The sequence below is a fragment of the Arthrobacter sp. H35-D1 genome, from assembly GCF_030063185.1.
GTDB lineage: Bacteria > Actinomycetota > Actinomycetes > Actinomycetales > Micrococcaceae > Specibacter.
The window spans coordinates 1-55,407 of sequence record NZ_JASISP010000008.1; the positions used below are offsets into that span (position 1 = coordinate 1).

The 55,407-nt window shown below is 63.2% G+C and carries 56 protein-coding genes (1 of these 56 only partly in view); 39 read left to right on the forward strand and 17 right to left on the reverse strand.

The genetic code is table 11. The features are described 5' to 3' along the window. Positions 1 to 480: 480 nt before the first annotated feature. The 6 genes from QMG25_RS10300 to QMG25_RS10325 all read right to left on the reverse strand — a co-directional run bounded on the left by QMG25_RS10300 (position 481) and on the right by QMG25_RS10325 (position 5,225). Positions 481 to 1,686, reverse strand: coding sequence for a CynX/NimT family MFS transporter (locus tag QMG25_RS10300; protein WP_283459933.1), 1,206 nt, complete (start codon positions 1,684 to 1,686; stop codon positions 481 to 483). Positions 1,687 to 1,846: 160 nt separating this feature from the next. After that, on the reverse strand, positions 1,847 to 2,473 hold the full coding sequence (locus tag QMG25_RS10305) for a hypothetical protein (RefSeq protein WP_283459934.1): 627 nt from the start codon (positions 2,471 to 2,473) through the stop codon (positions 1,847 to 1,849). 107 nt (positions 2,474 to 2,580) lie between these two features. Continuing rightward, a complete protein-coding gene (locus QMG25_RS10310; RefSeq protein ID WP_283459935.1) occupies positions 2,581 to 2,985 on the reverse strand; it encodes a DUF4383 domain-containing protein in 405 nt (134 codons plus the stop codon). A 251-nt stretch (positions 2,986 to 3,236) separates the two neighbouring features. Continuing rightward, positions 3,237 to 3,548, reverse strand: a complete 312-nt coding sequence (locus tag QMG25_RS10315; RefSeq protein ID WP_283459936.1) for a protealysin inhibitor emfourin — start codon at positions 3,546 to 3,548, stop codon at positions 3,237 to 3,239. Further along, positions 3,545 to 4,624, reverse strand: coding sequence for a M4 family metallopeptidase (locus QMG25_RS10320; protein WP_283459937.1), 1,080 nt, complete (start codon positions 4,622 to 4,624; stop codon positions 3,545 to 3,547). The genes QMG25_RS10315 and QMG25_RS10320 overlap by 4 nt, the downstream gene beginning before the upstream one ends. 121 nt (positions 4,625 to 4,745) lie before the next feature. Further along, the gene (locus tag QMG25_RS10325; protein WP_283459939.1) at positions 4,746 to 5,225 is read right to left on the reverse strand and encodes an Lrp/AsnC family transcriptional regulator; all 480 of its coding nucleotides are present in this window, start codon (positions 5,223 to 5,225) and stop codon (positions 4,746 to 4,748) included. A 143-nt stretch (positions 5,226 to 5,368) separates the two neighbouring features. Between QMG25_RS10325 and pdhA the strand changes: the two genes are divergently transcribed. The 4 genes from pdhA (at position 5,369) to QMG25_RS10345 (ending at position 9,531) form a co-directional block, all read left to right on the forward strand. Beyond that, positions 5,369 to 6,553 (forward strand): pyruvate dehydrogenase (acetyl-transferring) E1 component subunit alpha, encoded by a 1,185-nt coding sequence (gene pdhA, locus QMG25_RS10330; protein ID WP_283459940.1) that lies wholly within the window; start codon positions 5,369 to 5,371, stop codon positions 6,551 to 6,553. Beyond that, complete coding sequence (locus QMG25_RS10335) at positions 6,550 to 7,560, forward strand: alpha-ketoacid dehydrogenase subunit beta (protein WP_283459941.1); 1,011 nt, start codon at positions 6,550 to 6,552, stop codon at positions 7,558 to 7,560. Before pdhA ends, QMG25_RS10335 begins: the two co-directional genes overlap by 4 nt. A 2-nt stretch (positions 7,561 to 7,562) precedes the next feature. Beyond that, a complete protein-coding gene (locus QMG25_RS10340) occupies positions 7,563 to 9,056 on the forward strand; it encodes a dihydrolipoamide acetyltransferase family protein (RefSeq protein WP_283459942.1) in 1,494 nt (497 codons plus the stop codon). Between the two features lie 106 nt (positions 9,057 to 9,162). Beyond that, positions 9,163 to 9,531: an SPW repeat protein gene (locus tag QMG25_RS10345; RefSeq protein ID WP_283459943.1), complete on the forward strand. Its 369-nt coding sequence runs from the start codon at positions 9,163 to 9,165 to the stop codon at positions 9,529 to 9,531. Positions 9,532 to 9,663: 132 nt separating this feature from the next. Here the strand turns inward: QMG25_RS10345 and QMG25_RS10350 are convergent, their stop codons facing one another. Continuing rightward, positions 9,664 to 10,266, reverse strand: a complete 603-nt coding sequence (locus tag QMG25_RS10350; RefSeq protein WP_283459944.1) for an SACE_7040 family transcriptional regulator — start codon at positions 10,264 to 10,266, stop codon at positions 9,664 to 9,666. A gap of 134 nt (positions 10,267 to 10,400) precedes the next feature. Here QMG25_RS10350 and QMG25_RS10355 point away from each other — a divergent pair, with 134 nt between their 5' ends. The 12 genes from QMG25_RS10355 (at position 10,401) to QMG25_RS10410 (ending at position 21,070) form a co-directional block, all read left to right on the forward strand. Further along, on the forward strand, positions 10,401 to 12,008 hold the full coding sequence (locus QMG25_RS10355; protein WP_283459945.1) for a carboxyl transferase domain-containing protein: 1,608 nt from the start codon (positions 10,401 to 10,403) through the stop codon (positions 12,006 to 12,008). A gap of 5 nt (positions 12,009 to 12,013) precedes the next feature. Next, complete coding sequence (locus QMG25_RS10360; RefSeq protein ID WP_502866381.1) at positions 12,014 to 14,368, forward strand: acetyl/propionyl/methylcrotonyl-CoA carboxylase subunit alpha; 2,355 nt, start codon at positions 12,014 to 12,016, stop codon at positions 14,366 to 14,368. Between the two features lie 11 nt (positions 14,369 to 14,379). Further along, positions 14,380 to 15,543, forward strand: coding sequence for an acyl-CoA dehydrogenase family protein (locus QMG25_RS10365; RefSeq protein ID WP_283460159.1), 1,164 nt, complete (start codon positions 14,380 to 14,382; stop codon positions 15,541 to 15,543). Positions 15,544 to 15,567: 24 nt separating this feature from the next. Continuing rightward, positions 15,568 to 16,482: a CoA transferase subunit A gene (locus QMG25_RS10370; protein ID WP_283459946.1), complete on the forward strand. Its 915-nt coding sequence runs from the start codon at positions 15,568 to 15,570 to the stop codon at positions 16,480 to 16,482. 2 nt (positions 16,483 to 16,484) lie between these two features. Continuing rightward, positions 16,485 to 17,138, forward strand: coding sequence for a CoA transferase subunit B (locus QMG25_RS10375; RefSeq protein WP_283459947.1), 654 nt, complete (start codon positions 16,485 to 16,487; stop codon positions 17,136 to 17,138). Beyond that, entirely contained in the window at positions 17,135 to 17,638 is a 504-nt protein-coding gene (locus QMG25_RS10380; RefSeq protein ID WP_283459948.1) for a MaoC family dehydratase, read from the forward strand. The genes QMG25_RS10375 and QMG25_RS10380 overlap by 4 nt, the downstream gene beginning before the upstream one ends. A gap of 48 nt (positions 17,639 to 17,686) precedes the next feature. After that, the gene (locus QMG25_RS10385; protein WP_283459949.1) at positions 17,687 to 18,511 is read left to right on the forward strand and encodes an HpcH/HpaI aldolase/citrate lyase family protein; all 825 of its coding nucleotides are present in this window, start codon (positions 17,687 to 17,689) and stop codon (positions 18,509 to 18,511) included. Between the two features lie 33 nt (positions 18,512 to 18,544). Next, entirely contained in the window at positions 18,545 to 19,099 is a 555-nt protein-coding gene (locus tag QMG25_RS10390; protein ID WP_283459950.1) for a DUF421 domain-containing protein, read from the forward strand. A 219-nt stretch (positions 19,100 to 19,318) separates the two neighbouring features. Further along, positions 19,319 to 19,609: an antibiotic biosynthesis monooxygenase family protein gene (locus QMG25_RS10395; RefSeq protein ID WP_283459951.1), complete on the forward strand. Its 291-nt coding sequence runs from the start codon at positions 19,319 to 19,321 to the stop codon at positions 19,607 to 19,609. 217 nt (positions 19,610 to 19,826) lie between these two features. After that, entirely contained in the window at positions 19,827 to 20,213 is a 387-nt protein-coding gene (locus tag QMG25_RS10400; RefSeq protein ID WP_283459952.1) for a hypothetical protein, read from the forward strand. Positions 20,214 to 20,217: 4 nt separating this feature from the next. After that, a complete protein-coding gene (locus QMG25_RS10405; RefSeq protein WP_283459953.1) occupies positions 20,218 to 20,493 on the forward strand; it encodes a hypothetical protein in 276 nt (91 codons plus the stop codon). Positions 20,494 to 20,614: 121 nt separating this feature from the next. Further along, positions 20,615 to 21,070: a hypothetical protein gene (locus QMG25_RS10410; RefSeq protein ID WP_283459954.1), complete on the forward strand. Its 456-nt coding sequence runs from the start codon at positions 20,615 to 20,617 to the stop codon at positions 21,068 to 21,070. Between the two features lie 10 nt (positions 21,071 to 21,080). On the opposite strand, the gene QMG25_RS10415 is transcribed toward QMG25_RS10410, so the two are convergent. Next, positions 21,081 to 21,737 (reverse strand): pyridoxine/pyridoxamine 5'-phosphate oxidase, encoded by a 657-nt coding sequence (locus QMG25_RS10415; RefSeq protein ID WP_283459955.1) that lies wholly within the window; start codon positions 21,735 to 21,737, stop codon positions 21,081 to 21,083. Between the two features lie 100 nt (positions 21,738 to 21,837). Here QMG25_RS10415 and QMG25_RS10420 point away from each other — a divergent pair, with 100 nt between their 5' ends. Both QMG25_RS10420 and QMG25_RS10425 read left to right on the forward strand, forming a co-directional pair. Continuing rightward, a complete protein-coding gene (locus tag QMG25_RS10420; RefSeq protein ID WP_283459956.1) occupies positions 21,838 to 22,290 on the forward strand; it encodes an SRPBCC family protein in 453 nt (150 codons plus the stop codon). Positions 22,291 to 22,381: 91 nt separating this feature from the next. Further along, positions 22,382 to 22,564, forward strand: a complete 183-nt coding sequence (locus tag QMG25_RS10425) for a hypothetical protein (RefSeq protein WP_283459957.1) — start codon at positions 22,382 to 22,384, stop codon at positions 22,562 to 22,564. Positions 22,565 to 22,707: 143 nt separating this feature from the next. Here the strand turns inward: QMG25_RS10425 and QMG25_RS10430 are convergent, their stop codons facing one another. Beyond that, a complete protein-coding gene (locus QMG25_RS10430; protein WP_283459958.1) occupies positions 22,708 to 23,001 on the reverse strand; it encodes a methyltransferase domain-containing protein in 294 nt (97 codons plus the stop codon). 267 nt (positions 23,002 to 23,268) lie between these two features. Here QMG25_RS10430 and QMG25_RS10435 point away from each other — a divergent pair, with 267 nt between their 5' ends. The 14 genes from QMG25_RS10435 (at position 23,269) to QMG25_RS10500 (ending at position 38,785) form a co-directional block, all read left to right on the forward strand. Beyond that, positions 23,269 to 24,717: a dihydrolipoyl dehydrogenase family protein gene (locus tag QMG25_RS10435; RefSeq protein WP_283459959.1), complete on the forward strand. Its 1,449-nt coding sequence runs from the start codon at positions 23,269 to 23,271 to the stop codon at positions 24,715 to 24,717. An 82-nt stretch (positions 24,718 to 24,799) separates the two neighbouring features. Beyond that, the gene (dxr, locus tag QMG25_RS10440) at positions 24,800 to 26,035 is read left to right on the forward strand and encodes a 1-deoxy-D-xylulose-5-phosphate reductoisomerase (RefSeq protein ID WP_283459961.1); all 1,236 of its coding nucleotides are present in this window, start codon (positions 24,800 to 24,802) and stop codon (positions 26,033 to 26,035) included. Then, positions 26,036 to 27,367, forward strand: coding sequence for a M50 family metallopeptidase (locus QMG25_RS10445; RefSeq protein ID WP_283460161.1), 1,332 nt, complete (start codon positions 26,036 to 26,038; stop codon positions 27,365 to 27,367). 362 nt (positions 27,368 to 27,729) lie between these two features. Beyond that, positions 27,730 to 28,695 carry a type IV toxin-antitoxin system AbiEi family antitoxin domain-containing protein gene (locus QMG25_RS10450; protein ID WP_283459962.1) on the forward strand — a complete coding sequence of 322 codons (966 nt, stop codon included), beginning with the start codon at positions 27,730 to 27,732 and terminating at the stop codon, positions 28,693 to 28,695. A 347-nt stretch (positions 28,696 to 29,042) separates the two neighbouring features. Further along, positions 29,043 to 29,669 (forward strand): MarR family transcriptional regulator, encoded by a 627-nt coding sequence (locus QMG25_RS10455; protein WP_283459963.1) that lies wholly within the window; start codon positions 29,043 to 29,045, stop codon positions 29,667 to 29,669. A 57-nt stretch (positions 29,670 to 29,726) separates the two neighbouring features. After that, the gene (locus QMG25_RS10460) at positions 29,727 to 30,206 is read left to right on the forward strand and encodes a hypothetical protein (protein ID WP_283459964.1); all 480 of its coding nucleotides are present in this window, start codon (positions 29,727 to 29,729) and stop codon (positions 30,204 to 30,206) included. A 9-nt stretch (positions 30,207 to 30,215) separates the two neighbouring features. Further along, entirely contained in the window at positions 30,216 to 30,509 is a 294-nt protein-coding gene (locus QMG25_RS10465; RefSeq protein WP_283459965.1) for a YciI family protein, read from the forward strand. A gap of 129 nt (positions 30,510 to 30,638) precedes the next feature. Beyond that, the gene (ispG, locus tag QMG25_RS10470; protein WP_283459966.1) at positions 30,639 to 31,805 is read left to right on the forward strand and encodes a flavodoxin-dependent (E)-4-hydroxy-3-methylbut-2-enyl-diphosphate synthase; all 1,167 of its coding nucleotides are present in this window, start codon (positions 30,639 to 30,641) and stop codon (positions 31,803 to 31,805) included. A gap of 127 nt (positions 31,806 to 31,932) precedes the next feature. Beyond that, positions 31,933 to 32,655: a GNAT family N-acetyltransferase gene (locus QMG25_RS10475; protein WP_283459968.1), complete on the forward strand. Its 723-nt coding sequence runs from the start codon at positions 31,933 to 31,935 to the stop codon at positions 32,653 to 32,655. A 111-nt stretch (positions 32,656 to 32,766) separates the two neighbouring features. Further along, on the forward strand, positions 32,767 to 33,273 hold the full coding sequence (locus QMG25_RS10480; RefSeq protein WP_283459969.1) for a MarR family winged helix-turn-helix transcriptional regulator: 507 nt from the start codon (positions 32,767 to 32,769) through the stop codon (positions 33,271 to 33,273). Next, positions 33,270 to 34,940 (forward strand): MDR family MFS transporter, encoded by a 1,671-nt coding sequence (locus QMG25_RS10485; RefSeq protein ID WP_283459970.1) that lies wholly within the window; start codon positions 33,270 to 33,272, stop codon positions 34,938 to 34,940. The genes QMG25_RS10480 and QMG25_RS10485 overlap by 4 nt, the downstream gene beginning before the upstream one ends. A 436-nt stretch (positions 34,941 to 35,376) precedes the next feature. After that, the gene (locus QMG25_RS10490) at positions 35,377 to 36,156 is read left to right on the forward strand and encodes an endo alpha-1,4 polygalactosaminidase (RefSeq protein WP_283459971.1); all 780 of its coding nucleotides are present in this window, start codon (positions 35,377 to 35,379) and stop codon (positions 36,154 to 36,156) included. 67 nt (positions 36,157 to 36,223) lie between these two features. Next, complete coding sequence (locus tag QMG25_RS10495) at positions 36,224 to 38,251, forward strand: NADPH-dependent 2,4-dienoyl-CoA reductase (RefSeq protein ID WP_283459972.1); 2,028 nt, start codon at positions 36,224 to 36,226, stop codon at positions 38,249 to 38,251. Beyond that, positions 38,252 to 38,785 carry a PadR family transcriptional regulator gene (locus QMG25_RS10500; RefSeq protein WP_283459973.1) on the forward strand — a complete coding sequence of 178 codons (534 nt, stop codon included), beginning with the start codon at positions 38,252 to 38,254 and terminating at the stop codon, positions 38,783 to 38,785. Positions 38,786 to 38,809: 24 nt separating this feature from the next. On the opposite strand, the gene QMG25_RS10505 is transcribed toward QMG25_RS10500, so the two are convergent. The 3 genes from QMG25_RS10505 to QMG25_RS10515 all read right to left on the reverse strand — a co-directional run bounded on the left by QMG25_RS10505 (position 38,810) and on the right by QMG25_RS10515 (position 40,873). Then, complete coding sequence (locus tag QMG25_RS10505) at positions 38,810 to 39,082, reverse strand: hypothetical protein (protein ID WP_283459974.1); 273 nt, start codon at positions 39,080 to 39,082, stop codon at positions 38,810 to 38,812. Between the two features lie 211 nt (positions 39,083 to 39,293). Then, positions 39,294 to 40,037, reverse strand: a complete 744-nt coding sequence (locus QMG25_RS10510; RefSeq protein ID WP_283460163.1) for an ABC transporter permease — start codon at positions 40,035 to 40,037, stop codon at positions 39,294 to 39,296. 8 nt (positions 40,038 to 40,045) lie between these two features. Then, on the reverse strand, positions 40,046 to 40,873 hold the full coding sequence (locus QMG25_RS10515) for an ABC transporter ATP-binding protein (RefSeq protein ID WP_283459976.1): 828 nt from the start codon (positions 40,871 to 40,873) through the stop codon (positions 40,046 to 40,048). Between the two features lie 215 nt (positions 40,874 to 41,088). On the opposite strand from QMG25_RS10515, the gene QMG25_RS10520 reads away from it, so the two are divergent. Both QMG25_RS10520 and QMG25_RS10525 read left to right on the forward strand, forming a co-directional pair. Next, a complete protein-coding gene (locus tag QMG25_RS10520) occupies positions 41,089 to 42,882 on the forward strand; it encodes a proline--tRNA ligase (protein WP_283459977.1) in 1,794 nt (597 codons plus the stop codon). A gap of 58 nt (positions 42,883 to 42,940) precedes the next feature. Further along, a complete protein-coding gene (locus tag QMG25_RS10525) occupies positions 42,941 to 43,744 on the forward strand; it encodes a sulfite exporter TauE/SafE family protein (protein WP_283459978.1) in 804 nt (267 codons plus the stop codon). Positions 43,745 to 43,772: 28 nt separating this feature from the next. Here QMG25_RS10525 and QMG25_RS10530 read toward each other — a convergent pair whose 3' ends face one another. The 3 genes from QMG25_RS10530 to QMG25_RS10540 form a co-directional block, all read right to left on the reverse strand. Continuing rightward, on the reverse strand, positions 43,773 to 44,765 hold the full coding sequence (locus QMG25_RS10530) for an aminoglycoside phosphotransferase family protein (RefSeq protein WP_283459979.1): 993 nt from the start codon (positions 44,763 to 44,765) through the stop codon (positions 43,773 to 43,775). Between the two features lie 96 nt (positions 44,766 to 44,861). Next, positions 44,862 to 45,593, reverse strand: coding sequence for a VIT1/CCC1 transporter family protein (locus QMG25_RS10535; RefSeq protein ID WP_283459980.1), 732 nt, complete (start codon positions 45,591 to 45,593; stop codon positions 44,862 to 44,864). A 133-nt stretch (positions 45,594 to 45,726) separates the two neighbouring features. After that, complete coding sequence (locus QMG25_RS10540; RefSeq protein WP_283459981.1) at positions 45,727 to 47,604, reverse strand: DUF4439 domain-containing protein; 1,878 nt, start codon at positions 47,602 to 47,604, stop codon at positions 45,727 to 45,729. Between the two features lie 160 nt (positions 47,605 to 47,764). Between QMG25_RS10540 and rimP the strand changes: the two genes are divergently transcribed. From rimP to rbfA, 5 genes are all read left to right on the forward strand, one after another. Then, positions 47,765 to 48,394 carry a ribosome maturation factor RimP gene (gene rimP, locus QMG25_RS10545; protein ID WP_283459983.1) on the forward strand — a complete coding sequence of 210 codons (630 nt, stop codon included), beginning with the start codon at positions 47,765 to 47,767 and terminating at the stop codon, positions 48,392 to 48,394. 2 nt (positions 48,395 to 48,396) lie between these two features. Further along, positions 48,397 to 49,368, forward strand: a complete 972-nt coding sequence (nusA, locus tag QMG25_RS10550) for a transcription termination factor NusA (protein ID WP_283459984.1) — start codon at positions 48,397 to 48,399, stop codon at positions 49,366 to 49,368. 24 nt (positions 49,369 to 49,392) lie between these two features. Then, positions 49,393 to 49,803 (forward strand): YlxR family protein, encoded by a 411-nt coding sequence (locus tag QMG25_RS10555; protein ID WP_283459985.1) that lies wholly within the window; start codon positions 49,393 to 49,395, stop codon positions 49,801 to 49,803. A gap of 161 nt (positions 49,804 to 49,964) precedes the next feature. Continuing rightward, positions 49,965 to 52,850 (forward strand): translation initiation factor IF-2, encoded by a 2,886-nt coding sequence (gene infB, locus QMG25_RS10560; protein WP_283459986.1) that lies wholly within the window; start codon positions 49,965 to 49,967, stop codon positions 52,848 to 52,850. 232 nt (positions 52,851 to 53,082) lie between these two features. Beyond that, positions 53,083 to 53,520 (forward strand): 30S ribosome-binding factor RbfA, encoded by a 438-nt coding sequence (rbfA, locus tag QMG25_RS10565; protein WP_283459987.1) that lies wholly within the window; start codon positions 53,083 to 53,085, stop codon positions 53,518 to 53,520. A gap of 87 nt (positions 53,521 to 53,607) precedes the next feature. Here the strand turns inward: rbfA and QMG25_RS10570 are convergent, their stop codons facing one another. Continuing rightward, positions 53,608 to 54,720 (reverse strand): ScyD/ScyE family protein, encoded by a 1,113-nt coding sequence (locus QMG25_RS10570; RefSeq protein WP_283459989.1) that lies wholly within the window; start codon positions 54,718 to 54,720, stop codon positions 53,608 to 53,610. Positions 54,721 to 55,069: 349 nt separating this feature from the next. Next, positions 55,070 to 55,407: the 3' portion of a hypothetical protein gene (locus QMG25_RS10575; RefSeq protein WP_283459991.1), read on the reverse strand. Its footprint extends 61 nt past the window's final position; the window shows 338 of its 399 coding nt (coding positions 62-399); its start codon lies off the right edge, out of view; its stop codon occupies positions 55,070 to 55,072.

Sequence of the window (55,407 nt, forward strand, 5' to 3'; positions counted from 1 at the left end):
TGGGATGACACGGGTCAACTCACCCAAATGGCCAGGGGCAAATACCCCCGAGGCATGATTGATGGCAGAATCGGACATAGTGGCTCCCGTTGGAGTAGATCAGTCTTGGTGGACCGAACTACTCAAACAGGAGCCACACCTCATTCCGCACTAGACACGCCGACTTGACATCAAACACCACGGCCTAACCGAACGGCATTGCCACTAATCCCCACTTGCCGGCCGGATAAATCGCTGAGGCGATTTATCCGGAACCTGGCAAGCGTGGGCCCATCCAGGCCCTCCCAACGCTAGCAAGCTCGCGGCGGGGCCCTCGGGCGCGTGGGCCCAACCATCCGCTCCTCCCCAGTATGGTTCGTTGAGCGTGCCATACTGGGGCCCTCGGAGCTGTGGGCCCATCCACGTATTAAGGAAGGCTTCGTACGGCGTCGGATTACGACGTCGGACGGGGCCTTTCGCGTGCCAGGCGGCGGTATGCCGCTAAGCGGGGGTGGTGGCCGGATGCGGCTTTCGTGCCCGGCCGGCAGCGAGTGCCGAAGCCCCCTGCAAGACGGCGAGGGCCGCGACCAGGAGCAGCGAAGCCTGCCACCCTCCGGTCACTCGTGCGAAGTAACCTGCCGCTACGGGGCCCATGGCGGCAAAAAGGTAACCCACGGACTGTGCCATTCCAGAGAGCTGTGTGGTCTCTGCATGAGTGCGCCCACGCAGGCTGATCAGGGTCAGCGCCACCACCAGTGAAGCCCCCGAACCGAGGCCGGCAACAACCGCCCATGCGATGCCCCACCCCGGATACAGCAGCAACCCGAGCGCGCCGACCAGCATGGGCACGCTGGCGGTGACGGCCGCCGCCACTTGGTTGTGCGGCCGGCGCATCATCCGCGGGATCGACAACCCGGAGACGATGCCCACTATCTGATACATGAAAAGGTGCAGCCCGGCTTGTTGGGCCGAGTTCCCGTTGGCGGTTTCGATAGTGGGCAGCCAGGTGACCATGATGTAAAACGTGGTGGACTGCAGGCCCATGAACGCGGTGACGAACCAGGCCGTGGACTGCCTCCACACGGTACCGACCGGGACCGTAGTCGGTAAAACGGAATCGCTGTCCGGGGACGCGGCGCGTGCGCGGGGCAACCATATGACGGCGGTCACCACTGCAGGTATGGCCCAAAACGCGAGCGAGCCCCGCCATCCCGTGCTTGTTGCCAGCGGGACGGCGACGGCGGATGCGATCGATGCGGAAATGGTGATGCACGCTGAATAGATGCTTGTGGCTCGGGAGATGCGGGTGACGTAGTCGCGCTTGACGAGGGTTGGCACCAGAACGTTGCCGATGGCGATCGCGCTGCCCACCACTATTGTTCCCAACCACAGACCAGGCGCCCCCGTGTAGGAACGGACCACCGTGCCAACGGCCAGAAGTCCGAGTGCTATGAGGATGGTTCGTTCCATCCCAAGACGCCGCGAGACCAAGTGGACCAGCGGGGACACTGCGGCAAATGCCAGCAGCGGCAGTGCGCCCAACAAACCCTGGAGCCCCTCGTCCAGGTTCTCCTCCGCTCCAATGCTGGGCAGCAAAGGGCCCACTGCGGTCAAGGCCGGACGGAGGTTCAACGCCACCAGGAAGACCAGCGAAACCATCACCGGCGTCATGGAAGCGGTCTTGGACATCCTGGGACCCGTGCTCATTGCTTCTTCATTTCGCAGCGGCTGTACATTAGCATGGCCTTTAGATTACCAACCTGGCACCCGGCCACGGCGCGCGGCACGGGGGAAGTCCGATGCCCCTGGCCGCACGAAAGACCCCTCCCTGTGCCGGGAAGGGCCTTTGCTGCGGAGCATGACGGCCTTAGTGCTGATGGCCCTGGTTCTTGAGGTTTTGGATGTTGGCCGGTACTTGGTCGGTGTCTGTGACGCTGCTTTCATGGGCGCCGTGCTCGGAATGCGGCACGGCCAAGCCGCCCGCCGTGGAGGCGGCCATGCCGGCGCTCGCCACAGCCGCGACAAGTACGGAAGCTGCGAACATGGTGCCAACCACTGTCATGGCCGAGTGTTGCTTGGCCCTCTTTCGATCAGTGGAACACCGCAAAGCCGTGTTGCGTTGCCATCCTATGATGGCGACGATGGAGAGCTCGAGCACCACGAGCGAAGCCAACGTGAGGTCAAACGTTCTCCCGGCCTCCGGCAATCGCCATAATCCCACCAGCAACGCGACCAGATGGACGGCAGCGGCGACTGAGACCGTGAGCTGCAGGGTCTTGGCCGCCGGCAGTCGTCCTTGGCGAAACGATGCGAAACCATATCCGAGAGCTGCGAGACCGTAGGCCGCCGAAGCCATTCCGGCTGCACCATTGCCCAAGAGGATCCACGACGGCGTGTCCAGGCCGGTAGCCTTCCCGCCGAGTCCCGGAATGAGACTGGATGCTGCGGCACTTGCCAAGGCTGCGACGCCCACCATGGCTATGCTGACGCACATCGAGCCGAGTTCGCTGCTGGGTTGGCCGAATACTGTGGCTTTCTGTAGCCGTGCAGTTCGCCTTCCACTCGCGGAGGGGACTGCCGGATGCTGGACGATCGCCATGGCTAGGCGGACTGGAGTGTGCGTGCGCGGTCCTGGGAGAGACCGATCGCCAGCAGCACCAAGGCGCTGCCCAGGTGGAGGACGTTGTCGGCCCCGTTGAGGGCGATGATGTTCAATGCGGTTCCTGGCAGGAACAAGCCAACAATCCCCACCAGCAGGTAGACCAATCCGACCGTGGAGTTAACTGTCTTGGAGGCCTTGACCGAAGACAACCCGGCGATCAACAACGCAGCTCCAATGGCGAGGTGGATGACGTTGTGCAATGGGTTGACTTCAAAAATGATCAGATTTCGGCCTTCGGTGGCGAAGAACCCAATTCCGCTGGTGACAAAGAACCCCAAAACCCCTACCAGGAGGTAAACGGCGCCAAAGACGGTGGCAAGCAATCTGTTCGGTGAAGTGCGCATGATGATAATCCTTTTCCCGGTGGCGGGAGAGACTTCCCGCCTTGTCCTGTGAGGGTCCAGGATGAACCCCTGTAGGTTCTTCGGAGCCGGCACAGGAATGGTTTGGATTGGCTGGGCACTTTTATTTTTTCGAGTTTGGGCAGCAACAACTGCGCGAGCCGGAACGGTGCCTTCTCGCTCAGTTTTTGCTTAGTTTCGCGTTGTTTCCCCGTTCTGCCGCGTCGTCGGGGAAGGGTTCCGTGCCGCCGGGCCTACTGTTCCAGCGATTCGGTCCGACCGGGGCACTGGCGCATCCAATGCACCAGCTTTTCGACATCCGCCGGCATGGATTCGTCGGTGAAATGCAGGTCGCGCTGCTGCTCGCCCTCGTGCAGGGACACCTCGTACAGCTGCGCATCGGCTCGCTGCCCGGCAGGAACCGGGGGCTCCATGGTCCGCAACCCTGCACGATCCACCTCCGCTGCAAAGTCTTGTGCCTGGTCCGGCGGGAGGACGCTGGAGTCCACTGCCACGACGGCCACCATGCCGGCAAATCCTCCGCCAATCCGCACTGTCAGTTTCATGGCAGCACGCCCACTTCCCGCCAAGCACCCTCCACTGCCTGTGCTTCCGCGGTGCCATAGAGCGTCCCGGCAACTTCGACGGTGGACCGTGCCGCTTCGTCAAACTGGGTGTTGGCATGAAGTTTGGTGGTGAGCGTGCGGTACCAAATCTTTCCGGCCTGTTCCCATGCGTTCCCACCCATCTCCATCGCCGCGAGGTAGAAGGCGTGGTTGGGGATCCCGGAATTGATGTGTACCCCGCCGTTGTCGTTGCGGGGGTCATTGTCATCGGGAAGTTCCACGTAGTGATCCATGGTGGCTGGCTGGCGGTCCCCGGAATATGCAGTTCCCGGCGCTTTCATGGAGCGCAGCGCCTTCCCCAGCGACGGCACCAGCGCACCTTCCCCAATCAACCAGTCAGCTTCCAAGGCGGTCTGCTTGAGCGTGTACTGCTTCACGAGCGAGCCGAAAACATCCGAGAACGACTCGTTGAGGGCACCCGATTGCTTGCTGTAGGCGAGCCCGGCCGTGAACTCGGTGACCCCGTGGGTGAGTTCATGGCCAATCACGTCCAGCGCCCGGGTCAGGCCGCCGACCTGAAAGATCTGCCCGCTGCCGTCGCCGTAGACCATTTGCGTCCCGTCCCAGAACGCGTTGTCGTAGGCAACGCCGTAGTGGACGCTGGAGACCAACTCCATGCCGGCGTCGTCCAGGGAATTGCGGCCCATGACCCGTTGGTAAAAGTCGTAGGTCTCGGAGCTGCCGTCATAGGCCTCGTTGACGGACGTGTCCTTGCTGGCCGGCTCGCCCCAACCGCGTATCCGCACTCCGGGCAGGAACGTGCGTCCCTTCGTTTGGTTGTCATAGACGGTCAGGCGGCGGGTCGCTGAAATATTGAAGCCCACCAGTTGTCCCATGGGCAATCCGAACTGGCGGGTCAGCCGGCCCATGACGGCTCGTTGCTGGCGGAACGCGGCGGAGGTTGCGAGCGCCCGCACTGCGGCTTCCTTTTGGCCCGAGGTGCCGTCGATGGCGAGCTGCGCCAGCAAATCCGGAGGCGCAATGCTGCAGTGTGTGTGTTGGCGTCTGGAAAACATGGTCTTCCCCCTAGTGTGCGGTGACAGGCAGGTGCCTCAACGCTACGCCGCCGCTGCGAGAGTTGAAAGGGGCAGGCACGGGAAAAGGCTCCGCGAAGGGCACCCCACGAGACGTGCAGTCCTATTTGCCTTCAGTGCCCATGACGCGCCGGAGCAGCGGGTCAAGCCGAAACGGCACGATTTCGTTCATGGCCAGCGAGGTTTCCGTCCGTTCGACCCCGTCGCATGCCAGAATCTTGCCATTGATCCGAAACAGGTCCTCGGCGCCCGTGGACGCAACACGCACCAGCAGGTCGGCCCGGCCGCTGAGCCCGTGAGCCTCCACCACCTCGGGGATGGCGGCCAGGGATGCGGTCAGCTCGCCGAGCTTTTGCTGCTGGACGTGGATGGAGATGAACGCGGTCAGGGGGTATCCGAGAGCTGCAGTGCTGATGCGGTGGTCAAAGTTCAAGAAGGCGCCGCGTTTCTCCAGCGATGCCAGCCTGGCCTGGACCGTGTTGCGCGAAAGGCCAAGGTGCGCGGCCATGGCCACCACCGTCTGGCGGGAGTCCTCGCAGATGGCAAGCAGGATGCGTGCGTCGGTCCCGTCAAAAGTAGACATACTGCGCAGAATAGCACGGTCGCCAGGCTGGAGACAGGGCAGAATGCTCAATTTTCGTGCCGGTTATTGCACCGCATGCGTGACGTGAGTATCGTCACCATTATCGACAAAGAAGTCGCGCCACTGACAAGGAGGCGAGCCAAATGAGTGATCCACGCCAAGAGCCGGAGGACCAGGGGCCCATGCACATGCACCAACTCATTACCGCGGACGGGCAGCGTGTCGAAGACGAATTGCTCGAGGAATTCATTGCCGACGTTGACGATGAAACACTGCTGGGACTGTACCGGGACATGGTGGCGGTACGCCGCATCGACCGTGAAGCCACGGCCCTCCAACGTCAGGGGCAGCTGGCACTGTGGCCACCCATGCTCGGCCAGGAAGCGTCTCAAGTCGGGTCGGCCAGGGCCCTTGAAGCGGACGACTTCATCTTTCCCACCTACCGCGAAAACGGGGTGGCGTATTGCCGCGGGGCGCTTTTTTCGCAGATGATGGGCGTTTGGCGCGGCAATACCAACACTGGCTGGGATCCCTACGAGATCAACATGGCCACACCGCAAATTATCATCGGCGCGCAAACCCTCCACGCCGCCGGATACGCCATGGGCCTGGGTTTGGAGGGCAAGGAATCGCTTGCCATCGGCTATCTGGGCGACGGCGCAACAAGCCAGGGTGATGTCCACGAGGCCATGGTCTTCGCCGCCAGTTTCCAGGCACCTGTCATTTTCTTTTGCCAAAACAACCACTGGGCCATCTCGGAACCCGTGGGCCTGCAATCGTCCGTGCCCTTGGCCGGCCGCGCGCCCGGCTACGGCATCCCCAGTCTGCAAGTGGACGGAAACGACGTCCTGGCAGTTCTCGCCGCCACCCGTTGGGCCGCGGCCCGTGCCCGCTCCGGCGGCGGCCCCAGCTTCATCGAAGCAGTCACCTACCGCATGGGAGCCCACACCACCGCCGACGACCCCACCCGCTACCGTGGCGTCACCGAGTTGGAGGAATGGGGTGCCAAAGATCCCATCGCCCGGCTCAGGACCCTGTTGCAGGGCCGTGGGAAGCTCGACGCCGGAGCTGAAGCCGAGATTGCAACGACGGCCGACACCGTGGGGGCCGAGCTGCGGCAAGCCTGCATCAGCCTTCCGGATCCGGAGCCAATGAGCATTTTTGACAATGTTTATGCCGACAGTCACGCCATCCTCGAACGCCAGCGCGACCACTACGAGAGGTACCTGGCAGGCTTTTTCGCCGCGGAACAGGGCCTTGGCACAAGCTCAAGCTCGGGTGCGGCAGGCACCAAGGGTGCAAGCACCATGGAAGGGAGCCGGCCATGAGCCAGCTGACACTGACACAGTCCATCAACGCCGGACTGCGGCGAGCCATGGAGGACGATCCCAAGGTTGTTTTGCTGGGTGAGGACATTGGCACCCTCGGAGGGGTGTTCCGCGTGACGGACGGGCTCATGAAGGATTTCGGCTCGCACCGTGTCATCGACACGCCGCTGGCCGAATCAGCCATCATCGGCACCGCCGTGGGCTTGGCCTACCGAGGCTTCAGGCCCGTGTGCGAGATCCAGTTCGACGGATTTATCTACCCGGGTTTTGACCAGATCGTGTCCCAAGTGGCCAAACTCCACGTCCGCACCCAGGGGAAGGTACGCATGCCGCTGACCATCCGCGTGCCCTTTGGTGGCGGGATCGGTTCGCCGGAGCACCACTCTGAATCTCCGGAAGCGTATTTTGTGCACACGGCAGGGCTGCGCGTGGTCAGTCCCTCCAACCCGCAGGATGCGTACACCATGGTGCGCCAAGCCATCGCCAGCGACGATCCCGTCCTCTACTTTGAACCCAAGCGCCGCTACCACGCCAAGGGCGACGTGGACTTGGAAGCGGACTTGGGTGCTGCCCCGGCACTGGGCTCGGCACGCGTGGCGGCCGCCGGCACCGATGTCACCTTGGTGGCCTACGGGGCCATGCTGAAAACAGCGCTCGACGCCGCCAGTGCCGCAGCCGAGGAAGGCATCTCGATCGACGTCGTGGACCTGCGCTCGCTCTCGCCGGTGGACTATGTCCCGCTGATGGAGTCGGTGCGGCGCACCGGAAGGCTTGTCATCGCCCACGAAGCCTCCCAGACGCTGGGACTCGGCGCGGAGATCGCCGCCACCATCACTGAACGCTGCTTCAACTACCTTGAGACGGCCCCCGTGCGGGTCACCGGCTTTGACGTGCCCTACCCGCCCTCCAAGCTGGAAAAGCACCACCTTCCGGACCTTGACAGGATTCTTGACGGCGTTGACTGCGCCTTGGGCCGGACCAACTCACGCACAGGCATGGAGGACTGACAATGCAGGTTCAATTCCGGCTCCCGGATCTTGGCGAAGGCCTCACCGAATCAGAAATCGTCAGTTGGCACGTTTCCGTGGGCGACGCCGTGGAACTCAACCAAGTTATTGCCGAGGTGGAAACCGCAAAAGCGGTGGTGGAACTACCCTCGCCCTACACCGGCACCGTCAGCGCCATTGCGCACGAACCGGGCACTGTGGTTGAAGTGGGTGAAGTCATCATCGAGTTTGACGTCGCAGGCGATTCCGGTTCCGCGGAGGATGCCGGCGCCGGCTCCGTCCGAGATGGGGACCCCGCCCGTCCCCAGCCCCGCCCCAACCTCGCAAGCTCGGCGGGGGGCCCCGGGGACCGTGGCCCCATCGCGGACGCCCGAAGCCGCTCCCGGGTTCCCATCTCGGACTCCGTCGGCGCGGAGCCCGAGACCGACGACGAGCCGAAGCGGGTGCCCACGCTTGTGGGCTACGGCGCCGATCCGGAATCGTCCGCCAAGCCCGTGCGCAGGGCACGGACAGTGACCGCCGCTGCGCCGGAGCGAAAGGCGGATGAGGCTCCGGTACAAGCGGACCGGCCTCGGTCCACGCCGCCGGTGCGCAAGCTGGCCCGCGACCTGGGTGTTGGTCTGGAACAGATGACCGGCACAGGGGAACGGGGACTGATCACGCGCGACGACGTACTCACTTTTGTCGGCGACCACAACGAAAATGCCGCCGACAACACAGCCGGCGGTTCGGGCGTGGACGCGGTGGCGGCTCCGGCGTCGGACGTGAAAGCCCGGGACAACGACGGGGACCTGGCGCGGGAAGTGCGCACCCCCGTCAAGGGCGTGCGCAAGTTCATGGCGCAGGCAATGGTGGAAAGTGCTTTTACCGCCCCGCATGTCAGCGAATTCCTGACCGTGGACGTCACGGCAGGCATGGACTTTCTAGCGAAGTTGCGCTCGCAGCCGGAGTTTTCCGCTCTCAAGGTGACCCCGTTGACGCTGGCTGCCAAGGCCGTCACGCTGGCGATTGCCCGGCACCCGGCGCTGAACTCGCACTGGGACGAGGAAGCCCAAGAGGTGGTGTCGTTCAACTACCTGAACCTCGGCATTGCCGCCGCGACGCCACGGGGACTTGTGGTGCCGAACATCAAGGACACCCAGGCGTTGGGGCTGCGCGGATTGGCCGTCGCGCTGGGGGAGTTGGCGGAAACGGCAAGGGCAGGGAAAACGGCCCCTGCGGATTTGGCCGGAGGCACGTTCTCCATCACCAATATCGGGGTGTTCGGCATCGACGCCGGCACGCCCCTGCTGAATCCGGGCGAGGCCGGCATCCTGGCACTGGGAGCCGTGCGCCGCATGCCGTGGGAACACGAGGGCACCGTGGCGCTGCGACAGGTGATGACGCTGAGTTTGTCCTTTGATCACAGGCTTGTGGACGGCGCCCAAGGCTCCCGTTTCCTGGCAGATGTGGGAGCGGTCATGGCAGACCCTGCCATGGCACTGGTGCTCGGCTGAAACGCGGCCCCAATGCAACACAAAGACTCTTCAAAAGCTGTCCATTCGGACGTATATTTTAAGTGACCCCCACTGTGGGAGCCAACTCATGAGGAGGTTGGTAACAATGAAGAGGTGGAATCGCTGGCAGGACTATGTGGCCGTGATTGCAGGCCTGTACGCCGCCCTGGCAACACTCTGGACAACACAGCAGGCAAGCTCCATGGTGATGATGATTGGAGTTGGCGTACTGCTGATCATCGCCGGTGTTTGGAACCTGATGGGCACCGTGCAACCGGTGGCCGAATGGATTCTATTGCTGCTTGGCGCGCTCTTGTTCATCTCGCCGTGGATTGCAGGCTACACCGTGCACACCGGAGCAACCTGGACGTCATGGATTGCCGGTGCCATTGCGTTGATTGTTGGGGTTCTTGCCCTGCAGCCAAGCATGCACAAGGGCACGTCACATCATCACGGAGGTGCAACGGCCCACTGATGACCCTGCATGAAATTCATTGAAACTGTTCAAGGAGTGGTCGTTCCAGACACAGCCCAAGGGCAGTGCATGTGGCTGGGAAGCGCCGGAGACCGGCGCTTCCCTTTCGCTTTCAATCGCCTTTTCCGATTTTCAATCCGGCGGCACGGCCCCAGTCAGCGCCGCCCACGCCATCGCTTCGAGCATGGAGGTGGCTGCTGCAGCCGTGCGGCCGTGGATGCGCACGCTGTGCGGGGTCGAGTTGATCAGCCCAAAGACGGCGTGGGCCTGCAGCCGGCGCAGCGCGGCTTCGCGTTCGGGAAACAACTGCCCGAGCACGTCCACCCAGAGCTCCACATAAGCGCGCTGCAGTGAGCGCACTGCCGTGCTGTCCTGCTCGCCCAGACTGTCAAAATCCCTGTCCTGCACACGGATGACATCGGGCTGTGCCACGGCGAAATCAACGTGGAAGGCGACCAGCGCGTGCAAGCAGGCATCGGCGTCGGAAGCGGTTTGGACAACGGCGCGCCCGCCGTCCAGCAGGTCCTCGCTGACCCCCACCAGCAGGGCTCCTAGCAGTGCCTGTTTGCCATTGAAGTGCCTGTACACGGCCGGACCGCTGACCCCGGCCGCAGCTCCGAGGTCTTCGATGGAGACACCGTTGAAGCCGCGGCGGGCAAAGAGGGACGCGGCGGAAGCGAGCAGCACCGAGCGGCGCATGGCCTTGGCCTGGGTGCGGGTGGTTGTCGGCTGCATGGGACCCTTGCTCCTATTTCCCGTTCGTGTGCTGGACATCACCGGGAGGACGGACTAACCTGAAATTCAGTTAGTAACTATTAACTTAGTTAGTATTAACTCAGTGTAGCGGCGATGACGTCAATGAGGGGTCAATGGAGACTTTGCAGAGCCAAGTGGAACCGACCGGAGCGGTCTTTGTCCGCAATGCCGCCCAGCAGCGCGCCTTGGCCGCACAATTGCGTGAAACGTTGCGCACCACGGCGCTGGGCGGGCCGGAAAAATCCCGTGAACGCCATGTGGCACGCGGCAAGGTGCTCCCGCGGGAACGCGTGGACCGCCTGCTCGATCCGGGCAGCCCATTCCTTGAAGTCGCACCGTTGGCGGCCCACAAAATGTACGACGGCGCGTCCCCCGGCGCCGGGGTCATCGCCGGCATCGGGCTGGTCCACGGCCGCCACGTGATGGTGCTGTGCAACGACGCCACCGTCAAGGGCGGAACGTACTACCCGATGACGGTGAAAAAGCACTTGCGCGCGCAGGAAATCGCGTTGGAAAGCCGTTTGCCCTGCATCTACCTGGTGGACTCCGGCGGCGCGTTCCTGCCCATGCAAGATGAAGTGTTTCCGGACAAGGAGCACTTTGGCCGGATCTTCTTCAACCAGGCCAAGATGTCCGCGGCCAAGATTCCGCAGATCGCCGCCGTCATGGGCTCCTGCACGGCCGGGGGAGCCTACGTGCCGGCCATGAGCGATGAAACGGTCATTGTGCGCAACCAGGGCACTATCTTTCTCGGCGGACCACCGCTGGTGAAGGCCGCCATTGGCGAGATTGTCACGGCGGAGGAACTCGGCGGCGGCGACGTCCACGCCGGCATCTCCGGCGTGGTGGACCACTTGGCGGAAAATGACGACCACGCCCTGGCGATCATCCGCGACATCGTGGCCACGCTGCCTCCCAACCCAACCCCCGCGTGGGCTGTGGCGGCGGGCGAACCGCCCGCAGCGGATTCCGCACAACTTTACGGTGCAGTGCCCACGGACCTGAACACCCCCTACGACTGTCGCGAGATCATCGCCCGGCTGGTGGACGGCAGCAAGTTCCACGAGTTCAAGAAGAACTACGGCACCACGCTTGTCACGGGGTTCGCCACGCTGCACGGGCACCCCGTGGGCATTGTGGCCAACCAGGGCGTACTGTTCAGCGAATCGGCGTTGAAAGGCGCACACTTCATCGAATTGTGCGACCAGCGCGGCATCCCGCTCATCTTCCTGCAAAACCTCAGCGGCTTCATGGTCGGGAAGGACTACGAGCACGGCGGCATTGCCAAGCACGGTGCCAAGATGGTCACGGCAGTTGCCACCGCCCGCGTCCCCAAGCTGACGGTCATTGTGGGCGGATCCTTCGGCGCCGGCAACTACTCCATGTGCGGTCGCGCCTACAGCCCCCGCTTCCTCTGGACGTGGCCGGCGTCGCGCATCTCCGTCATGGGCGGCAACCAGGCCTCCTCGGTGCTGGCCACCGTCAAGCGCGAGCAGCACGAACGCCGCGGAGAAGACTGGTCCGTCGCCGCCGAAGACGCCTTCAAGGCCCCCGTCCTGGCCCAGTTTGAAGACCAGGGCAGCCCCTACTACGCCACCGCCCGACTCTGGGACGACGGCATCATCGACCCCGCCGACACCCGCACAGTCCTCGGGCTGGCACTGGATGTGTGCGCCAGGACCCCGCTGCCGGAAACCTCCTTCGGCCTCTTTAGGATGTGAGCCCCTTGACGCCACCCTCCACCGCCCCGGATGCAACCCTGTCTGACGCGCCGAAAATCAGCCAGCCACCATCCAGCCAACCGCTTTTTGACACAGTATTGGTGGCCAATCGCGGCGAAATTGCCTGCCGCATCATCTCCACCTTGAAGGTACTGGGCATCCGCTCGGTGGCCGTGTATTCCGAGCCCGACGCCGGAGCCCGCCACGTGCGCGAAGCCGACGCGGCGCTGTGCATAGGTCCCGCAGCAGCCGCCGAAAGCTACCTGAACATTGCCGCCATTGTTGCCGCCTGCCGCGAATCCGGTGCCGAGGCCGTGCACCCGGGCTACGGGTTCCTGTCCGAAAACCAAGGGTTTGCGCAGGCGCTCAAGGACGCCGACATCACATTCATCGGGCCCAACGTCGAGGCTTTGAACGTCATGGGTGACAAGATTCGCTCCAAGAACCACGTGGGAGCCGCCGGGGTTCCGCTGGTGCCCGGAATCGCCAAGCCTGGCTTGAGCGACGCCGACTTGATCGCAGCCGCGCAGGATATTGGCTTTCCGCTGCTCATCAAGCCGTCCGCCGGGGGTGGCGGCAAGGGCATGCACAATGTTTTCTCGGCGCAGGAGCTGCCAGCTGCGCTTGCCACCGCCCGGCGGGTGGCCACCGCTGCCTTTGGCGATGACACGTTGTTCCTTGAACGCCTGGTGGCCAATCCCCGGCACATTGAAGTGCAGATTCTCGGGGACAACTTTGGGAACATCGTCCACCTGGGCGAGCGCGAATGCTCCCTGCAGCGCCGCCATCAAAAGGTCATCGAAGAGGCCCCCTCGCCGCTGCTGACAGACATGGCCGACGGCGCTGCCGTCCGGGCCCGGATCGGTGCCGCCGCGTGTGCTGCTGCCGCCAGCGTGGACTACACCGGAGCCGGGACGGTCGAGTTCCTCGTCTCCAACGACAGGCCCGACGAGTTCTTCTTTATGGAAATGAACACCCGCTTGCAGGTGGAGCACCCGGTCACCGAAATGGTGGCCCGGGTGGCAGGGGAGCCGCTGGACCTGGTGCAATGGCAGCTGCGCATTGCCGCCGGGGAGCCACTGACTTTCAGCCAGGACGAGGTCGCCGCCGAAGGCCACGCCATGGAAGCCCGGGTCTACGCCGAAAATCCGGCACAGGGATTCCTGCCTTCTACCGGAACGGTCGTGGTGCTTGACGAGTCGGTGGCAGGCCGCCCGGGCGTGCGCGTGGACAGTTCCTTGTTGCAGGGGCTGGAAATCTCCGCCGACTACGACCCCATGCTGGCCAAGGTCATCGCCTGGGGGACAGACCGGGAGCAGTCGTTGGGGCGCTTGGACGCCGCCCTGCGCGACTACGTGGTGCTGGGCGTGCCCACCAACGTGGAGTACCTCCGCCTGCTGCTCGCCGACCCCGACGTCCACGCCGGGCGCTTGGATACCACGCTCATTGAACGCAAGCTCCCGGAATTGGCGTTCCGCACCCTGGACGCCGGCGACTACGCAGCCGCAGCCCTCCTGACACGGGCGTCGGCGGACCGCTCCCCGGCTGCGGACCGGCATTCCCTCGGCGGGGCCCACTGGCGCGAGGGCCCCGTTGCGGGCTTGCGAGCAATGGGAGCGCCTGGGGACTATCCGACCTTCGGCCGTGAGCGGCCTCTGGTCTCCTTTACGCCGCCTACGGGAACGCCGGCTCCTCTGCCGGTGTTCCCGTGGTCGCCGGCGGTGGAGACCAGCCCGTGGGGCCGCACCGACGGCTGGCGGCTTGGTGATGCTGCTCCGTGGCGGCTCGCGTTTGCCGGGGGTGGGCGCACCGGCGTGGTGACGGTCAGCGGGAGCCGGCGTGGGGCAGCTGCGGGAGGGCCCGGCGTCGTACATGTCAGCGGGGAGGAGTTGGCGGATGACGGCGAGCACACGGCAGCGCTGAGCGTTTCCGGCACCGCCGCAGAACTGGCGTGGGACGGGGAAACACGGCACTACAGGATGGCCCGCAACGGCGCCGAAGTACTGCTGGGCAGTGGCGGATGGACGGCGTCCGTGCAGTTGCTTGGCCGGGATGCTGCCACGGCACGGATGCTTGCCGGCCTTGAACGCGCCGATGCGGCTGCCGATCCGCAGGTGCGCAGCCCCATGCCCGGCACCGTGACAATGCTCAATGTCAGCACCGGGGACAAGGTTGAGGCCGGTGCAGTGCTGCTCGCCGTGGAGGCCATGAAGATGGAGCACCAACTCGTGGCGTCCATCGCCGGGACGGTGCACGTCGGTGTTGCCGTCGGCGCACTGGTCAAGGCCGACCAGGTGGTGGCCACGATTGTCCAGGAGCTCGCAGATGCACCCCATGAAAAACTTGCCAAGGAATCGTGAAAGGAAACAACGTGCCCAACTTTGAACTCAACGAGGAGTACCAGGCGCTCAGCGACATGGTCCGCGACTTTGCCGACCGTGTGGTTGCCCCGGTTTCGGCCAAGCACGATGCAGAACACAGCTTCCCGTATGAGATCGTGGCGCAAATGGGGGAGCTGGGCTTGTTCGGGCTGCCGTTCCCGGAGGAGTTTGGGGGCATGGGCGGGGACTACTTCGCCCTGGCCCTGGCCTTGGAGCAGCTGGGACGGGTGGACCAGTCGGTCGCCATCACCCTCGAGGCCGGAGTGTCACTCGGCGCCATGCCCGTGCACCGCTTCGGCACACAGCAGCAAAAGGAGGCATGGCTGCCGCAGCTGACCAGCGGTGCGGCACTGGCGGGCTTTGGTTTGACCGAGCCCGACGCCGGGTCCGACGCCGGGCGCACTTCCACCCGGGCGCAGCTGCAGGACGGGGAATGGGTCATTGACGGCAACAAGCAGTTCATCACCAACTCCGGAACGAACATCACCACGTTCGTCACAGCGACAGCCGTGACCGGCACTTCCGAACGCAAGGACGGCTCGGTGAAGAAGGAGATCTCCACCATCATCGTGCCCAACGGCACTCCGGGATTCACAGTGGAGAAGCCCTACAACAAGGTGGGTTGGAACGCTTCCGACACGCACCCGCTGACCTTCACCAACGCCCGTGTGCCGGAGGGAAACCTGCTGGGCGAGCGGGGCCGCGGCTACGCCAACTTCCTGTCCATCCTTGACGAGGGGCGCATTGCCATCGCTGCGCTGGCCACGGGGACCGCGCAGGGGTGCGTGGATGAAGCCGCCCGCTATGCCAAGGAACGCCACGCCTTTGGTCATAATATTGGCCACTACCAGGGCATCTCCTTCAAAATTGCGCGCATGCAAAGCCGCGCGCATCTGGCCCGGCTGGCCTACTACGACGCCGCCTCGCGCATGCTTGCAGGCAAACCCTTCAAGACCGAGGCGGCCATCGCTAAGATGGTCGCAAGCGAGGCGGCCATGGACAACGCCCGGGACGCCACGCAGGTTTTTGGCGGCTACGGGTTCATCAACGAGTTCGTCGTGGCCCGCCACTACAGGGATTCAAAGATCTTGGAGGTGGGGGAAGGCACCACGGAAGTCCAATTGATGCTCATTGCCCGCGACCTGGGCTTGTAACCCTTTTTCGAAAGGAACTCCGCCATGATCAACAAAGTAGTTGCCTCACCGGCCGCGGCCGTCCACGACATCCACGACGGCGCCTCGCTGGCGGTAGGGGGCTTTGGCCTGTGCGGCATCCCCGTGGCCCTCATCCAAGCCCTCCATGACGCCGGCACCTCCGGACTGGAAACCGTCTCCAACAATTGCGGCGTCGACGACTGGGGCCTGGGCATCCTGCTGAGCGATGGCCGCATCCGCCGCACCATCTCCTCCTACGTGGGGGAGAACAAGGAGTTTGCCCGCCAATTCCTGGCCGGCGAGCTTGAAGTCGAGCTCACCCCGCAGGGCACGCTCGCCGAAAAGCTGCGGGCAGGCGGAGCCGGCATCCCCGCCTTCTACACGGCCGCCGGAGTGGGCACCCAGGTCAGCGAGGGCGGCCTGCCGCGCAAGTACGACGGCGCCGGGGGCGTTGAGCTTGCCTCGCCGCCGAAGGAGGTGCGCACCTTTGGCAACGCCGAATTTGTCCTGGAGGAATCCCTGACCCCGGATTTTGCCCTCGTCCATGCATGGAAGGGCGACGCCCACGGCAACCTGGTGTTCCACGCCACCGCCATGAACTTCAACCCGCTCTGCGCCATGGCAGGGCAGATCACCATCGCCGAAGTGGAGGAACTTTTTGAACCCGGCGAGCTCGACCCCGAACACATCCACGTGCCGGGCATCTTCGTCCAACGCGTGGTCCATGTCCCGGCCGGCACGCCCGGCAGTGAGAAGCGCATCGAAAAGCGAACTGTTGCAGGTGGCCAAAGCCCCGATGGGGTGCCGGGAGCACGTGACCCGCTTCCCCAATCTTCGCAAGCTCAGACTGGGCCCCTCAGCGGGACACTTTCGGGCGTCCGCGAAGCGGGCGGGCACCCCATCGGGGCGACGGCCACTGCAACCGGACAGGAGGCATGACCATGACACTGACACGGAATGAACTGGCCGCACGGGTGGCACGGGAACTGCGCAACGGGCAGTACGTGAACCTGGGGATCGGCATGCCCACCCTGATTCCCAACTTCATCCCCGACACGGTGGAGGTGGTGCTGCATTCGGAGAACGGGATCTTGGGGACAGGACCCTACCCGGCCGAGGCCGACGTCGACCCCGACCTGATCAATGCCGGAAAGGAAACCGTCACCGTCAACAAGGGGGCGGCGTTTTTTGATTCGGCCACCTCGTTCGGGATGGTGCGCGGGGGCCACGTTGATGTGGCGGTGCTCGGTGCCATGCAGGTTGCAGCGAACGGCGACCTGGCGAACTGGATGATTCCCGGCAAGATGGTCAAGGGCATGGGCGGGGCCATGGACCTGGTGTTCGGTGCCAAGAAGCTGATCGTCATGATGGAACACGTGGACAAATACGGCAACCCCAAAATTCTTACAGAATGCACGCTGCCCTTGACAGGGAAGGGATGCGTGGATTTGATTGTCACGGACTTGGCGGTGATCGAAGTGACCCCCGACGGCCTGGTCTTGAAGGAACTGGCACCGGACGTCAGCGTGGAAGAAATTGTGGCAGCAACGGGTGCGCCGCTGAACTTGGAGATGCATGACTTGGACAACGTATGAGTGAGGGACACTCGGGGTACCCGAAGGTGCCCGGAGTTGTGACGCAGCGGGGGCTTTACTACGAGGAACTGGAAAGGGGGGTCCTCTACCAGCACCGACCGGGGCGCACCATGACCGAAACCGACAACGTCCTTTTCACCACCATGACCATGAACACCCAGGCCCTTCACCTGGATGCCGCATGGAGTGCGGAGCAGCCCTTCGGTCAGCGGATCATGAACTCCATGTTCACCCTGGCCACCATGGTGGGGCAGTCCGTGGCACAGCTGACCCAGGGCACCATCGTGGCGCAACTGGGCATGAACGATATTTCCTTCCCCCACCCCCTCTTTCACGGGGACACCCTGTACACCGAGACGGTGGTGGGCGAGAAGCGCCTCTCAGCTTCCCGGCCGGGCCAAGGTATTGTGACAATGGCCCACACCGGACGCAACCAGTCCGGCGTCGTCGTTGGCCAGGCCAGCAGGACAGCGCTGTTCCTGCTCAAGCCGACCAGCTAAAACCCAACAGCTAAGGAACACACCATCACAGGCACGAGCGAATTCACCATGGGTCCGACACTGCTCTTCGTCCCGGGGGACAGGCCGGATCGTTTCAGCAAGGCAGCCGAACGCTCCGACGCCGTCATCCTCGACCTGGAAGACGCAGTCGCCCCCGCCGACAAGGCCAAGGCACGAGAGCACATGGCCGCCAGCACCCTGGACCCGGCAACCACCATGGTGCGCATCAACGCCCTCGGCACCGAGGCAGCACGGCTGGATCTGGCTGCGTTGGCGCTTGGCAGGTTCAACACCATCATGGTGGCCAAGGCCTCCGACGTCGACGCCATCGCCGCCCTCGAGAAGTACAACGTGGTGGTGCTCTGCGAAACCGCCGCAGGAATCCAGGCGGCCCAGGCACTGGCCCACCTCCCCAACGTCGTGGCGCTGATGTGGGGTGCCGAAGACCTGGTGGCCTCCCTTGGGGGAAGCTCCAGCCGTTTTGGCGCGGACAGCCCCCAGGCCGGGCGCTACCGCGCAGTGGCAACCCATGCGCGCTCGCAGCTGCTGCTGGCGGCAGCGGCGGCAGGAAAAGCCTCCATTGATTCCATCTACGCAGATTTCGCCGACCTTGACGGGCTGGCAGCGGAGGCGGAGGATGCAGCGGCCAGCGGGTTCTCCGCGAAGGCCTGCATCCACCCGTCCCAAGTGGCGGTGGTCCGGGACGCCTACCGGCCAAGCTCCGCAGAAGTGGCCGCGGCAACTGAACTCCTGGCTGCTGCGGAAGCTGCGGGCACTGGCGTTTTCGCCTTCAAGGGGCAGATGGTGGACGGTCCCATCCTGCTCCATGCCCGGCAGACACTGCGCCGGGCAGGTCTGGGCTGGAACTCCTGAGGATAGGCTGGAACTCCTGAGGAAAGGAACCCCATGTGGCATGATTTCGGATTGACGTGGACCGATGCCATCCGGGTGGTGCTCTCCGCCGTTGGGCTGTACGCCCTGGTGCTGGTGCTGATCAGGGTCATGGGACAGCGCACCATGGCCAGCTTGTCCAGCTTTGACCTTGCCGCGGCGGTGGCGCTGGGCGCCGTCGTGGGACGGGCAATCCTCGGGTACACCCCGACGCTTGCTGCCGGCGCCCTGGGCCTTGTCACCTTGCTGGTGTTGCAGGCAGGCACGGGTCAGCTGCGCCGCTACCGCAGGGGCGCAGTGGCGATCAGCAACAGGGCGTTCGTGCTCATGGCAGGGAGCGAGATTGTTGAGGCGAACCTTCGAAAAACCCATGTTTCCGAAACTGAGATCACCGCCAAGTTGCGTCTGTCCGGCATCCGCAGCCGCATGGAAGTCGCTTGCGTGATCCTTGAATCGACGGGCCAGATCAGTGTGCTGCGCGCCGGCGTTCCCATTGATCCGGAGTTCTTGGAGAATGTCAGGGGAGCGGAGCTGATTCCAGCATCTTTCCTGGCCGTGCCGCAGGACTGATCCGCCCGGCGGGAACCAGCCGCCACAGATGAAGGATCCGGAATGCTTCCAAGGGGCGAGCCAACGATGGCTGGGAGCAGGTCCGAGGCAGCCGAGCACGCTTCCACGGACAAGTTCAACAGTGGCTCTTGACCCGCAGCAGGCTTTGCCTTGTGGTGGTCCGAACACTCTCGCGCCCATGGTTGGCACATTGAGGATTCGCTGTGTGAAACTGGTCCCATGATTACCGAACACGCGCTATTGCCAGTTAGGCCAGGATTGGAATCCGAGTTCGAGCTGGCGTTCAGCAAGGCTAATCCCATCATCGCGTCGATGCCTGGTTTCCGGAAGCTGTCCTTGTCGCGCTCACTAGAATCGCCGAGCATGTACCTACTTCTCGTTGAATGGGAACAACTCGAAGACCACACCGTGGGATTCCGGCAATCCGAACAATACGAGACATGGCGTGCGCTGTTGCACCACTTCTACGAGCCCTTCCCTGTGGTGGAACATTACCGAAGCGTCCTGTAACCGAGCTCTGGGTCTTCGATAGGCTGGATATTGAGTGTCGGCTGAACTGCCGGCTCCACAGCGTGCAAAGAATTGAGAAAAAGACTTGGCTGAATTTTCGGACTGGCCTGATCCTCCGCTGAAAGAGACCAAGACCAGAACAGTTCCCTTGCTGGTGATCGCGCCCGCATGTTCGATCGTGCTGGTCGCGGTGCTGTAGCTTCTGCTCAACCCACTGATGCCGAGCCACATCGCCATCCATGCGGGCCCCGACGGGGTGGGCTACGGATCCGCACTGATCATGATCGCCGTCGCCTGCGCCATCGCGGCAGTGACCTTCGTGATCGGAGGTGCCACTGCCAGGGAGTTCTTGAAAGACGACCACTGGTTTCAGACCGAGAAATCCATCGCGGTCGGCATCGTCTCGCTGGGGTATGGGGTGATCGGCTTTGCCTTGGCAACCATCTTCAGCATTGTCGGAGTCGACCCGGAAGAGGTATCGGTCGATTCCGTGGGCAGGGGGCTGCTTGGCTTCCTGCTTTTATTTACTGCCGCAGTCTGGATCCATGTCGCCGTGCTTCCACGAGCAAGAATGCAAACCATCACCACGACACGAGGAGATTGAGCACATGTCGCAACCCTTCCCGTGGGTGCCCAACGCCGCCCGGGGCGAATGGCTTCGCCCCACGGAGGCTGAACCGTTCGGCAGCATCCTCCCTATTGTTCCCCGCGGGTTCGCGGCCTATGCGCGCGTTTTTCACGCCGTGGAGCGCGACCGACCGCGCGAGAAGAAAACATGGCACGGCCTCGATGAGGCCACGTGCTTTGACGGTGTCGAGGACATAGCAGCGATGCTCGAGACTGAACGCGCCACTTGGGCCATCTCCGCCGACGGCTGGCGGTAGGCGACACACAAGAAGGCTGCATTGACGCCGCCTCGCTGACGGCAGCGGCCGTGGTGCTGGCCCGCCATACCGCCACTGCGGATTCGGCATCGCCGCGATCTGGGAGGGGTGGGGAGGCCTTGTGAGCTCGGCAGGGGTTGCGTACCTCGTGTGTGAGTCGAACGAAGGACTGCCTGACCCCTACACCGGCGAAACGGCTGCGCACACCGGCGATCCGGAACCAGGCTCCGGGCTGCTCGCTCGTGAGGTCGCAACGGGGCCGCGCTTCGACCTGCACGGAGACGCCGGGCGGCGCTGTGTTCTGTTCGAGGCGGGGGCGAATGACTTCGAGGATCCGGCCTGGCCTGACCGTGCACCGTGGGTCGATGAGGCCATGTGGGCACAGTCGCCCAACATCCTGTGGCCCGAAGACCACTCGTGGGTGCTCGCCACCGAGATTGACTTCGACTCCACGCTCGTTGCGGGGAGCTTGGCGCTGATTCGCGAACTTGTGCAGTCCCCGGGACTGGAAGTGTTGCCCATTCGCCCCGACACAGATCTGAGCCGGGACGGCGACGTGCCCATTCGCCCCGAGTAAAGTAGCAGGCTCACGGCCGCAGGTGTTGGATGTCCCATCCGGACCCGGTCCGGACATAGCGGAGACGTTGGTGGTCGCGGCTCGGATCGCCTTGCCAGAATTCGATTGAGTTGGGCACGATGGTCCAGACCGTCCAATGCGGAGAAACAACATGGTCGTCGGCCTTCATTGTCGCCTTGGCTTGTTCCAGCTCCGCGTCCCGGGCGGCCTCATCGGAAATGACGGAACTTTGTCCACCGGCCAAAACTATTGCCCGCGCCTGTGGGTGGCGCGCAAGGAAGTCCTCGGCCGACTCCGACGCGGAAGCCTGTTCGGCGACTCCGCGCACTCGAACCGAGCGGGCCAAGGGGCCCCAGAGGAACGTGAGGGCGCAGTTCGGATTGTGACGCAGTTGAAGCCCCTTGGGTGATTCGTCGCTGGTGGCGATCTTGAAGCCGCAATCGTCCGTCACGTCCTTGACGATCAACACGCGGGCATCAGGCAGTCCGTCCCCATCCACCGTTGAAAGCGTGGCCGCACGGGCTTCCGGCACACCGGCACCGATGGCGTGCCGAAGCCACTGCAGGAACAGCTCCTGTGGTGCATCCGGTGCTGAGCTCCAGTCGAAGGGCGGGGCTTGGCCAACAATGGAGGGAACTCCTCGAAGTTCATCACGAAGTGTCTGCATCGACCCATTCTCCATTAAGCGGGATGGCCAGGGAAGCCGGCAGCGTCAGTTGGCCGCATCTGATGCGAGCAAAGGATGGGCCGCCTGCCATACTCTGATCATGACCGCCTCCTTCGAATGCACCACACGGTCGAGCATGCCCAAAGCGCAGCTGTTTGACCTTGCCCGCAACATCGACGCGCACGAGGATTCGATGGCACGCTCGCGTGAACAGGCCGTGGCGGGTGTCACCTCCGGTCTCATCGCATTGGGCGAAGAAGTGACATGGCGGGCATGGCATTTCGGCGTTCCGCTGCGCATGACGAGCCGAATAACGCAGATGGAGGCGCCGGACTATTTCGTCGACGAGCAGGTCAAGGGTCCGTTCCGTCATTTTCGGCATGTCCATGAGTTCAGCCATGATTCGAGCGGAACCACGATGGTTGACCGTATCGAGTTCACGGCACCCTTTGGCCTTGTGGGACGTCTCGTTGAGAAGCTGGTCCTGGCCCGCTATCTGCAGAATCTCATCGACACCCGGAATCGCCACCTCGCAGGGGACCTGGCCCGTTGACGGTTCATCTCCAAGCTATGTTTGACGTCATGGGGCTTTCGAATCGAAGGACTCTTCGCCCAAGAGTTGCAGTAAGAGAGGGAGGCTGCCAATGGACATTGTCTCAATTCTGATCATCGCAGGGATTTGTCTTCTTTGCCTGCTGCCGGTCTTGTTTCGGTCCTTCCGGGGCTTCGACAAGAGTGCGGACGAGGGGCGGAACCCTGAAGTGGCGCGGGCCATCAGGGATGCGCGCCACCAAATTGATCGAGGCAAGGGCCGGTACGGGCCGTAGCGGCAACCTTCCGCAGTTCCCCTGCGCTGCACCTCCCCATCGGAAACGTCGCAGTCATGACCGGAATTTTCCGCTTCGTTCCGGTGGCTGCTGCAGTTCGCCGGCACGGACCTGCAGGTGGCCGGCCCTGGCTGAAACGCGAATCACATGGCCGCACTCATTCTCAACCGCCCTCCACGGGGCGGCATGGATGTCGGAACCGCCCAGCGCACAAGCCAGACGCGCCACGGGAGCAAGCCAACGCCCCCGTCCTTGGGTTCTTGCAGGTCGACAACCCCAACCCGGCCGCCGGAAAGGCGCACAAGCACCATGTCCGCCTGGATCAGGATGACGTTCTTCCAGCCGCTGCGTTCAGCATGTCTGCGTGCCTGCTGAAGCATTTCCGGACTTTTGTCGATGCCAACGATCGTCCCAGTGGCTCCGATTCGATCCTGCAACAGGGCAAAGTTCTACCCGGTTCCACAACCAATATCCAACACCTCTTGGCCGTTGGAGGGCGCCAGCGCCTCGATGCCGAGAGCACGGCCAGCGTGATATACAGGGTATTCCCCGGATAATGGATCATAGAACGGTGCGAACCACGAGTACTTGTTGCCCATGGGGGATTCCCTCCGATTCATCACGGCCAAGGGAACCGGCTGCTGGGAACCACGCGGGGCGGACTCACTGCTCCGTATTTTTTCGTCACACAAATGGAGTCGATCATGGCAGCCAAGCACAGCATAGTTGACCTTCTGGTGGTCGGTGGCGGGTCTGCCGGAATCGTGGGCGCCAAGACAGCGGCCGGGTTCGGTGCCAAGGTCATTCTGGTTGAGCAAAACCGTACAGGCGGTGACTGCTTGTGGACAGGATGCATCCCCTCCAAGACGCTGCTCTCGGCCGCCGAGCATGCCGCAACAGCCCGCGCCCTGACAGGGAAACCGACGGATTTCCCCGCGGTGCGGAAACGGATCTTTGCCGCCATTGAAACTTTTGAAGAGGTGGATTCACCCGAAGCCATCGAGGCCGCCGGCGTGAAAGTCATCAAGGGCACACTGGCCTTTCGTTCCCCTGGACTGGCCGAGGTCGATGGCGAGTTGATCAGGTTTCGCCAGGCACTGATAGCAACGGGTGCGGCACCGGTTCAGGTCGGCATCCCGGGCCTGGCAGCGAGCTCCACAGTCACGTCGGAAACGATCTGGGACCTCGAAACACTCCCGGCGCGGTTGGCCATAGTTGGCGGCGGGCCCATAGCTTGCGAACTCGGGCAGGCCTTCGCCCGCCTCGGATCCAGCGTCACCATGATTGTCCGCTCGCGGATACTCAGCAAGGAAGATGACGATGCTGCCAGCCTTGTCAGTGCGAACCTGAAGAACGACGGCGTCCGCATCCTCGAGAACTCAGGCATCACAGGCGCTGTGGCAACGGAGCGCGGAGCCCGGATCCGCACCACGGACGGAGGCACCGTCGAGGCTGATGTGGTTTTACTGGCCGCCGGGCGCACGCCCCGGACCGCCAACCTCGGTCTGGAACGGCTCGGGGTGGACCTCGACAAAAACAGCCACGTGATCACGGATTCGAAGATGATGACGTCCAACCCGCACATTTGGGCTGCCGGGGATGTGACCGGAAATCCCCAATTCACCCACCTCGCCGGTGGCCACGCATCCGTGGCGGTCTCCAACGCCATGCTCGGACTCAAGCGCCGTATCAGCGACACCGTGCCCCGGGTGACTTTTACCTCTCCGGAGGTGGCCGCCGTTGGGCTGACCCACTCCGACAACGGCAGGAAGCACCACGTAGTGACAGCCCGGCATACCCATGTGGACCGCGCCGTGGCGGAGGACGCCGTGGACGGTTTCACGCGGCTGGTAGTCAACAAGAAGGGGAAGATCCTCGGCGGCACCATTGTTGGTCCGCGGGCCGGGGAGTCCTTGGCCGAGGTGACGCTTGCCGTTCAGCAGGGCCTGACCACCTCAGAGGTTGCGGGCACCACGCACCCTTATCCCACCTACTCCGACGGGGTGGCCAACGCTGCCCTCATCGACGTTCAGGCGCGGCTGGCCAGGCCTTTGCTGCGCACGTCCGTGGCCGTGCTGCTCTGGCTGCGCCGCCGCCGGATGGGCCGGCACCTGTCTGGCATCGGCACGCGGGCACAGGAGAATGAAGCATAACTGGATAACAATCAGCAGGGGTTTCCCCTCGGTGTCATGAAAAGCGGCTCTTCGTGGGCTTTGATACGGAATACTTGAAGGCATGGCGCATCGAAAAATAATCATCCTCGGGTCAACAGGTTCCATCGGCACACAGGCCATCGACGTCGTCGAACAGGCCACGCTGGAGGACGGGTCGCCGCGTTTCAGCGTGACTGCGGTCAGTGCCGGCGGCGGAAACCTGGAGCTGCTGGCCGAGCAGGCCGTGCAGCTGCGCGTTTTGGCCGTGGGCACCGCCTCGGACGACGCCGGGACGTTGCGTGCGCTGATCGACTTCCGCGCCGCCGCGGCCGGGGTGGCAGGCTTCGCGCCGGAGATTCTGGCCGGGCCCGATGCCGCAACGGCCATCGCGGCCTGGGGTGCAGGCACCGGCGACGCGGCCGACGTCGTGCTCAATGGCATTACGGGCTCCATCGGTTTGGCACCCACACTCGCCGCGTTGGGCACCCCGGCCATCCTGGCGTTGGCCAACAAGGAATCGCTCATCGTGGGAGGGGTGCTGGTGAAAGAAGCAGCCTCGCCCGGACAGCTGGTTCCGGTTGATTCCGAGCACTCCGCCCTGGCCCAGGCGCTGCGCTCGGGCACCGCCGTCGAGGTGGAAAAACTCATCGTGACGGCCTCCGGAGGTCCCTTCCGGGGGCGCAGCCGCGAAGAATTGCTGGATGTGACACCGGAGCAGGCCCTCAAGCACCCCACCTGGTCCATGGGCCCCATGGTCACCACGAACTCCGCCACCCTTGTCAACAAGGGATTGGAGATCATTGAGGCGCACCTGCTGTTCGACGTTCCGCTGGAGCGGATCGAGGCCGTGGTGCACCCGCAGTCGGTGGTGCATTCCATGGTGCAGTTCACCGACGGTTCCACCATTGCCCAGGCGTCGCCGCCTGACATGCGCCTGCCCATCGCCCTGGGGCTGGGCTGGCCCGAACGTGTTCCGGGGGCGGCGGCGCCCTGCGACTGGACCAAGGCAGCCACTTGGACCTTTGAGCCGTTGGACAACGCGGCCTTTCCCGCCGTCGAACTCGCCAAGGATGCGGCGCGACGGGGGAGCACCTGCCCCGCCGTGTACAACGCGGCGAACGAGGAAGCGGTTCACGCCTTCCACGCCGGGCAGATAGGATTTCTGGATATTGTGGACACCATTGCCCAAGTTCTCAGTGAACACACACCCGGCACGCAGCTGACACTCGAAACGGTGTTGGAAGCTGAGAAGTGGGCGCGTGGCCGGACCCAAGAATTGCTGGCCAGCAAGGCTGAGATTGTCGTAGCGAGAAAGTAAATTGTGACTGTATTGCTTTTCATTGGCGGAGTGGTCTTTGTGGCCGTTGGCATCGCCGTCTCCATCGCCTTGCACGAGGTGGGCCACCTGCTGCCCGCCAAATGGTTCAACGTCCGCGTCACCCGCTACATGATCGGCTTCGGGCCCACCATGTGGTCGAGAAAAAAGGGTGAAACCGAGTACGGCATCAAGGCCATTCCTGCCGGCGGCTATGTGGCGATGGTGGGAATGTATCCGCCAAACCCCAGCGACGGCAGCGTGCGGCCCTCTAGCACCGGCATGTTCCAGACCCTGGCCACCGAGGCTCGCAGCGCAGCGCATGAGGAAGTGGGAGACGCCGACGCCAACCGGGTCTTCTACAAGCTGCCCGTCTGGAAAAAGATCATCATCATGCTCGGCGGCCCGTTCATGAACCTGCTCATCGGCGTCGTGCTGATGGCCGTGCTGCTGATGGGTTTTGGAACGGCGCAAGCCACCACCACCGTGTCCGAAGTCAACGCCTGCCAGGTGGCCTACGGGGAACCAGCACCCACCGATCTGAACAATTGCACCAAGACTCCCGCCGCGGCGGCCGGCCTGCAACCGGGGGACACCCTGAAATCATTTGCCGGCAAGGAAGTCACGGACTGGAGCACGTTCACCGAATGGGTGCGCGCCTCCGCCGGAAAGACCTTCCCGCTGGTGTACCAGCGCGCCGGGAAAACCATCACCACCACCATCACCCCCGTGCTCACGGCCCGTCCCGTCGTCGGTGCCAACGGCCTGGCCGAGGTCGATTCCACCGGAACCACCGTCACGGTCCAGGCCGGATTCCTGGGGGTGGGCCCCACCTCGGAGCTGGTGCGCGAACCGGCGTCGGCCGTGCTGCCTGCCGTGGGGAACAACATTGTGGCGATCGGCGGCGTGGTTTTCCAGCTCCCGCAAAAGCTGGTTGGCGTGGCCCAGGCGGCGTTCAGTTCCGCACCGCGCGACCCCAACGGCCCCATTTCCGTGGTGGGCGTGGGCCGGGTGGCCGGTGAAGTGGCCGCCATGGACGAGATCCCCGTCAGCTCCCGCGTGGCCACGTTGTTGGGGTTGTTGGCAGGGGTCAACTTGGCCTTGTTCGTCTTCAACCTCATTCCGTTGCTGCCGCTGGACGGCGGACACGTTGCCGGTGCCCTCTACGAAGGCGTCCGGCGCACGGTCGCCAAGGTGTTCAAGCGCAAGGATCCGGGCCCCTTCGACATTGCCAAGCTCCTGCCTGTCACTTACGTCGCGGCCGTGGTCCTCATGGTCATGGGGGCGCTGCTGATCTACGCCGATATCGTGAAACCTGTCGACCTCTTCGGGTAGCCGACACCGGCGCACTGATCGCCGGCCTGCGACGGCGCGGCACTCCTGCCGAGACCGCGACGGACCCGCAGGACCGCGTCTACACCGCACCGCATCACTGCCGAGACCGCGCCCGACCCACACACCCGCGTCTACCCCGCACCGCATCACTGCCGAGACCGCGCCCGACCCACACACCCGCGTCTACCCCGCGAACTCGCTGATGGCCGTCAGCGGGTTCGCGGGGTAGACGCGGGCATGCGGCTGAGGAGCGGTTTCACGGGACGCCACTGATTGGCCCACAGCCGAGATGCTGGGCAACGTTGTCCACAATTGATGTCCCGCACCTTGTTGCATGAGTTTCGGGCAGGCAAGACTCAGTCATGGACAACAAAGAGCTGCTTGCACACGTGGGCAAATGCTGGCCGGCCGGGTCAGTTCTTGCCACGACAGCAGAACTGGCGGAAGCGGGCTGCGGCGACAGGCAGTTGACCCGAGCTGTGCAGGGACGATTGATTCTCAGACTGCGGAGAGGCGCCTACGTACAAGCCCACAACTGGACGTCAAGGAAACCCTGGGAGCAGGACAAATTGCGGTTGTGGGCCCACGTTGTTTCCACTGCCGGAGATGGTGTCTACTCGCACTTCAGTGCAGCCCGGATTCTTGGACTGGACGTGTGGAACTGCGGCGTCCGTGTGCATTTGATCTCCAACGGTAAACCCGGAGGCACGGGAGCTGCGGCGGACGTCAGCTGCCACCAGCTTGAGTTGGATAAATCCGAGGTCGTTTTCCTGACTTTGGGGGAGTCCCGACGCTTGAAGTGCACATCGATGGAACGAACTGTGGTGGACTGTGCCCGGTTTGGTGCGTTCGAACCGGCCGTCATTGTGGGCGACAACGCCCTGTACAAGGGCGCGAGCCTGCCGCTGATGTTGTCCATGGTGGATTCGCTGGCCGGAAAACGCGGTGTCATGCGGGCGCGACGGGTTTTGGCGGCCCTTGATGGGAAGGCGGAGTCCGCAGGGGAATCCAGAACTCGAGTGTTTCTGTCACGCATGGACATCCCGCAACCTGTTCTGCAGTACAAAATCACGGCAAATTTCAAGGAATACCGGGCAGATTTCGCCTGGCCCGAGCTCAAGCTCATCTTGGAGTTTGATGGAAACGACAAGTACTACAAAGACCAGCGGACACCCCAAGTTCTTCGCGAGGAGCGCCGCCGTGAAAACCTGCTCGTGGAGCAAGGCTGGCGGTTCATCCGGATCGAGTGGGACGATCTTGACCGACCCGGTGAACTCAGGCGGCGCATTTATGCAGCAATGGCGACTGCCAGGCGGGCTGCTGCCTGAGAGTTCCACCCGTAATGGTCCGCCCAAGTGCAAGCAACGAGGGCCCACGCGACTCAGGCACGTGCCAGCCAGCCGCAAGCAAGCCAGCCGCGATCAAACCAGACCGAAACAACTCCCACCGGCAAATTTCGATGCCGATTGCCGTCGGCGAAGCCGCGCACAACCCGCGTGTCCGCGTCCAACCCGCGAACCCGCTGCTGCCCATCAGCTGTCTCGCGGGGCAGACGCGGGTATGCGGCGCATACGCGGAAATGTTGCCCAGGAAATCGGGAGTGTTTTGTGAAAAGCAGCGCGATTGGCAAACATAAATGGTTGATAGCTATCAAACAGACGATTATGGTTTATTTATGTTTGTTCTAACGATTGACCAGCGCGGCAGCCGTCGCCACGGAGACAAGGTGCCACAGCTTCTGGAGGTCTTGGCGGGCCTAAAAACCATTCTGCCCTTTGAACGCTCCGTGGGTGATGAAGTCCAAGCTGCGCTGGATGATCCGCACGAGGTGGTTGAAGCGGTGGCGCGCCTGCTCAGGGAGCAGGAATGGTATGTGGGCATTGGTGTCGGGCATGCCGATTCCCCGCTGCCATCGAGCTCGAGGGCGGCTTCCGGTGATGCTTTTGTGGCAGCCCGTGAAGCGGTTGATGCGGCAAAAAAGACAGGCGATCGCGTTCCACTTTCCGTGGTCACTCCCACCGTGGCAGCTGTCGAGTGGGCTGCAGCGGCGGAATCAGTGCTTGTGTTGATGGGAGACGTGGTCAGGCGCAGGTCCGCGGCCGAGTGGCGCGTGCTTGATGCCCTTGACGAATCCCCGGAAGCCGCCCAAAAGAATATTGCCGCAACCTTGGGGATCAGCCCGCAAGCTGTCAGCAAGGCCATCGCCCGGTCCGGACGCGCGGAGGAACAGGGCGGACGCAAGGCCGCAGCTCTCCTGCTGCAGCACGCACAGCTGGCCTTGAATGTCACAACCAACGGATAGATTCAAGAGTGGAGCCAGGAAGGCTGCTCGAAGGGATCGCTGACAAAAGGAGGACGCGTGGATGCACTGTGGATAGCTGCGGCACTGGTCGTGGCGGTGCTGGGTGGCTGGCCCGTCACGGCAGGCATGCTTGCCTTGGCGAAATCCCGCCCGATGAGGGCCGTGGATGCGGCAGAGTCCGGAGTGCCCACAGCTCCAGTGGAAACCCCGGCTCCGGAAACGCTTGTAGCTGCCAGCCAGAGTCCGGAAACCCAGAGTCCGGAAACCCCGGCAGTCGCCATCCCCGCACCGGCGCCGCGGGTGGAAGTGTTGCGCGGCGGACTTCTGATCGGCATGCTGGAGCGTGCCGCAGTGGCGGTTGCTATTTTGTCCGGCCAGCCGGTGGCGATCGCCTACGTTGTGGCCATCAAGGGCTTGGGCAGGTACCCGGAATTGAAAAGCACACCGGCAGCCAGTGAACGGTTCATCATTGGCACGTTGGCATCCATGCTGTTCTCTGCCAGCGTCGCGGTGCTTGCGAAAGAACTCCTGTTATAGGCTGAAAGCATGTCTATTTTCGCTGTTGAGTACGTTTACGGTCCTGAAGCTGAAGCGGAGCGCGTGGAGCACCGCCCCAAGCACCGGGAGTGGCTTGCCGCCCAAGCCGAAGCCGACGTCGTTTTGGCATCCGGACCCTATGCAGACGGAGCCGGAGCGCTGCTGATTTTCAGTGCGGAGAACGAAGCCGCCGTGCAGGAACTCGTTTCGCAGGACCCCATGACGGTGGGCGGCGGTGTCACGGGACTGAAAATTTCAGGCTGGAATCCCGTGATCGGCAAGCTCAGCGACTACGTGGGTTAAATCGCAATAGTCCTCGTCAGTCGGGGATCACGCCTACAATCTATGATAGATATTGCGAGATTCTTTTGCGGCGCCAAAAACCGGTGCCACAGTCGCGATATGTGAAAAGTGAACTTCAAGGAGCAAATTTTGACCTCCGTCAGTCTCGGCATGCCGCCATTGCCTCCGCCCGTGCTTGCACCCAGGCGCAAGACCCGGCAAATCAACGTCGGCCCCGTCGGCGTGGGGTCGGATTCGCCCATCAGCGTGCAGTCCATGACCACCACAAAAACCACGGATATCAACGCCACACTGCAGCAGATCGCCGAACTGACCGCTTCCGGCTGCGACATTGTCCGCGTCGCCTGTCCGGCGCAGGACGACGCGGAGGCGCTGCCAATCATTGCCCGCAAGTCGCAGATCCCTGTGATTGCAGACATTCATTTTCAGCCCAAGTACGTTTTCGCAGCCATTGAAGCGGGGTGCGCCGCCGTTCGTGTGAATCCCGGCAACATCCGCAAGTTTGATGACCAGGTCAAGGAAATTGCCAAGGCAGCCAAGGACCATGGGACGTCCATCCGCATTGGCGTCAATGCGGGCTCGTTGGAGCCGGGCATCATGAAGAAGTATGGCAAGGCCACCCCGGAAGCACTCGTTGAGTCAGCTGTCTGGGAAGCGTCCTTGTTCGAAGAGCACGGGTTCCACGACTTTAAAATCTCCGTCAAGCACAATGACCCCGTCGTCATGGTGGCCGCCTACGAAATGCTCGCTGAGCAAGGCGACTGGCCGCTCCACCTTGGCGTCACCGAGGCGGGCCCGGCCTTCCAGGGAACGATCAAGTCTGCCGTGGCCTTTGGCGCCCTGCTCTCCAAGGGCATCGGCGACACCATTCGCGTGTCCCTGTCGGCACCTCCGGTTGAAGAAATCAAGGTGGGCAACCAGATCCTGCAGTCGCTGAATTTGCGCCCCCGCAAACTGGAAATTGTGTCCTGCCCCTCGTGCGGCCGTGCCCAGGTTGATGTTTACAAACTGGCCGAGGAAGTCACCTCCGGCCTTGAAGGAATGGAAGTTCCCCTGCGCGTGGCCGTCATGGGTTGCGTCGTGAACGGTCCCGGTGAGGCCCGCGAGGCGGACCTTGGGGTGGCCTCGGGAAATGGCAAGGGCCAGATTTTTGTGAAGGGACAAGTCATCAAGACTGTTCCTGAAGACCAAATTGTTGAGACACTCATTGAAGAAGCAATGAGGCTTGCCGAAGAGATGGAGTCCGACGAGGATGACACGACTCTCCAGGGTGGCCCCGTGGTTAGCGTTTCCTAAGGGAACCCGCCGTGAGCCGGTGCGCGTCCTTGTCCACTGGGACACGGACGCGCTCCGGACATTGATTGCGCGCGACCGCGTTGCAAACGTTTTTGTCGACTCCCTTATCAGCCAAAACAACAGCGCCGTGCCTTCCTTCCCCGGGTCCCTCATTCTGGGTCATTTCATGGACGACGGCGTGACGCTGGCTGCCGCTTGCTGGGTGGGTTCCAATGTGGTTCCGATAGAAGCAAGCGCCGAGCAGGCCAGAGACTTTGGGCGGTGGATTGTGGCCCACTGGCAGCCGCACGCCTCCATTTTTGGTCCTGCTGATGCGACCCTCTCCCTCATGGACGAGTTGAAGAGGGCGGGCATCCACGCACAGGAAATTCGCGCGAACCAACCGCTGCTGAGCATTTCCGGACCGCCGCTGGCGACCCCGAGCCCCTGGCTCGCGGTGACTAAAAAACCGCAGTTCAACGAAATTCTCGGAGCGGCAGTTGCCATGTTCGAAGAGGAAGTGGGCTACTCGCCCTTCCTCGGCGGGGAAGGAAACTACCGCAGCCGCGTCGCGTGGTTGATCAGCCACGGCCATTCCTTCAGCCACCAGAGTTCCTGCGGCGAGGTTATTTTCAAGGCCGATTTGGGCGCTGTGACCCAATATGCCTCCCAAGTGCAGGGTGTCTGGATGAACCCCGAATATCGGGGATTGGGGCTCAGCGCAGCGTACATGGCGGCAGTGGTGTTGCTGGCCCAAGTGCACGCGCCCGTCACCAGCTTGTATGTCAACGACTACAACACTCGGGCCAGGGCACTCTATGAGCGCGTGGGATTTGTGCAGGTGGGCACCTTCGCCACCATCTTGTTTTAGTTCCTTCCGATCCAGCCGAACTGGAAGTTGACCATCGCTTTGCGTCATAATATGGTTACTTAGCACAAGTAAATTATTTGCCCTTAACATCGGCGAGCAGGGGAGCCTGACGTGATCAACAACAACGATGCCAGCGAGATCCTTTCCGAAATGGTGCAGATTAGCCGCACCTTTAGAGTGGCCGGCCAGCGCAGCAGGGAACAAAGCCTGGCCGGAACCAAGCTGGGATTCCTGCAGCACCTGCGACGCAGTGACGCCCGCTTGGGCGAACTGGCACACCGGCTCTTCGTCTCCGCGCCAGTGGCAACTCGGACCGTCGAAGCCCTCGAGGCCGACGGCATGGTGGAACGGCGCACGGATCCCCAAGATGCACGGGCCTTTCTGATCTCCATCACAGGCCGCGGACGCGTGAAACTTGACGAAAACGAAAGCCACGCAGTGCACCAATTCGCCGAGGCACTGGCTGACTGGTCGCCAGCCGACGCCGGGCAGGCGATACGCATCCTCGAGAGATTGAACGGGCACCTCATCGAGGTTCTCCAAGCACCTGACGCGGCTGAGTCGGGGCGAGCAGGCACTTCGGCCACACCTGAAAACGGAAGCGAGCACAACGGATGACAAGCACCACGTCCACCGCTGAGACAACAAAATCCGCCAGCGCAGAACCACGGGAGTATTCACACGGGGAAATCCTGCAGGTAATGACGGGGCTTCTGGCCGCCCTCTTCACCGCAATGATCTCAACCACCATCGTCTCCACCGCACTGCCCACCATCATGGCGGATCTACACGGCACGCAGCGGCAATACACCTGGGTCATCACCGCCAGCTTGTTGGCGATGACCATCGTTACCCCCGTCTGGGGCAAGCTGTCCGACTTGTTCAACAAGAAAACCCTGATGCAGATTGCCATCGTCATGTTCGTGGCAGGTTCGGTGGTCGCAGGATTCTCCACCTCGATCGGCGTACTGATGACCGCCCGCGCCGTTCAAGGAATAGCCATGGGTGGCTTGATGGCCCTAGTGCAGTCCATCATGGGATCGATCATCGCCCCGCGCGAACGCGGCCGTTACGCCGGCTACATGGGGGCCGTCATGGCGGTGGCCACAGTTTCCGGTCCACTGCTGGGCGGGGTCATCACCGACGTCCTTGATTGGCGCTGGTGCTTCTTCGTGAGCGTGCCCCTGGCCGTCATTGCGCTGATTCTTTTGCAGGTGAAACTGCACCTGCCCACGATCAAGCGCAGAAACATCAAAATCGACTACCTCGGTGGGGTGCTGGTTGCCATCGCGGCCGCGTTGCCCATGCTCTGGGTGACCTTTGCCGGCAACGACTACGACTGGATTTCCTGGCAGTCGGGTGCGTTCCTGGTGGCATTCCTGCTCGTTGCCTCCCTGCTGGTCCTGGTCGAGCTCCGGGCAACCGAGCCCATGATCCCCGTCCGGGTGCTGCGCAACAAGACAGCAGCGTGGATGATCGTGGCCAGCATCGGTGCCGGCGTGGGCATGTTCGGCTCGGGGGTCTTCTTGACCCAGTACTTCCAGCTCGGCACCGGCGTGACTCCCACGCAGGCCGGATTGATGAGCATCCCGATGATCATCGGCCAATTGCTCTCGGCGATGATCGGCGGCCTCATCGTGAGCCGCATGGGCAGGTGGAAGCCGGTGATGATGGTCGGCAGTGTCATCATGTTGATCGGCCTGATCGGATTGGGCACCATCGACCACGAGACCTCATACCTGTTTGTCGCCATCTTCATGGCGCTCATGGGACTGGGTATCGGCACGCTTGTGCAAAACGTGGTGCTAGCCGTCCAAAACACCGTCGACGTCACCGAGGTCGGAGCGGCATCGGCAGCCATCGCGTTCTTCCGTTCGCTCGGCGGTGCCATCGGCGTGGCCGTGTTGGGCGGCATTCTGACCCATCGTGTCAGTGAGAACATCGCCCACGGACTCGGCAATATGGGCATCAACGGGGATGCGATTTCCGGCGGTTCAGGTGAGACCCAACTGGACATCAGCAGTCTGCCCAAACAGGTGCAGCAAGTGTTCCACAATGCCTACGCCGACGCATTCGGCCCCGTGTTCCTCATTGCAGCGATGATTGCGGCCGTTTCGGTGCTGGCCATTGCCGTGGTGCGAGGCACTCCGTTGCGCAACACGGTGGCCATGAAGCCCGCCAGCCAACCAGAAAACGGGCCTTTGCCACAGGGCGATGCCGCTGGTGCCCATGCCGAGCCGGGTGCTGAATCACGCAAATCCGCGGACAGTGAGGCCTCGCACTGACCAGTGCTCAGGTTCCAATGGAGGGTGATGATTCCTTGACGGGACAAGCGCCCTCCCCGTTTCCAAGAAGCATCCCAAGGGGCCCCGCACAAAAGTGCCGGGCCCCTTGGCCTGTCTCCGGGCGAACCCGAACGCCTTCGCCGTGCTCGAAGTGATAAAAAGGAAGTGAACCAGGTCGCTGCGAGCCGGGCGGCAGCGACCACCCGCGGACGGGTTCGAAATTATGAGAATCCATTGACTGGTGCCGCAACCTGTCGCGGGCAGGACCATCGGCTTTAACAGGGGGTTCTGGCAATTGAACATGATTGAGCGGCCCAGTGGGCCTGGAGCATGCCTACTCGCGGGCAATCCCCGGGCTGGGCTGGGTCACCGAGGGCATGCTGCCCAACCCCTGGGCCACTTTGCCGGTGTCCTGGTGAACCGCAGGATCCGTGGCGTGGCTGCTGTTGCCGGGGCCGTCGCTGCGGCGATGAGCCTTGCCGCGTGCGCACCTGCGACGCCCAGCCCGGCAACAGCTGATTGGTGGACGCCACAGCACGGCCAAAGCTGGCAGGTGCAACTTTCAGACGCCCTCGACACGAGCGTGAACGCAGACATTTACGACGTCGACGGCGTTGACACTGCTGCCCCGGCGCTGCGCAAGCTCAAGGACACGGGGGCGCACCTGGTGTGCTACTTCAACGCAGGAGGATGGGAAGAATGGCGCGAGGACGCCGCATTGTTTGACCCCCCGCTATTGGGTCTGGACCTGGACGGCTGGCCAGGTGAACGCTGGTTGGACGTGCGTCAACAGGATGAGCTGCTGCCGCTCATGGCAGCCCGCATGGACGCGTGCAAGGAACGCGGCTTCGACGCCGTGGACCCGGACAACGTGGACGGCTATGCCAACGATTCGGGTTTTGCGCTGACCAAGCAGCACCAGTTGGCCTATATTCGTTCGCTGGCCGGGCTGGCCCATGAACGTGGCCTCGGGTTTGGACTGAAGAATGCACCGGACTTGGTGGCCGAGCTGGTGGATGACATTGACTTTGCCGTCAACGAGCAATGCCATGAGTATGAAGAATGTGCCGCTTACGCCCCGCTGCTGGCAAGCGGAAAAGCAGTCGTGGACATCGAGTATGAGACAACACCTGCACAAGTCTGTCCTTCCGTGCCCCGGGGAATGGAAGTGCTTTTCAAACCGCTGGACTTGGGCGCTGAACGCACCACCTGTTGACGCATGCAATGCACATCACTGATTTCGCGCTACGCTTGTGCAACTTGTTGCGCAAAGGAGTGCCTGAATGAATGCTGGCCAGTTTCCCCACCTTTTCACCCCGCTTGACCTGGGGTTCACCACACTGCCCAACCGGGTGCTGATGGGTTCAATGCATGTGGGGCTTGAAGAACTTCCGGGCGGTTTCGACCGCATGGCGGCATTTTATGCCGAACGCGCCCGCGGTGGAGTGGCCCTGATGGTGACCGGCGGGATTTCACCGAACGACGCCGGTCGCCCCATGAAAGGCGGTGCCAAGCTGAGCACGGCGGCCGAAGCGGACCAGCACCGGGTGGTCACCGACGCCGTTCATGCGGAGGGCGGCAAGATCGCCTTGCAGCTGCTCCACTTTGGCCGCTATGCCGCCCATCCGGGGCTTGTGGGGCCCAGCGCCGTGAAGGCGCCCATCAGCCCGCTCACCCCGCACCCGCTCAGCGGCGAGGAAGTGGAGGTGACCATTGAAGACTTTGCCAGGGCTGCGCAGCTGGCCCAGGAAGCCGGATACGACGGCGTGGAGATCATGGGCTCCGAAGGCTATCTGATCAATGAATTCGTGGCGAAGCGCACCAACCATCGCGACGACGAATGGGGCGGTGCCTATGAAAACCGGATGCGCTTCCCCGTGGAGATCGTTCGGCGCACCCGGGAACGGGTGGGGGAGAACTTCATCATCATCTACCGGCTTTCCATGCTGGACCTGGTTGAGGAAGGCTCCACGTTGGAGGAAGTCATCCACCTGGCGCAAGCCGTGGAAAAGGCCGGCGCCACTATCATCAACACCGGCATCGGCTGGCACGAAGCCCGCATCCCCACCATCTCCACCTCCGTGCCCCGCGCCGGCTACGCATGGGTCACGAAGAAACTCATGGGCCACGTTGGCATACCGCTGATCGCCACGAACCGGATCAACACCCCGGACGTCGCCGAACAACTGCTCGCTGACGGCACCTCCGACATGGTCTCCATGGCCAGGCCTTTCCTGGCCGATGCGTTCTTCATGCGCAAGGCCGGTGCCGGCCGAAGCGATGAAATCAACAGCTGCATCGCCTGCAACCAAGCCTGCCTCGACCACACTTTCGCGGGAAAGACCTCCTCCTGCCTCGTCAACCCGCGGGCCTGCCACGAAACCGAAATCAGCATCGACGCCTCGGCCCGGCCCAAAAAACTTGCCGTGGTGGGCGCGGGCCCGGCAGGCCTTGCCTTTGCCGTCACGGCTGCCGAACGCGGCCATGCCGTCACTTTGTTTGAAGCAGCCGCGGAGATTGGCGGGCAGTTCAACCTGGCCAAGCAAATCCCCGGCAAGGAGGAATTCCACGAAACCATCCGTTACTTCAACCGCCAAATCCAGCTGCGCGGCATTGAACTGCGCCTGAACACCCTCGCCACGGCCGAATCGCTCGCCGCAGGGAACTTCGACGAAGTGATCATGGCCACCGGCGTTCTCCCGCGCACCCCCGAGCTCGACGGCGTGGACCACCCCAGCGTGCTCAACTACCTTGACGTGCTGCGCGACAAAAAGCCAGTGGGCACCAACGTGGCCATCCTCGGGGCCGGCGGCATCGGCTTCGACGTGGCCGAATACATCACCGCACACGGAACCAGCGCCACGCTCGTGCCGGAGAAGTTCTACCGCGAGTGGGGCATCGACACCGACTACAAAGGCGCCAGCGGCATCACCACCGCCGAGCCAGAGCGTCCGGACCGCCGCGTGGGCCTGTTTCAGCGCAAGGAAACGAAAGTCGGCGCCGGTCTCGGCAAGACCACCGGCTGGATCCACCGCACCACGCTGCGGGCCAAGGGCGTCCAGATGGTCCCCGGCGTGGAATACCGAAGGATTGACGACGCCGGACTCCACCTAAGCGTCAACGGCACCGAGTCCGTGCTCGCCGTGGACACCGTCATCCTGTGCACCGGCCAGGACCCCCGACGCGAACTGCAGGCAGCGCTGGAAGCCGCCGGCGCCGTCGTGCATCTGATCGGGGGAGCGGACGTTGCAGCAGAGCTTGACGCCAAGCGCGCCATCGACCAAGGCACTCGGCTGGCAGCAGCGATCTAAATGTCCCTGACGCAGGCAATCTTGACGTCGCTGCTGGAAAAGCCGTGCACCGGGGCTGAACTGGCGCGGCGCTTCGACAAGTCGCTGGGGTATTTTTGGCAGGCCACGCACCAGCAGATTTACCGGGAGTTGGGTGCCATGGAGCGGGACGGGCTGATTGCTGCGCACGGGTTGCCCACGGCCCGGGGGCGACAACGCCATTTCACCGTGCTGGCGCCGGGCAGGGCGGCGCTGGAAACGTGGTGTGCCGGCGAAGGGGAACTACGGCCGATCCGTGACGAGCTGTTGGTGCGGATGCGTGGTGCTGCCGTGCTGGGAACGGTGGATGTCAGCGCCGAGTTGCGTCGGCACCAGGGCCTGCACCATGAGGTTTTGCAGCGCTATGAGGCCATTGCAGAGCGTGATTTTCCCTCCGGGGCGCAGCGTTCCACGGCGGATGAACTGCAATTGGCCGTGCTGACGGCTGGGATTGTGTATGAGAAGTCGTGGCTCGCATGGTGCGAAGACGTGTTGGCAGGTCCTGCCGGGGACTAGCGGCGAAGGGCTGGCGGACACGAGCTAGCGGCTGGCGTCCTGTTGTTCTTCTGCCTGGGCGGCAACCAGCTGCGCAGTTTGTTCGAGCATGGCGGCTGTTTTGGCAATGACGGGGGCATAGGAGGACTGCCATGCGTGCCGGAAGACGAACGCGTCGGGTCCCTCCCACCGCAGCTGCGAGCTGATGCGGGCGCTCAGTTCGGTCTTGACCGCCAGCAGCATTGTGTGTGCGCGTTCAAGGTCCCGGGCAAATTGCCGCAAGTCATCGGGGTCCGCGCCCTGCAGGCCAGTGCTCATTGCTTCTCCCACGCTTGCCTCTTTTGGTAGCCTCAACCCTAGATGGACGGGCGGGCACCACGCCATGGGCAGGGCTCCCCATGGACTGCGGCGCTCCAATACAGAGACCCGGGTAGTTGATCTCAGGCAGTTCAGACTCAGGAGCTGAAACTCAGGCAGTCGAGACTTAGGCAGTTCAGACTCAGGCAGTTGACGCTCAGGCAGTTGAGACTTAGGCAGTGCGTCTCCGCAAGGTCAGGGACGCGAGCAGCAGCCCCGCCACAACGAAGGCGGCCACCACCACCAAATCGGCTGCCAGGGCCGACGTGGGCTTGGCGTGCGCGGCCACTTCCTGAAGTCCGTGCACGGCGTAGCTCAGCGGCATGATGTTGGACAAGGCCTCCAGGACCGTGTTCATCTGGTCCCGCGCAACAAACAGCCCGCACAGCAGAATTTGCGGAAAGACCACCACGGGCATGAACTGCACCGCTTGGAATTCCGTGGTGGCGAAGGCTGAGCAGAGCAACCCCAAGGCTACGCCCAGCACTGCCGTCAGAACGGAAATCAGCACCACCCAGCCGGCATTTCCGGCAACGTTGAGACCAAAAATCCAGTAGGCCGTAGCGGTGGCGACCAGCGCCTGCAGGGTCGCCATGATGGAAAATGCCAAGGCGTAGCCAAAAAGCAGGTCGGCCTTGTGGAGCGGCGTTGTCAGCAGGCGCTCCAGCGTTCCAGAGATTCGCTCGCGCAGCATGGTGATGGAGGTGACAAGGAACATGACCACAAAGGGGAAGATGCCCAACATCATCAACCCCACCCTGTCAAAGGTGCGCGGCAAGCCGGGGGCCGGTGTTTCGTTTTCGTACAGCCAGTAGACCAGCGCCAGCAGCAGCGCCGGAACCACAAGGATCAAGGCAATGCTGCGGGGGTCGCCCTTGAGCTGGCGCAACACGCGAAGGCACGTGGACCACATCATGGCCACGTTCACGAGTCAGCCTTTGTTCCGTCAGCCTTGGTTCGGGCGGCCTTGGTTCCGACGGCGTCGGCTTCGGCTGCCCGAATCAGCCGAAGGAAGGCCAATTCGAGGTCGTCCGTGTCGCTGCGTTCGCGCAATTGCGCCGGTGTGAGCTGTGCCAGCAGCATGCCGCCACGCAGGAGCAGCAGCGAATCGCAGTGCCCGGCCTCTTCCATGACGTGGCTGGAAATCAACAAGGTGGTGCCTTCTGCAGCCATGGAAGCGAATTGGCTCCACAACTCCACCCGCAGCACCGGGTCCAGGCCCACCGTGGGTTCGTCCAGCACCAGCAGCTTGGGCTTGCCCACCAGCGCGCATGCCAGCGACACCCGGCTGAACTGCCCGCCGGACAGTTTGGCGGCCTTGCGTTTGGCCAAGCCCCCCAGCCCGACTGCGGTCACCACGGCACTCGCATCTTCCCGGTTGCCGCCGTGCACCGATGCGAAATAGCTCACATTGTCCAGCACGCTCAGGTCCGGGTAGACGCTGGCCGCCTGGGTGACGTAGCCGACGTCGTGCCTGTTCCGTGGATCCCCTGCCGGGCGGCCCAACACGGTGACGGTTCCGGCCGTGATCTTCTGCACACCGACCAGGGCGCGCATGAACGTTGTCTTGCCGCTTCCGGAAGGCCCCAGCAAACCCGTGATGCGGCCTTCGGGAATGCTGGCGGAAATGTTGGCCAAGACGGGGTTTTTGCCGCGATGCACGCGCAAGCCCTCGACACAGGCGCCAACGGAGCCGCTGGTGCCCGAGGGGTCGGCCGGAACTGGGGCAAAAGGCGGGTCGGGGGCGGGCATAATCGCTCTGTGGGACATCCTGGCTCCAAGCTGCCGGTGCATCTGGTTTTGACTTCAAACTAGACCCGGCGGCAGATGCTGTCCAGCATCGCCGGGGCCGCGCTGAACTCTTCGGGGGCAGTGTGTGCCAGCATCCCCTTGGAACCGGTACATTAGTACCTGTCCGCCTGAATATGCAGCGGAACCCACAACCACCAAGAAATGGACGACTCCGCGTGGCACTTCGCCTTTCCACCCTCTTTTTACGCACCCTGCGTGAAGATCCCGTCGACGCCGAAGTCGACAGCCACAAACTTCTGCTGCGCGCCGGCTATATTCGCCGCGCCGCCCCGGGTATTTATACGTGGTTGCCGCTGGGCTTGCGCGTGTTGCGCAAGGTGGAGGCCATTGTGCGCGAGGAGATGGATGCGATTGGTGCCCAGGAAGTGCATTTCCCGGCGCTGCTGCCGAAGGAACCGTACGAGCTGACGAACCGCTGGCTCGAATACGGCGACGGCATCTTCCGCCTGAAGGACCGCAAGGGCGCCGACTACCTGTTGGCTCCCACGCACGAGGAAATGTTCACGCTGCTTGTCAAGGACCTGTACTCGTCTTACAAGGACCTGCCGCTGAGCCTGTACCAGATTCAAAACAAGTACCGCGACGAGGCCCGCCCCCGTGCCGGGCTGCTGCGCGGGCGCGAGTTCATCATGAAGGACTCCTACTCCTTTGACATTGACGACGACGGACTGGACGCCAGCTATATGGCCCACCGCGGCGCCTACCTGCGCATTTTCGAACGCCTCGGCCTGGAAATCATCCCGGTCGCTGCCACGGCCGGTGCCATGGGTGGTTCCAGGAGTGAAGAGTTCCTGCACCCCATGGAGATTGGCGAGGACACGTTCGTGCGCTCGGCAGGGGGCTACGCCGCCAACGTCGAGGCCGTCACCACCGTGGTTCCGGAGGAAAAGGACTTCAGTCAGATCCCCGCCGCAGTGGTTCGAGACACACCGGACTCGGCAACAGTGGAAACCCTTGTCGCCGCGGCCAACGAGCTGGCACCGCGCGCCGAAGGTCCCTGGACTGCAGCCGACACGTTGAAGAACGTGGTCGTGGCCATCGACCTGCCCACCGGCGAACGCCAAGTGGTGGTTGTGGCACTGCCAGGAGACCGCGACGTTGACATGAGACGCATCCAGGCCAACATTGGCGTGCACTTGGGCAGTGGCGGGGAAGTGGGAGTCGGCGCAGCCGGCGAAGCCGATCTGCGCAAGCACGCCGGCCTTGTCAAGGGCTACATCGGCCCGGGACTCTCGCTGGACGAAGCCGTCCTTGGCGCCGAAGGCTCCACTAAACTGCTCTACTTGGTGGATCCGCGCATTGTGTCCGGCACCACCTGGATCACCGGCGCCAACGAAGAAGGCAAGCACGTCTTTGGCCTGGTAGCAGCGCGCGACTTCACCTGGGACGGCACCATTGAAGCCGCCCAGGTTCGCGCGGGCGATCCCGCACCCGACGGCTCCGGCCCGCTCAAAGCCGCCCGCGGCATCGAAATGGGCCACATCTTCGCCCTGGGCCGCAAATACGCCAAGTCCCTGGACCTGAAGGTTCTTGACAAGAACGGCAAGCTGGCCGTCGTCACCATGGGCTCCTACGGCATTGGCATCACCCGCGCCGTGGCAGCCTTGGCCGAATCCAACCACGACGGCAAGGGCCTGATCTGGCCCGCCAACGTGGCTCCGGCCGATGTCCACGTCGTGGCTGTTGGCCGCGGCGAGGAGACCTTTGAAGCAGCGGCCCAGCTCACGGCCGACCTTGAAAAGGCGGGCCTCGAGGTTATTTACGACGACCGCGCCAAGGTTTCCCCCGGCGTGAAGTTCGGCGATGCAGAGCTCCTCGGCGTCCCCACCATCCTTGCCGTGGGTCGCGGACTGGCCGACGGGGTCGTGGAAATCAAGAACCGCGCCACCGGCGACGCCGAGAACGTCCCCGTCGCCGAAGCCGTGCAGTACATCCTCGACAAGCAGTGATCGCCTAACGCGCCGGCCGGTCCAACCGCCGCAGCAGGGGCACAATCAATGGAGAAGCATGATTTCTGGCTTTGCGGACATCACCACGGCCACGATTTTGTTGATCCTTGTGGCTGGTTTTGCCGCGGGCTGGATTGATGCCGTGGTGGGCGGGGGCGGGCTGCTGCAGCTTCCGGTGCTGTTGATGATCCCCGGCATTTCGCCGGTGCAAGCCTTGGCCACCAACAAGATGGGGTCAATTTTCGGCACGGCCACCAGTTCCGTCACCTACTACAGGCGAATCAAGCCGGACATGGGCACGGCCTTGCCCATGGCTGCCATCGCGCTGCTGGGCAGTCTCGGCGGTGCGGTGGTGGCTGCCAGCCTGCCGGGATCCGTGTTCAAGCCCATCATCGTGGTGGCGCTCGTGGCGGTGCTGCTGTTCACGGCGTTCAAGCCGAACGTCGGCGAGCTGACGGCGCTGCGCCACACAGGGCGCAAACACTATGTGGTGGCGTGCATCATTGGTTTGCTGATTGGTTTCTACGACGGCCTGATTGGGCCCGGAACCGGTTCCTTCCTGGTCATCGCCATGGTCAGCCTCATGGGCTACTCCTTTCTGGAAGCCAGCGCCAAGGCAAAGATCGTCAACCTGGCCACGAACGCCGGGGCGCTCATGTTTTTCCTGCCGCACGGTTCGGTGCTGTGGGGCGTGGGCCTTGTCCTGGGCGGGGCCAATATGGCCGGCGGTTACCTGGGGGCCCGCACAGCCGTGAAACAAGGCAGCAAGTTCATCCGGGTGGTGTTCCTGGTGGTGGTCGGTGCGCTGATTATCAAGCTGGGATTGGACGTCTGGAACGAAAACTTGGTCCACCGCATCTAAGCTGACTCGCTGCCCAATATGGTGCCAACTAGTGCAGCACGTCGAGCTCGTGGGCGCAGGGCAGGTCTGGAAGCGTCTTTCCAGCAAGTGTGCTGGCCACCCACAAGGATCGCTGGGCATCGCGGGCGTGCCCGCGTGATTCAAGATAGCTCAGTGCATTTTCCACTTCGCGCAGCACAGACCACGCAACGGACAGTTCGGCGTCGAGCCCGGCTGCTTCGGCCAAAAGCGAAGCACGACGCCGGAGCGCGCCTTCCGTGCCCAGCGCCGGCAAATCCCGAAGCCTGTTCCAGAGGCACGGGGCCACGGCATACTCGGCATCGCCGATTTGTGCTTGCGGATCGATGGCCAGATAGCTGGCGGACCCCGGCCGTGCCAGGACGTTGAGGTAGTGCAGATCGGTGTGGACCAGGACGTCTTCGTCGCTGCGTCTGGCCACCGATCCCCGGGTTTGGCACACCTCAAGTGCGGCCTCAAGCAGCCAACGCGGGAAGGGTTCAGCCAGCTCGTCCCAGCGCTGGGGCAGTTCGTCGCAGTACCGTTCGGCCATCTCGGCGATCTGCGGAAACACCACCCACTCAGGGCGGTCGTCGGGCCGGATGCTCAAGTCGCGAAGGAGTCCACCCCAATGGACAATGGCTTCCTCGACGGGCAACTCCAGCAGGGAACGGGTGTTGTCCAGACGTTCAACGACCATGGCCCCCAGCGACCTGTCGCTGTGCAGGAGTTGCACAGCCCCACGGCCGCCCCACAGCTGCAGGGCAACGGGTTCCAACAGCGCTTCTTCGAAAGGGAAGGACACCTTCAAGGCGGCTGCAATGCCGTCGGCTGTCAGCACCGGAAGCACAAGGCCCGTATGCCCGTGCCACGGCAATTCGCCAACGGTCAGGTCGAGCGCCAGCTGCCACTGTTGCAAGGCCTCGCCGACCAAACCGGGCAGCCGTCCCAGCCAACTCCGGCCCTCGCGGCTTTGCCGGTGGCGCACCTGCAGGGGCTCGGGGATGTCAAGGTGGGTGCTCACAACCACGAGCTTAGCCGTTGACTCCCGGCACTTGCCGGGCGGCACCCGGGCCAGCCTGGCGCCGTCGGACTTTCACGGGGAAAGTTTGAGTGCCGATCAACCGACCAACCCGCTGGAACCCAGCAGGCTGCCAATGGCAAAAGTTGCGGCCAGGGCCAAGGCGCCGCCAGTCACCACCCGGGCTGCGGCACGGCCGCGTGGACCGCCGCCGATGATGGCACCGATCCAGCCGGTGATGCCCAGCGCCAGCAACACCGCGACAAAGGTGACGGGAACGCGGATCGATTCAGGCGGGAGCAGGATCGCCAGCAGCGGCAGGAGCGCTCCCAGCGTGAAGGCGATGGCCGAGGCGAAGGCCGCGTGCCATGGACTGACCACGTTGTCCTCTTCAAAGTTGAGCTCTGCCGAGAGGTGGGCGGCGAGGGCGTTGTTCCCCGTCAATTCGTCGGCGACAAGGGCTGCCGTGGAGGGGGAGAGGCCTTTGTGCTCATAGCTGCGGGCCAGGTCGGCCAGGTTCTTTTCGGGATGCTCGTCGAGGTCGGTGCGTTTTTGTTCAATCATGGACCTTTGGCTGTCGCTCTGGCTGCTCACCGAGACGTACTCGCCCAAGGCCATGGAGACGGCGCCGCCCACCAATGCAGCCATCCCTGCGGTCAGGATAGGCCCCGTGCCGGAGGTGGCGCCGGCCACGCCGACAGCCACGGCGGCCACGGACACGATTCCGTCGTTGGCGCCGAGAACACCGGCCCGCAACCAGTTCAAGCGCTGTGCCATTTCCCCTGTCGCCGAGAGGGCCCGAGGTGTTGTTAGCTCATCTGCTCGCTTCATGACTCCAGCAAAGCACCAGCGCATATTTACCGCCAGCAAGGAAAGGATGTCCTCGCTGAGGCATGGCTATCCTCGCTTGGCGCCAGCACCAGCACCAGCGCCAGCGCCGATGGGTTGGGTGGCTGCCGCATGATCAGCGCGGGAGCTGGTCAGCCATCCCCGCCAAGGCACCGACTGTTCCGCCCCAGAATTCTTGCGTCAGGGCGGAATCGAGCAGCCACAGGACGGAGAGTTCGCGCAGCGTGCCGCTGGCCGCCACCGGCCCGGCGGTGGTGGCCTCATCGGTCGCAGCAGCAGTGGGCGCAGCCGTGGTTGGGCCAGCCGGACTGGAACGAACGGGACGTGAAGGAACACCTGGATGGGCTGCGGCGTCCCCGCTCCGGGCGGGGCTGAGTGCGGCAAGGTCGGCGTAGATGCCGGCCAACTCGCTCTCCAACGCCGCCAAGGCCGTTTCCGGATTCGCGGTGAAGGAAGGATCCAGGCCGAATCCAGCAACGGGTGAGGCCGGTGGCAGGCAACGGATCTCTAGTTCTTGGTCAAGCACCGCCAGTTTTTCCTCATGGCGTGCCAGCAGTTCCGCAGACTGGCTGAACTGCGGCTCGGCCATGCGGGTCGTGGACACCTGGTAGGCGTAAACAGCCTTTTGCTCTGCCACTGCGGCGGCGCGCAGTGCTGCATCAATCGTGGCGCCCGGCCGTGGTTCCAAGGTCGAGGAGCACTCCGGCCCCACGGGGGAGGGGAAATCAACCAGGACAGGCAGGAATTGCGAGGCCGGAGGCGCAGCTTCGACTGCGGCAGCAAGCTGCCGTGCTTGGAGGAACTGGCTGGTGCCGGCCGCCGCGAAGACCCCGCCCATGGCGTGCTCGGCCGTCAGCGCGCCCTCCAGCAATGCCTCGGCGTTGGCGTCGAGGCCCTGCAGCAGCCCCATGACGGTGGGTGCGGCAATCGATGTGGGCGCTGTGGCCGTGGCCGCAAGTTCCGCGGTGTTCGGCGGCAAGCCGTCACCCAGTGCGGAGGCCTGAACGGCAAGGTCGTTGGCCGTCCTCTGCAACTGCTGCTGTAGTTGTGCTGCCGCGGTGGAGCTGCCCAGTGCGGTGGCCTGCGCCTGCAACAGTGTTGTCTTTTCCCACGCCGACTGACGGTCCAGCTCGGTCTGCGACGGACCGACCGTCGCATCCTCCTGGCCGGAAAGCACTGTTCCCATACCAACAACCAGCGCGGAAATGACGGCAAGGAAGAACAACCCCCGCAGGAACGCGACAGGGCGGCTGCGCTTGGGTCGGACAGCGGAGACCACAGGTGCGGTTCGATCTTCTTCTGGATGCAGAGGCGCGGCAGCCAGGTTTTGGGCAGCAGCGGATTTGTTGGCAGCAGGCGTACCAACAGCCTCGGCGCCGGAGGCGTTGGAAGTGCTGGAGGTGCTGGAGGTGCCAGCCGGAGCCTGCGCCGAGCCGGAACTGGATTGCAGCTCGGCTAGCCGCTTTTCACGCCGGGTGGCCGGGGCCGACGTCTCGTTGGGTGTGGAAACGAGGGCATCGGCGGCTGCAGGGGCTGCGGTTTCGTGGGGTGCGACAGTCTCGACTTCGGCATCTGCCTTGACTGCGTCTGCCGTGACTGCGTCGGCCTCCGAGGGAATTGCAGCTAGGCCCTCCACCGCCGCGGCCGGCTCGGCTGGTGCGGAAAGTTTTTCCGCCGCGGCCGACTTTCCAGCCTCGGGCTCCTCCGCGGGCACGGCAGAATCGTCGTCTCCAGCCGCCCCTGGGAGGGAACCGTTGTCACCGTGGGGGTTGCCGGCGTCGTGCATCAACGGAAGCGGGGCAGGAGCCTTCACGGTCATGCCATCCGAGCCAATGATCAGCAGCGGTGCAGCGGCCTGCGCTCCCTGGGCTGGTGCACCGGCGGGCGCCGTCGCGCGACGGGGCACCTTGCGCGGACTCCGTGCCGTCGGGCTGCCGGGGGCTGTCTCCGGCATGGCGGCGTCGTGGCCGGGCTGGGATGGTGGATTGCTCACAACTGTTGATCATCTCACGGGAGAACCCTGCGGTGCATACCGGCAATGTGCTGGTGCGACGACGGATGCGTTCATACTCACACGCGATCGTTGCGCGGCAGGGCTGGAAACTCGGTAGTCTGTATACCTACAACATCATCAATAGGGAGGCGTGCGTCTTATGACCAAGCCAGACAGGCCCACAACGGCCGCACGCTCAGGGAACAAGCCCTCAGCTTTGGATTCCACTGCTGAAGCGCTCAGACTTCACGCATTCCTTGCCCCGACCGTGGCTTCCGCAGACCTGTACCTTGAAGAAGTCAAAGTGCACTTTGCCGGATCCCACCGCACAGTCTCAGTGGTTGTCGACCTGCCCGAGGATGCTGCCGGGGGGGTGGGCCTTGATGCAATTTCGGCCGTTTCCCGTCTGCTCGCCGAAGCAATGGACGCAGATCCGAGCGACGACGGAAGCGCTTACGACCTGGAAATCTCCTCTCCCGGTGCCACCCGGCCAATGACCGAACCGCGCCACTGGCGCAGGGCACTGGGCCGCATGGCCAAGGTCAGTGTCTCCGACCGGGAGAACTTTGTGGGCCGGATTCTGGAAGTGGATGACGACGGCGTGCTTTTCAAGCCTGAGCTGCCGGTCAAAAAGGGAATGAAACCGAAGCAGGGTGAACCTGAAAAGGTCCTGTTTGCGGCCATTCGCCGTGGTGTTGTTGAACTGGAGTTTGCTCGCCTGGACGAGGCCGAGCTGGATTTGGAATTTGAAGCGGCCAGCGGCAACGCGGTTGATGGAGAGGGAAGCTGACCATGGACATAGATATGAGCGCACTGCGGGAGCTGGAGCGCCAACGGGAAATCCCGCTGGATATGCTTATTCCCACCATTGAGCAGGCACTGCTGATGGCCTACTACAAGTCCTCCGGCGCGCATGAAACGGCCCGTGCAGAGCTTGATCGCAAGAGCGGCCATGTCACCATCTGGGCGGCCGAGCTCGACGATGACGGCGCGGCTGTCGGCGAATTCGACGACACGCCGAAGGGTTTTGGCCGCATTGCCGCAAGCACCGCACGCCAGATCATCCTGCAACGCCTGCGCGACGTTGAGGATGACGCCGTCCTGGGGGAGTTCCGTGGCAAGGAAGGCGAGCTGGTCTCCGGCCAGATCCAGCAGGGCAACAACCCCAACATGATCCAGATCGACTTGGGAACCGTGGAAGGTGTGCTGCCCCCGAACGAGCAGGTGCCGGGGGAGGACTATCGTCACGGCAGCCGCATCCGCGCGTTCGTGGTGGATGTGCACCGTGGCTTGAAGGGCCCTTCCATCACCCTGTCGCGTTCACACCCCGGACTGGTGCGCAAGCTCTTCGAAATGGAAGTTCCCGAGATCGCCGACAACACGGTGGAAATCGTGGCGCTGGCCCGTGAAGCAGGCCACCGAAGCAAGATTGCCGTCCAAGCCAACAAGGCTGGCGTCAACGCGAAGGGCTCCTGCATCGGAGAGATGGGCTCACGAGTCCGTGCCGTGATGACCGAACTCAACGACGAAAAGATCGACATCGTTGATTTCAACGAAGATCCAGCCATTTTTATAGCGAATTCACTCTCGCCGTCCAAGGTGATTTCAGTCACCATTGTCGACGAGGCTGCTCGTTCGGCTCGGGTGGTCGTCCCTGATTATCAGCTGTCTTTGGCCATCGGCAAGGAAGGGCAGAACGCGCGGTTGGCCGCCAAGCTCACCGGCTGGCGCATTGACATCATGTCCGACGCCGACGCGGTTTAGGTCTGTGGTTGGGGGCGCGTTAGAATGAGAAGAACCGGGCCTAAAACTGTCCTGACACCCAAAATACCCGAAGGCGCAGCAAAGTTGGCAAAGAAAGCAGTGGCAGCGCAAAGCGAAGCCGCCTATGCCAATGAAGCTGTGCGGACATGTATTGGGTGCAGGGAAGCGGGGGCACGGTTGCAACTTGTACGGCTGGTGAGATGCACCAACAGCTCCGGTGAAACCGAGGCGCTGGTGGATGTTAAACGCCGTATGCCCGGCAGGGGTGCTTGGCTGCACCCCAAGCCGGAATGTTGGAAGCTGGCGATCAAGCGCCGCGCCATTGGCAGGGCCCTCCCGGGGGTCACAGATGTGAGCGACGTTGAAGCGTTTGCAAAAAATGGCTTGCCCGCCCAAGGCAAGACAAGAACTACGAACCTAATTGTCCCTTTGTGAAAGCGGGTCAGAAAACCGATGGAAACCCGATGAGTACCCAGCGATGAGTGCCCAAAAATGAGCAATTTCATGTGCTCTCACACCGCCTATTCCGACATGGAGTGGCGCAGTAAGAATTAAACGGTTCGTACCTGTCCGGTGCGGGCCGAGACAGGAGAAATGTGGCCAAGGCCCGCGTACACGAGCTTGCAAAAGAGCTCGGCATCACCTCAAAAGAAGCAGTGAGCAAACTCCAGGAACTGGGCGAATTCGTCCGGTCTGCCTCTTCCACCATTGAGGCCCCCGTCGTGAAGAAACTTCGCGACGCTTTCCCTGCTGCTGCAAATTCTGCAGAGCCAGCTGCAGCCCCGGCCGCCGCCAAGTCTGCGGCACCCAAGGCAGCAGCACCCAAGGCCGCAGCAACGCCGAAGGCAGCCACTGCGGCTACGCCCGGTGCCGCTGTCCCCGGTCCCAAGGCGCCAGCTCCGGCCGCACCGGCCCCCTCCGCACCTGCACCGGCCGCATCAGCTCCGGCTGCTCCGGCACCGGCTGCTCCGGCACAGGCTGCTCCGGCTCCGGCTGCCAAGGCTGCAACCCCGGGCGCCAAGCCCGGAACCCCCGGTGCTCCTCGCCCCGGCAACAACCCCTTCGCACCCTCGCAGGGCATGCCGCGTTCCGGCAACCGATCCGAGCGCAGCGACAACCGAGCACCACGCCCCGCCGGTGCAGGCGCAGCACGTCCCGGCAACAACCCCTTTGCACCCTCGCAGGGCATGCCTCGTCCGGGTACTCCGCGCAGCGCTGAATCCGGTACCGGCGGTCCCCGTCCCGGTGCTCCCCGTCCGAGTGCCGGAGCAGGCACTGGCGGACCCCGTCCGGGTGCACCGCGTCCGGCCGGAGCGGCCGGTACCGGTGGACCCCGTCCTGGTGCACCGCGCCCGGGTGCTCCCCGTCCCACTCCCGGCATGATGCCCAACCGCACCGAGCGCCCCGCTGCGCCCGGTCGCGGCAACGACCGTCCCGGCACGCCGGGGCGCGGTCGTCCGGGTGCTCCCGGCTCCACTCCCGGTGGCTCACCGGGCGGTGCACCTGCCGGTGGCGGCTTTGGCAAGGGCGGCCGCGGACGCGGCGGCACCCAGGGCGCCTTCGGCAAGGGCGGTGCAGGCCGCGGCAAGCAGCGCAAGTCGAAGCGTGCCAAGCGCCAGGAACTGGAGCAGATGAGCGCACCGTCACTGGGCGGCGTCTCTGTTCCCCGGGGCGATGGCAACAGCATCGTCCGCCTGCGCCGTGGCGCTTCCATCACGGACTTCGCCGACAAGATCGAGGCGAACCCGGCAGCACTGGTGACGGTGCTCTTCCACTTGGGCGAAATGGCCACGGCCACACAGTCCCTGGACGAAGACACCTTTGCACTCTTGGGCACCGAACTCGGCTACAAGGTCATGGTTGTTTCCCCCGAGGACGAAGAGCGCGAACTGCTCAGCAGCTTCGACATTGACTTCGAAGCCGAGCTTGAAGCAGAAGGCGACGACGAACTCGAGATTCGCCCTCCAGTAGTCACAGTCATGGGTCACGTTGACCACGGTAAGACGCGTTTGCTGGATGCCATCCGCAAGTCGGACGTTGTTGCCGACGAGCACGGTGGCATCACCCAGCACATTGGCGCCTACCAGATCGTCCATGAGCACGAAGATAACGAACGCCGAATCACGTTCATTGACACACCCGGCCACGAGGCGTTCACCGCCATGCGTGCCCGTGGTGCCAAGGTCACCGACATTGCGATCCTGGTGGTTGCTGCCGACGACGGCGTCATGCCCCAAACCGTTGAAGCGCTCAACCACGCCCAGGCAGCAAATGTGCCGATCGTGGTTGCCGTGAACAAGATCGACAAGGACTCGGCGAACCCGGAGAAGATCCGCGGCCAGCTGACCGAGTACGGTTTGGTTCCCGAGGAATACGGCGGCGACACCATGTTCGTTGACGTTTCAGCCCGCAACAACATCAACATCGAAGAGCTGTTGGAAGCTGTGCTCTTGACAGCCGACGCAGCCCTGGACATGCGAGCCAACCCGAACAAGGACGCCCGAGGCATTGCCATCGAAGCGAACTTGGACAAGGGTCGCGGCTCCGTTGCTACTGTCTTGGTCCAGTCCGGTACCTTGCACGTTGGCGACACGATCGTTGCCGGCACCGCGCACGGTCGTGTTCGTGCCATGTTCGACGAGAACGGCGACATCATCTCCGAGGCCGGACCTTCACGGCCGGTCCAGGTGTTGGGTCTGTCCAACGTTCCCCGTGCAGGCGACACCTTCTTTGTTACAGGTGACGAGCGCAAGGCACGCCAGATCGCTGAAAAGCGTGAAGCAGCGGACCGCAACGCAGCACTGGCCAAGCGTCGCAAGCGCGTCAGCCTGGAAGACTTCGACCAGGCCGTTGCCGACGGGAAGGTTGATACGCTCAACCTCATCCTCAAGGGTGACGTGTCCGGTGCCGTTGAGGCCCTGGAAGACTCGTTGCTCAAGATCGATGTTGGCGAAGGCGTGGCACTGCGCGTCATCCACCGCGGTGTGGGTGCCATCACGCAGAACGACGTCAACCTGGCCACAGTCGACAACGCCATCATCATCGGCTTCAACGTCAAGCCCGCCGAGCGCGTGGCCGACCTTGCCGACCGCGAAGGCGTCGACATGCGCTTCTACTCGGTCATCTATGGCGCCATTGATGACATTGAGCTGGCCTTGAAGGGCATGCTCAAGCCTGAGTACGAGGAAGTTCAGTTGGGTACCGCGGAGATCCGCGAAGTATTCCGCTCTTCCAAGCATGGCAACATTGCCGGCTCGATCGTCCGCTCGGGTACCATCCGACGCAACACGAAGGCACGTGTGCTTCGTGCCGGTAAGGTCATCGGCGACAACCTCACCGTTGACTCGCTCAAGCGCTTCAAGGATGACGCAACCGAAGTCCGCACCGACTTCGAGTGTGGAATCGGCTTGGGTTCGTTCAACGACCTGCAGGCCGAGGACATCATCGAGACGTTCGAAATGCGCGAGAAGCCCCGCGCATAGTCCCCACGCCCTCCCAAGGTTGGCTCGCTAGCGAGCCAACCTTGGGGCCCTCGGGCGCGTGGGCCCATCAAGTGCTCCCAGAGTGAGGTCGCGAGTGACCTTACTTCGGGGCCCTCGGGCGCGTGGGCCCATCAAGTGCTCCGGCCGGGCGTCCATGCGGGCGCCCGGCCGGCTTTGTATTCCCTATGATGGTGTACACCATCGCCGACTTTCCACCCTTAAGGAGTTCATCATGGCTGATTCAGCCCGCGCGTCGAAGCTGGCGCAGCGCATCAAGGTTGTCGTTGCCGAGGGTCTTCGCTCCAGGGTCAAGGATCCTCGCGTTGAAGGCATTACCGTCACCGATGCCCGTGTCACCAACGACCTGCAGCACGCCACCATCTACTACACCGTCTTTGGCGACGAGACGGCCACCAGTGAAGCCAAAATCGGTCTGGAACGCGCCAAGGGCGTGCTCCGTGCTGAAGTGGGCAAGAACATCACCGTGCGCCTGACACCCACCCTGGAGTTCATCGCGGATGTCATCCCGGAGAATGCCTCCAACCTTGAGGCACTCTTGCGGGTGGCCAAGGAGCGCGACGCCGAACTGGCCAAGCTCTCTGAAAGTGCCGAGTTTGCCGGCGACGCCGATCCCTACAAGGTTGACGAGGACGAAGCAGGGACAGCCTAGGCCTCCCAAGCACTGAGCTTCACCAGCACGACGACGGACCCGTCACCTTCAGCGCGAAGGTGGCGGGTCCGCCGTCGTTCCAGTTCCCTAGCGGATGCGTTTTGTCACGAGAGAACCGCCGTTCGTTTCATCGAGTGCGTTGATGAGCGCAGCCATCGTGTGCCCCCCGACTTCCACATCCGAGGCCATCATGGCCGGCAGCACAGTGCTCACCTCGCCGTGCTTGACTAAACTGACGCCGTCCCCCATCAATTGAGCGACATAGACGTTGTTGTGGCGGTCGACGGCGATTCCTGTTGGTGCGGAGAGCCCTTGCGCAAGCAATTGGGTGTGTCCGCTGTGCAGGTTCATCCGGTAGGCCTTGCCGACCCCGAGCGATTCCCCGGGGACGCCCGGCAGGACCGTGTAGTACAGCCAGGCCCCGCGCACTTCCACGTCCGTGGGAACAGCCTGGGCGTAGTAGTTCAGATCCAGCATGCATTCGGGGATGGTCATCCCCATTTCGGTGGCCACTGCCACAACCGAGGCATCAATGGTGATGGCCTCGGCAGGAACCGCCTTGACAAGTTTCACGGTGCCCTTGTTGGAAACATGCAAAATGGCATTCGCACCGGCGTCTCCCACATACACGCCGTTGCCAGCGGGCGTCGAGGAGTAGGGGTGGGAAAATACTTCGCCGAGCGACTGTAGGTACGGTGCCTGTGCCAGACAATCAGGGGAGGCGTCGCGGACTCCGTAGACGGTTTGGCCATCAGGGTTGTGGGTGCCTTCAAAAACGCTCAGATCAGCCAACTCGCTGGTCTTTCCGCGCTTGTCGATCCTCATCAACCGTGCCGGGAGCAGTTCCGCCCCGGGCTCGGGACCTGCGCCCTGGTCATTGTTGAAATAGTAGGTGTTCCCGTTCTTGTAGGAAACTCCGGCGATTTCCTGCCCGGGTGCGTTCACCACAGTGGTTTTGACGCCCTGGGCCGAAAAGCTGCTCAACTGACCGGCAAACGATTCAGCGACCAGGAAACTGCCTCTTGGACCGAATGCCACCTTCAGTGGACTGATGAGCTGGGAGGCAACTTCGCGCACCGGGGTGGGGTGGTGATTTCCGTGGTGCGCACCGTGGCCGTGCTGGCCGCTTGAGGTGTGGCCCGGGTGATATCCGGCGTTGTCGCCGGAGTGGGCCAAAGCGGGGCCGGCTGTCATGATCATGGCAAAAGTGCACGCGGCAGCAATTGCCGCAATTCTTGACCTCATAATTTTCCCTAGGGGGAGCGCCCGGTGATGACGGGCTGGGAGAATGGGCCCGGGGCCAGCAAACTGCTTCGGCACCCGGTTTGCCTGCCTGCAAGGGCGAAGCGGATCTTTCCCCCCAGGATGATCGTTCCGGCACACGTGTTGCACTTTTAAGTGATGTGCGCAACAGCTGTATAAAGCGTAAATCTGTGCGGCTGCTTGGTCAATAAGAAAAGGCGGGAGCGGCAACAGCCATGTCGAGGTTTTGGTGGGTGAAGGATTCCCGTGCCATGCGTCAGGCACTGGGCGGCCCGAGCATGCACGGCTATCCTGCGAAGGCGGTGCAACTGGCAGTCCAGGACCGTGTGTAGTCGCCGGTTGCGGCAATGCTGGCTGTTGCCTCGGGGGAGTAGTACTTGTCGGCCAGTTGAATGGAGTAGATCCACGTCAGGCTGACTGTGGTGTGGTTTTCCATGGCTTCCACGGAAAACACGGTCCCGGTGCTGTTGCCCAACCCGGGGTTCCAGCTTTGCTTGCCGGAGCCGTCCTTGAATTCGGGCCCAATGGGGGCCACGTCGTCCAGGAAGCGGAAGCCGAGCTGATTGGCCGCCCGTTCGATCTCGGGGTTGGCGTCCTGCGCGTCCGGAAAGTTATAGAAAATGT

What these genes read in the sequence shown, in the direction of transcription:
- QMG25_RS10300 (WP_283459933.1), bottom strand. Translation starts at nt 1,686, where the DNA reads ATGAGCACGGGTCCCAGGATGTCCAAGACCGCTTCCATGACGCCGGTG.
- QMG25_RS10305 (WP_283459934.1), bottom strand. Translation starts at nt 2,473, where the DNA reads ATGTGCGTCAGCATAGCCATGGTGGGCGTCGCAGCCTTGGCAAGTGCC.
- QMG25_RS10310 (WP_283459935.1), bottom strand. Translation starts at nt 2,985, where the DNA reads ATGCGCACTTCACCGAACAGATTGCTTGCCACCGTCTTTGGCGCCGTT.
- QMG25_RS10315 (WP_283459936.1), bottom strand. Translation starts at nt 3,548, where the DNA reads ATGAAACTGACAGTGCGGATTGGCGGAGGATTTGCCGGCATGGTGGCC.
- QMG25_RS10320 (WP_283459937.1), bottom strand. Translation starts at nt 4,624, where the DNA reads ATGTTTTCCAGACGCCAACACACACACTGCAGCATTGCGCCTCCGGAT.
- QMG25_RS10325 (WP_283459939.1), bottom strand. Translation starts at nt 5,225, where the DNA reads ATGTCTACTTTTGACGGGACCGACGCACGCATCCTGCTTGCCATCTGC.
- pdhA (WP_283459940.1), top strand. Translation starts at nt 5,369, where the DNA reads ATGAGTGATCCACGCCAAGAGCCGGAGGACCAGGGGCCCATGCACATG.
- QMG25_RS10335 (WP_283459941.1), top strand. Translation starts at nt 6,550, where the DNA reads ATGAGCCAGCTGACACTGACACAGTCCATCAACGCCGGACTGCGGCGA.
- QMG25_RS10340 (WP_283459942.1), top strand. Translation starts at nt 7,563, where the DNA reads ATGCAGGTTCAATTCCGGCTCCCGGATCTTGGCGAAGGCCTCACCGAA.
- QMG25_RS10345 (WP_283459943.1), top strand. Translation starts at nt 9,163, where the DNA reads ATGAAGAGGTGGAATCGCTGGCAGGACTATGTGGCCGTGATTGCAGGC.
- QMG25_RS10350 (WP_283459944.1), bottom strand. Translation starts at nt 10,266, where the DNA reads ATGCAGCCGACAACCACCCGCACCCAGGCCAAGGCCATGCGCCGCTCG.
- QMG25_RS10355 (WP_283459945.1), top strand. Translation starts at nt 10,401, where the DNA reads ATGGAGACTTTGCAGAGCCAAGTGGAACCGACCGGAGCGGTCTTTGTC.
- QMG25_RS10370 (WP_283459946.1), top strand. Translation starts at nt 15,568, where the DNA reads ATGATCAACAAAGTAGTTGCCTCACCGGCCGCGGCCGTCCACGACATC.
- QMG25_RS10375 (WP_283459947.1), top strand. Translation starts at nt 16,485, where the DNA reads ATGACACTGACACGGAATGAACTGGCCGCACGGGTGGCACGGGAACTG.
- QMG25_RS10380 (WP_283459948.1), top strand. Translation starts at nt 17,135, where the DNA reads ATGAGTGAGGGACACTCGGGGTACCCGAAGGTGCCCGGAGTTGTGACG.
- QMG25_RS10385 (WP_283459949.1), top strand. Translation starts at nt 17,687, where the DNA reads ATGGGTCCGACACTGCTCTTCGTCCCGGGGGACAGGCCGGATCGTTTC.
- QMG25_RS10390 (WP_283459950.1), top strand. Translation starts at nt 18,545, where the DNA reads ATGTGGCATGATTTCGGATTGACGTGGACCGATGCCATCCGGGTGGTG.
- QMG25_RS10395 (WP_283459951.1), top strand. Translation starts at nt 19,319, where the DNA reads ATGATTACCGAACACGCGCTATTGCCAGTTAGGCCAGGATTGGAATCC.
- QMG25_RS10400 (WP_283459952.1), top strand. Translation starts at nt 19,827, where the DNA reads ATGCCGAGCCACATCGCCATCCATGCGGGCCCCGACGGGGTGGGCTAC.
- QMG25_RS10405 (WP_283459953.1), top strand. Translation starts at nt 20,218, where the DNA reads ATGTCGCAACCCTTCCCGTGGGTGCCCAACGCCGCCCGGGGCGAATGG.
- QMG25_RS10415 (WP_283459955.1), bottom strand. Translation starts at nt 21,737, where the DNA reads ATGCAGACACTTCGTGATGAACTTCGAGGAGTTCCCTCCATTGTTGGC.
- QMG25_RS10420 (WP_283459956.1), top strand. Translation starts at nt 21,838, where the DNA reads ATGACCGCCTCCTTCGAATGCACCACACGGTCGAGCATGCCCAAAGCG.
- QMG25_RS10425 (WP_283459957.1), top strand. Translation starts at nt 22,382, where the DNA reads ATGGACATTGTCTCAATTCTGATCATCGCAGGGATTTGTCTTCTTTGC.
- QMG25_RS10435 (WP_283459959.1), top strand. Translation starts at nt 23,269, where the DNA reads ATGGCAGCCAAGCACAGCATAGTTGACCTTCTGGTGGTCGGTGGCGGG.
- dxr (WP_283459961.1), top strand. Translation starts at nt 24,800, where the DNA reads ATGGCGCATCGAAAAATAATCATCCTCGGGTCAACAGGTTCCATCGGC.
- QMG25_RS10450 (WP_283459962.1), top strand. Translation starts at nt 27,730, where the DNA reads ATGGACAACAAAGAGCTGCTTGCACACGTGGGCAAATGCTGGCCGGCC.
- QMG25_RS10455 (WP_283459963.1), top strand. Translation starts at nt 29,043, where the DNA reads ATGTTTGTTCTAACGATTGACCAGCGCGGCAGCCGTCGCCACGGAGAC.
- QMG25_RS10465 (WP_283459965.1), top strand. Translation starts at nt 30,216, where the DNA reads ATGTCTATTTTCGCTGTTGAGTACGTTTACGGTCCTGAAGCTGAAGCG.
- QMG25_RS10485 (WP_283459970.1), top strand. Translation starts at nt 33,270, where the DNA reads ATGACAAGCACCACGTCCACCGCTGAGACAACAAAATCCGCCAGCGCA.
- QMG25_RS10495 (WP_283459972.1), top strand. Translation starts at nt 36,224, where the DNA reads ATGAATGCTGGCCAGTTTCCCCACCTTTTCACCCCGCTTGACCTGGGG.
- QMG25_RS10500 (WP_283459973.1), top strand. Translation starts at nt 38,252, where the DNA reads ATGTCCCTGACGCAGGCAATCTTGACGTCGCTGCTGGAAAAGCCGTGC.
- QMG25_RS10505 (WP_283459974.1), bottom strand. Translation starts at nt 39,082, where the DNA reads ATGAGCACTGGCCTGCAGGGCGCGGACCCCGATGACTTGCGGCAATTT.
- QMG25_RS10510 (WP_283460163.1), bottom strand. Translation starts at nt 40,037, where the DNA reads ATGATGTGGTCCACGTGCCTTCGCGTGTTGCGCCAGCTCAAGGGCGAC.
- QMG25_RS10515 (WP_283459976.1), bottom strand. Translation starts at nt 40,873, where the DNA reads ATGCCCGCCCCCGACCCGCCTTTTGCCCCAGTTCCGGCCGACCCCTCG.
- QMG25_RS10525 (WP_283459978.1), top strand. Translation starts at nt 42,941, where the DNA reads ATGATTTCTGGCTTTGCGGACATCACCACGGCCACGATTTTGTTGATC.
- QMG25_RS10535 (WP_283459980.1), bottom strand. Translation starts at nt 45,593, where the DNA reads ATGAAGCGAGCAGATGAGCTAACAACACCTCGGGCCCTCTCGGCGACA.
- rimP (WP_283459983.1), top strand. Translation starts at nt 47,765, where the DNA reads ATGACCAAGCCAGACAGGCCCACAACGGCCGCACGCTCAGGGAACAAG.
- nusA (WP_283459984.1), top strand. Translation starts at nt 48,397, where the DNA reads ATGGACATAGATATGAGCGCACTGCGGGAGCTGGAGCGCCAACGGGAA.
- QMG25_RS10555 (WP_283459985.1), top strand. Translation starts at nt 49,393, where the DNA reads ATGAGAAGAACCGGGCCTAAAACTGTCCTGACACCCAAAATACCCGAA.
- rbfA (WP_283459987.1), top strand. Translation starts at nt 53,083, where the DNA reads ATGGCTGATTCAGCCCGCGCGTCGAAGCTGGCGCAGCGCATCAAGGTT.
- QMG25_RS10570 (WP_283459989.1), bottom strand. Translation starts at nt 54,720, where the DNA reads ATGATCATGACAGCCGGCCCCGCTTTGGCCCACTCCGGCGACAACGCC.